We start from the raw sequence: 57,671 nt of genomic DNA, 5'->3' as shown, positions 1-57,671 counted from the left end.
TATGCATTTTTGAAATAGTATTGTTTAGTTACTATTTGTATTGTGTTCTGCCGCGTTATGACAAATAATATCCCTTCAGGGACAGTTTTACCGCTTGAGACGCTTTATCCTGCCCATTGACAGACAGAAAACGACGCCATTCGCTCGAATAATGGTTAATTAACTGAACGTCATAGTGAAAAGCTTGTAAAATCAGTGCAGGATAACCGCGAGGGCCGCAGTAACTTTTAAGAGGAAATGGAATGCTTGAACTGTTTGACGTCAGTTACGAAGAACTGCAAACCACCCGTTCAGAAGAACTTTATAAACTTCGCAAGAAAACATTTAGCGATCGTCTGGGATGGGAAGTCATTTGCAGTCAGGGAATGGAGTCCGATGAATTTGATGGGCCCGGTACGCGTTATATTCTGGGAATCTGCGAAGGACAATTAGTGTGCAGCGTACGTTTTACCAGCCTCGATCGTCCCAACATGATCACGCACACTTTTCAGCACTGCTTCAGTGATGTCACCCTGCCCGCCTATGGTACCGAATCCAGCCGTTTTTTTGTCGACAAAGCCCGCGCACGTGCGCTGTTAGGTGAGCACTACCCTATCAGCCAGGTCCTGTTTTTAGCGATGGTGAACTGGGCGCAAAATAATGCCTACGGCAATATCTATACGATTGTCAGCCGCGCGATGTTGAAAATTCTCACTCGCTCTGGCTGGCAAATCAAAGTCATTAAAGAGGCTTTCCTGACCGAAAAGGAACGTATCTATTTGCTGACGCTGCCAGCAGGTCAGGATGACAAGCAGCAACTCGGTGGTGATGTGGTGTCACGTACGGGCTGTCCGCCCGTCGCAGTCACTACCTGGCCGCTGACGCTGCCGGTCTGATAAGATCCAGTTCTACACCCAGTCTGATAGCCTGTCGGGCGTTACTGACGCCCAGTTTCACGACCACATTCTTGATGTGAAACTTCACGGTACTCACAGAAATGCCCGTAATAGCGGCTATCTCAGCATAGGTTTTGCCCATACTCGCCCAGTACAACACCTCATTTTCACGCGAGGAAAATATCGTTTTGTCCGCGCTCTGATTTAACGCCGGGGCTCGCTCGCCTTCGGTACCGGCCAGGCGGTACATCTGCTCGTTAAAATCAATCAGCAGCATCTGCATCGTGCCCTGTTCGGCAGCAAGGCGTTGCTCCAGCGCAGCCTGATCGTTGCCTTTAATGATCACGGACAACAGAGCAAGGTTGTTCATGTGGTCGTGCAGGACATAGGTAAAGCCGTTAACGATGTTGTATTGCTTGGATAAAGAGAAAATTTTGGTGAACCGCAGGTCGGACATCAGCGTAATATTCTCATCCCAGGCAAACGGTGAGGTGCGTTTAAAGGCCGTGAGAATAACCGGATCGGTCAGCTGAAAGTTGTTAGCGCGGTATAACCTAATCCATTCGTCAGGATAACTGGAAATAATCAGAACATTTGAAGGATTTTTTTTGCTCACAACAGTGTAAGCGTAATCCGGACTACCCAGCGGAGATAACTTTCTCTGTATGTAAGTCTGAAGCGTATCCGTTATTGTTTGATTTTCAAGGAAAAAAGAAAACATTCAGGCTCCATGCTGCTTCTTTTACTTAACGTGGACTTAACCTGCACTATAGTACAGGTAAGATGATACTTAAGAGTAACTTACAATGAATCATTCAGAGGTTACAATGGCTTCAGTTGTTTAGCGGTAAAAAAAAACCTGACCTGTACGGCCAGGTCGCTAAAACAGCCAACACCAGGGAAAACGTCCGGCCAGACGTCACAAAATATAAAGTGATGCTGGCCGGGACACTCATAGTAACATCTTTGAAACATTTGTACAAACATTCACGGTTACTCAATCTGCAGCAATTCTCCCCCTTAATGACTGTTAATACAATCTCTTATTTTCTCCCGTAATAACTGCTAGTTTCTCAGCCACTTAGGCGCTATTCCCCTTTCGTGCACGCCCTCTCTGTTTCCTGTCAGGCTGGTCTGCGCCCCTGAATGCGGCCCCGCTGGCCCTATATTCCACTGTTTCCGCTGCGCTTATCGGTAAATTCAGGGGATTAAAAACGTCTTTTTGCCGTTTTTTAACTGCCTGAGCACAAATAATAAGCATTTGAATGTGACAAAAATCACATCTGTGCCAGGCTTAAGTTCTCTGACACGACTGTTTAAGGAGCTTACGCATGACAACGTCAAATAAGGCTATTCTCGATCCCGATCGTTTCCCGAAGCCGCCGTTCAGACAGCAGCCGCAGCAGGCACCCGGCCTGGCGAGCGAAATGGACCCGCCACCCGACCACGGTGAAACCAGCTATCGTGGTCACGGTCGTCTGACTGGCCGTAAAGCCCTGATCACAGGGGGAGATTCCGGTATCGGTCGCGCTGTGGCCATCGCCTATGCACGTGAAGGTGCCGATGTGGCAATTAACTATTTGCCAGAAGAAGAGTCCGATGCGGCTGAAGTGATTAAACTGATTGAAGCCGAAGGCCGTAAAGCCGTCGCCATTCCCGGCGATCTGCGCTCTGAAGCCTTTTGCCAGAAACTGGTGAATGAAGCCGCCGACAAACTGGGCGGACTGGATATTCTGGTCAATAATGCCGGACGCCAGCAGTTTAATGAATCCATTCGTACGCTGAGCACCGAAGATTTCGATGCCACCTTCAAAACGAATGTTTACGCGCCCTTCTGGTTAACAAAAGCGGCGCTGGCTCACCTGCCGCGCGGTGCAGCGATTATTAATACCTCGTCTGTGCAGGCGTTTAAACCCAGCGATATCCTGCTGGATTATGCGCAGACCAAAGCCTGTAATGTGGCCTTTACCAAAGCGCTGGCAAAACAGCTGGGGCCGGAAGGCATCCGCGTGAATGCCGTTGCGCCAGGTCCGTACTGGACACCGCTGCAGCCCAGTGGCGGCCAGCCGCAGGAAAAAGTGGAACAGTTTGGTGCTGATGCGCCACTGGGCCGTCCCGGTCAACCGGTTGAAATCGCACCGCTCTATGTCACTCTGGCTTCCGATGAGTGCAGTTTTGCCTCCGGTCAGGTGTGGTGTTCAGACGGCGGTACAGGCACTGTGTAACGCATCGATCTCCGTCGATATGATGGCCGCCCTGTGCGGCCATTTTTAGTTCAGTCCGATGCCAGCATAGCCATGATGGCAACCGCCGCTTTGATACGCTCCGGATTGGGATAGTTTTTATTGGCCAGCAGGATTACCCCGCTGTTTTGTTGCGGGACGAACGCGATATAGGCACCAAAGCCCTTTGTGGAGCCGGTTTTATGCACCCAACTGGCGCGATCCATGGGTTGAGCCGGGTTCAGAATGGTCGCGGGCTGTGTGGACAGCGCGGCCTGAGTGTCACTGGCGGTAACGATCGTCTGGCTGTCAATGGGCCAGGGGTAAATTTCCCACCCCAGCCCCTGATACCGTTCACCTGCGCGCAGGTAACGAGACTGCGCGGTCAGAATGCCATTTCGCAATGCCGTATTCCCGGACGACAATCCATTGGGATTCGCATTGGCCTGCATAAAAGCCATCATGTCGCGCGCGGTGGACTTCACGCCGCTGGTCTCTGCTGAGAGCATACCCGGCGAGACGCGTACCGGTTTACCGTCCTGATAACCCCAGGCGTAATCAAACATCATCGACGGGGGCACCGTATAAAAGGTGCGTGTCAGCCGCAACGGCGTGATAACGTCCTTTTGCATCGCCTCCTCAAATTCCCCCTTCACCATCAAATAGCCCAGCAGACCAATACTGACATGAGAATAGTGACGCTGTGTACCCGGCGCGGCGTCCGGTTGCCACTGCTGCGCGTAAGCCAGTAGTTCATCCTGACTGGTTACCTCATCGGGCAGATGTAACGGCAGTCCGCCTGCGCTGTAGGTGGCAAGATGGACCATCCGTCGGCTTTGCCACTGCGGGCCGTTTAACGCGGGCCAGTAGCGGGAGACCGGATCGTTCAGACGCAGCGCACCGTTACGAATCAGCACGCCCGCCAGCACGCCCGTGAATGTCTTACTGACGGACCCCAGTTCGAACAGCGTATTTTCTGTCACCCGGCGTTCGCTCGCGGTATCGGCCACACCAAAGTTAATGTACTGAGGGCGACCTTTATACAGCACGCCGACCGACATGCCGGGAATGCCCTGCTGCGCCATCAGCGGATCAATCACGCTTTTTACCCGTTCGGCGATGGTCTGAGACGACAAGTCAGCCGCCTGGGCGCTGGCGGTAAACGCAATCAGTAATGCAGTGAGAAAAGATTTCATCAGTACTCATTCAGGTGACAGGTTATTGACACTGTGCCGCACAGGATTGCACACAGAGCTGTGCCTGAGTACTGCAGTCACTTGAGTTTCGCGTATTACAATGAGATTGCTCAACATAACAGCGAGTCTGACAGCTGGAGAGATCACATTTCGCCGCGACGGGCGTGAGTTGCGGCAACGGTGTGCGAGGGGGAAACGTGTGAGCGGGCTGCGCCAGGGCGCTGCTGCCCATGAAGCAGGTCAGCAGCAGAGCATACAAGTTTTTCATAACCGATCTCCAGAGATATGCGTCAGACAAGTATGATGACTCTGACGCATAACGTCTGGTAAATCTTGCTAAATTGAGAGCGCGGGCGGATGTTCCACGGCCTGGACCACGCCACGGCGATAAATATCGTTCAGTCTGGCGCAATACTGACGCGGATCGTGCTGCTGCTTGATGCGCAGAATCGCGCCCTCGCCTTTTTCCGTTAACTGCTGTGGCTGCGCAAGAATGTCCAGCAGGGTTGTCTTAATGCCGTCTATTAATGCCCGACGTAGCCGGTGTTTCTCGGCTTCGCTGTTGACCTGATATTCGCGGTCATCGTTGAGTTCGCCATCAATCAGCCAACCGGCGGTGGGCGGATTAATTTCAGGCAACGCACGAACGTTACTGGTCAATACCGGACAGCCGCTGGCCTGCATTTCCAGTACGGAAAACCCGTAGGTTTCCTGCCAGGTCGGCAGCAACCCCACATCGCTTTGCTGGAACAACTGCATCAGTTCACGATTATCCTTGCGGGAATGGTGCGTGAAGCAGGCATGGCGCTTGATGCGATCTTCAATGTCCCGATAAAAGGCGTCGTTATCCTGGAAAGCGCGATGGGCAACATTATGACGTTTCGTCAGCTCACCAATCAACTGAACGTCGAGTTGGCCAGCATCAATCTGTCCCGTTTCAATCAGCTCGCTGATGGCCAGCACGACTTCTGCGCCGCCTTTACGGTAAAACTCGTTGCCAACAAACACCAGGCGGAGTTTATCGCTTTGCCGTGGGCGCTTCTGTTGCGTAAACAGGGTTTGCGGTGGATGCATCACCAACGTTTTTGCGCGAATTTTCGCGGCGACATCGGGTTTAAACAGCTTCATCTGAATATGTAAGGTGGCATCGGAAATGGCGATCAGGCCAAAACAGTTATCCTTGAGCAAATACGGAATCAGTTGTTTGAGTTCAGGATTATCCTGCTTGGCGACGCCCGCTACAGGTAGAACACGCGGCAACTCAGTTTCGAAGGTCGCGACCCAGTTCATGGGCGTAATGGCGACTTCATTAAACAGATGCAGGATATCGGGCTTCTCCCCTATTGCGAAGGGCACGGGGACAAACACAAAGCGTTTATTCTTCTTGAGTAAACGTGTACGCAGCGGATTGAGGAAATAAAACAGATTGCGTTTTTTCAGGTTGATGTAGTGATTGTCCGGATTCACCAGGATATTGCGCTGCTCCGGATAGTGCGTATTGCTGATGCCAATTTTCATGAAAGATTCCGAAGTCGTTGTCGTAGGGCGTGATCTATATCACGCTCTGAATTGCATGTTTCATAGGCAACATCTTAAAAGCGCGTGGTTTATGTGGTTTACAGAATATTCCTGCACTGGCGCGGTGCGGCCTTTTGCACGGTTTGCGTGCAGGCTGGAAAGATTATTCCTCAATATCAGCGAGTTGCGCCTTGTTCATGCGGGTTGCCGCCTTTTCATCGCCTGGAACAAAAATTGCAAGATATGACGCAATGCAAAGGAGAGAACATATGAAAGCGATCGTTATCGGTGGCGGAATGGGCGGCATGACGGCGGCCCTCGCGCTGGAGCAACAGGGTTTTCAGACGGAAGTCTATGAGGCGGTAAAAACCATTCGGCCCGTCGGCGCTGCGATTTCGGTCTGGCCAAATGGCGTGAAATGCCTGAATTCGCTGGGCCTGAAAGACAAAGTCCGCGCGCTGGGCGGTAATATGGCCTTTATGGCCTATAAGGATGCATTGTCGGGTGAAACCCTGACACGGTTCAGTTTATCGCCGCTGGTGCAGCAGGTAGGTGAATTCCCCTATCCGATTGCCCGCGCCGAGTTGCAGGCCATGCTACTGGATGCCTACGGCCGCGACAGAGTGCATTTTGGTAAACGTATCGTGCAGGTGGAACAGCACGCCACGGGCGTTGTCGCCACCTTCGAAGACAACAGCCAGGCTGAAGGCGATTTTCTGGTCGCGGCAGACGGCACGCACTCTGTTGTGCGGGACTATGTGCTGGGGGAAAAGCTGCCACGCCGTTACGCGGGCTATGTGAACTGGAACGGTCTGGTGAACATTGATGAGTCCATCGCGCCTGCGGACCAGTGGACAACCTTTGTAGGGGATGGCAAGCGCGTATCGTTAATGCCGGTAAGCGGAAACCGCTTTTACTTTTTCTTTGATGTCCCGCTGCCTGCGGGGCTGGAACAGGACCGCACTACCGCACGTGACGATTTGCGCCGCTATTTCAGCGGCTGGGCAGCCCCGGTGCAAAAACTGATTGCGGCCATTGATGTGGACACCACCAACCGGGTTGAAATTCACGATATCGAGCCGTTTCAGCGCTTCGTGAAAGGCCGGGTGGTGCTGCTTGGCGATGCCGCGCACAGCACCACGCCGGATATTGGTCAGGGCGGCTGTGCCGCGATGGAAGATGCCATTGTACTGGCTTCAGCCCTGGCTGCGCATTCGCTTGGCATCGAAGATGCGCTGCTGCGTTATCAGGCGCGCCGCGTTGACCGTGTCAAAGACCTGGTTCTGAAAGCGCGCAAGCGTTGTGATATCACGCATGCAAAAGATCCGGTGATGACGTCGGAGTGGTATCAGTCATTAAAAAATGAAACCGGCGAGCGCGTACTGGCGGGCTTGTGCGAGACCATTGAAGGCGGTCCGCTGGGGTAAAAAAACAAAGGGCGGATTCTCCGCCCTTTGTTGCTCAGTCGGCCAGGCCGCGATTTTTTAACATCGGCTCAAGCTTCGGTTCGCCCCCGCGCCAGGCTTCATATAACGCTTTGAGATCACTGCTGTTGCCGCGAGACAGGATCTTCTGGCGGAAAATATCGCCATTTTTGCGCGTCAGTCCGCCGTTTTCGACGAACCACTGGTAGCCGTCATCCGCCAGCATCTGCGTCCAGATATAAGCGTAATAACCCGCGGCATAGCCACCGCCCCAGATGTGCTGGAAATAGCTGGAGCGATAGCGCGGCGGGACGGCCGCCATATCAAGATCATCACTGCGCAGCGCCTGTTGCTCGAATCCGTCAACGGACTGTACCGGCTGACCGCCATCCAGGCTGTGCCAGTGTAGGTCCAGCAACGCGGCGGCCAGCAGCTCGCTCATCTCGTAGCCTTTATTAAACTTGCCCGCCCTGATGATTTTTTCATGCAGCTCGGCGGGCATCGGCTCACCCGTCTGGTAATGGCGGGCATAATGACGAAAAACCTGTGGCTCGCTGGCCCAGTGCTCGTTGATTTGTGAAGGGAATTCAACAAAATCACGTGGCGTAGCTGTGCCGGACAGGCTGGGATAACGCTGGCTGGCAAACAGGCCGTGCAACGTATGCCCGAACTCATGAAACAGGGTTATCACCTCATCCCAGCTCAGAAGCGCGGGTTCCCCCTCCGCGGGTTGGGTGTAGTTGCAGACGTTGTAAATCACGGGTTTGCTGTCGAGGAGCGTGGACTGATTAACAAAGTTGCTCATCCAGGCGCCACCGCCTTTACTGTCGCGTTTGAAGAAGTCCGTGTAAAACAGCGCAAGCCCACTCCCGTCAGCATCGAAAATTTCGTACACCTGTACATCCGAATGGTAAACCGGCAGATCGTGACGTTGCGCGAACGTAATACCATAAAGCTGCGTGGCCGCCCAGAAAACGCCCTGTTCCAGTACCGTGTTGAGCTCAAAATAGGGCTTGATCTGATTCTCATCTAAATCGTACTGCGCTCGCCTGACCTGCTCGGCGTAGAAATTCCAGTCCCAGGCGCTGAGGGTAAAATCCCCCTGCTGCTTGTCGATCGTTTGCTGAATCGCCGCGGCTTCGCGTTCGGCCCTTGCCCGGGCGGCAGGCACAATATTACGCATAAACGCCAGAGCGGCCTCGGGCGTTTTGGCCATCTGATCCTGCAGTTGCCAGGTCGCAAAACTGGCGAATCCTAACAACCTCGCCTGTTCGGCACGCACCTGTGACAGCCGAAGCACTAACTGTCGGGTATCGTTATCATCGTTTTTCTCACTCCGCGTCAGAGCCGCATGAAACAGGGCCTGGCGCGTTGCGCGCACCGTCAGCGATTGCAGCGCGGGCTGTTGCGTCGTGTTTTGCAGCACCAACAGCCACGCGTTTTCCAGACCGCGCGCCTTCGCGGCGGCCCTGGCGACGGCCAGATCGGACGCGCTCAGACCGGCTAACTGTTGCACATCCTCGACGACCAGACCGCCGGCCTTCGTGGCCGCCAGCAGCTTATTCGTGAACTGGGTACTGAGCCGCGCCGCCTCCTGATTCAGGGTTTTCAGTTGCTGTTTCTGCGCTTCGGGCAGATTGGCACCGGCAAGCTGAAAGCGCTGCCAGAGAATTTCTACCAGACGTCTGGATTCGGCATCCAGCTGGTTTCGTTGCACATAGACCTGATCGATGCGTGAAAACAGCGGACGATTCAGCATGATCTCATCATTAAGCGCGGTCAGTTGCGGCGTAATCTCTTCATCGATCTGTTGTAAATAGGGGCTGGTATTCGCCGAGGTCATGGCATTAAACACCAGGCTTACCCGGGTCAGCAGCTGGCCACTTTTCTCCAGCGCTTCACAGGTATTCTGGAACGTCGGGGCATCAGCGGATGTCGCAATGGCCAGGACTTCCTGACGTTTCTCTTCGATACCGGCCTGCAGCGCGGGCAAAAAGTCCGTTTCCTGAATCTGGTCAAACGGTGGCGTGTGATAAGGCAGACTGCTGACGCTAAAGAAAGGGTTTTGACGGGCGTTCATAGGCGCTCCTGATAGTCTACACAGTGTTTCATAGTGGCAGGTCGCCTCGGGCAGAACAACCTATCCGCGTTGTTGCTGGTACACCGCAATAATCTCACCCGCAATCGCCACGGCGATTTCGGCGGGCAGTTTCCCTTTTACATCGGGTAAGCCCACCGGGCAGCGCAGGCGCGCCAGCCGAACGTCGTCGATGCCTTTGCCGGCCAGACGATAGCGAAAGCGCTGGCTTTTTGTCTGCGAGCCAATGACGCCCGCGTAATGGAAATCTCCCCGCTTGAGAATGGCTTCACAGAGCGCCAGATCCAACGGATGATGGTGCGTCATCACGATATAATAGCTGCCAGCGGGCGCCTCAGCCACTGCGTCCAGCGGATCGTCAGGCTGCTGGATGCGCACCCCGGGCGGCACGGATAAAAAAACATTTTCCCGGCTGTCAATCCAGTTAATGTGACAGGGTAACGTTGCCAGCACATTCACCAGCGCCTGGCCCACATGGCCCGCGCCAAACACCAGGATTTCGGGCTGTGCCTGTAACAGGGGTTCGAATAACATGGTGGTCATGCCGCCGCAGCACTGGCCCAGCCGTGCTCCCAGACTGAAATCCTCTGTGTACGGGCTGGCCTGCCCGCTTTCCAGCAGTGCGCGGGCCTGCGCGATACACTGAAATTCCAGATGTCCGCCGCCAATTGTTAAAAAGGTTTCCTTCGCCGTCACCACCATTTTAGCGCCGCCGTCCCGGGGCACCGAGCCACGATCGCGCAGCACAGTGACCAGTACGCAAGGCTGGCGCGTTTCACGGAGATGGTGCAGGATGCTTATCCAGTCATGGAAAATCATCCGCGCCTCCCGGCCATACGCTGTGCGCCCCAGAATACCCGCTCCGGCGTAGCAGGCGCGTCCAGCCCCGGATGTTGGCGATAGTCCGCGAGACTGGCGACCGCATCCTGTAATGCGCACCAGGCGGCGATCCCCAGCATGAAAGGCGGCTCGCCCACTGCCTTGGAATGGAATACCGTATCCTGCGGATTCTTACGGTTTTCGACCAGTGTGACGCGCATATCGGCGGGCACATCGCTGATTGCCGGAATTTTGTAGCTGGCCGGACCGTTCGTCATCAACTGGCCTTTGTCATTCCAGACCAGTTCCTCACAGGTCAGCCAGCCCAGCCCCTGCACGAAGCCGCCCTCGACCTGACCGATGTCAATGGCTGGATTCAGTGAGGCCCCAACATCATGCAGAATATCCGCCCGTAATAACCGGTATTCGCCCGTCAGCGTATCCACAATCACTTCGCAACAGGCGGCCCCGTAAGCGAAATAGTAAAACGGCTCGCCCCGACCAGCCTGACGATCGTAGTGGATGCCAGGCACGCGATAATATCCCGTCGCGGAGAGCGGCACCTGATTAAGCCAGGCAAGCTGGGCGACCTGAGCGAACGTGTAATAGTGATCGCCTGCGCGCACCACGCCGTTGTTGAAACTTACCGCCTCGGGGAGACAGTTATGCAGCGAACACAGCATAGTGCGCATGCGTTCACGCAGGATTTCCGCCGCATTTTGCGCCGCTTTGCCGTTCAGATCCGTACCACTGGAAGCCGCGGTCGGCGATGTATTGGGCACTTTGCCGGTGTCTGTGGCGGTGATCTGGATCTTATCGATATTGATTTGCAGCACCTGCGCGACAATCTGCGCCACTTTGGTATTGAGCCCCTGGCCCATTTCCGTTCCGCCGTGGTTGAGTTGTACTGTGCCATCGGTGTAGATCAGAATCAGCGCACCGGCCTGGTTGAGAAAACTTGAGGTGAAAGAAATCCCAAACTTCACCGGCGTCAGCGCAAGACCGCGTTTTAGCAGCGGACTGCTGGCGTTAAAGGCCGCGATGGCTTCCCGCCGCGCGTGGTAATCACTGCTGATTTCCAGCTGTTCCGTGATCTCATCCAGCAGATTATCTTTCACCTGCTGGTGGTAATGCGTGATATTGCGCTCGTGTTTACCGTAGTAGTTCCGTTTACGCAGCGTCAGCGGATCGATTCCGCGCTCGCGGGCGATATGGTCCATAATCTGCTCTATCGCCACCATGCCCTGCGGGCCGCCAAACCCGCGAAATGCAGTATTGGACGCGGTATTGGTGCGGCAGCGATAACCGGTAATCCGCGCATCGCCGAGGTAGTACGCGTTATCGGCATGAAACATTGCCCGATCCACTATCGATCCGCTGAGATCCAGTGAGTAACCACAGTTACCTGCCAGATCGATTTTCACGCCACACAAGCGGCCGTCATCCTCAACCCCCACGTCGTAGCGCACAAAAAACGGATGCCGTTTGCCGGTAATACGCATGTCATCACGCCGCGCGAGGCGCATTTTCACGGCGCGCCCGGTCAGCCTGGCGGCGACAGCACACAGGCAGGCAACACCGGCGGCCTGGGTTTCCTTGCCGCCAAATCCGCCGCCCATACGCCGCATATCAATCGTGACCTTGTTCATGGTGATGCCCATGACTTCGGCCACCAGCTTTTGAATTTCAGTGGGGTTCTGCGTCGAACAAAAGACCTGCAATGCGTCGTCTTCGCCGGGAATCACCAGGGCGGTTTGCGTTTCCAGATAGAAATGCTCTTGTCCGCCAATGTGGAACGCCCCCTGAACCCGATGCGGCGCGCGCGCCAGTGCCGCCTCAACGTCACCGCGCTGATGAATATGGGGTTCCTGCACGAAGCTGCCCTGCTTCAGCGCGTCTTCGACATCCAGCAGCGCCGGAAGACTGGCGTACTCAATCATCGCCGCGTTAGCGCCCTGACGCGCCGCTTCAGGCGTTTCGGCCAGTACGGCAATCACAATCTGGCCCACATAGTGGACGATATCCTGTGCCAGAAGCGGATCGCCTGGCTGTAGGGGCCCGATATCATTGACGCCGGGCACATCCTGCCAGGTCAGTACGCGTACTACGCCCGGAACCGCGTAACAGGGTTGCAGATCGACGCGTGTAATACGCGCATGCGCGTGGTCGCTCAGACGCGGACAAAGGTGCAGTAAGCCCGGCTGTTCTGCTTTATCGTCAATATATTGCGCTTCACCGGAGACGTGTTTTTCCGCACTTTCGTGTTTTTGACTGCGTCCTACGCCCGTGGTTATATCGCTGGCGAACAGGACGGGTAACGCAGATTCAGGCAATGCCGGACGATTATGAGACATAGCGGCTTACCTCTGTGATGGCGAGTCCGTTTGAACGGTAAACATAACGACGCAACAGGTTACAGGCGACCTGCAGACGGTAATCTGCGCTGGCCCGGAAATCGCTCAGCGGCTGAAACGTCGCTTCCAGTGCCTGACAGGCTCTCGCCAGCGTTTCCGGCGATAAAGCGGCACCACACAGCGCCTGTTCACAGGCGACCGCACGAAGCGGCGTTGCCGCCATACCGCCGAATGCAATATGCGCACGCGTGACGATGCCGTTATCGGTATGAATATTAAAGGCGGCAAACACCGCTGAAATGTCGTCATCCAGTCGTTTTGAGACTTTCCAGGCCACAAAATCCGGTGACACCGTCACTTTAGGAATCAGAATGGTGTGAATAAACTCCCCCGGCTTTAGCACCGTCTGTCGGTAGCCCGTGAAAAAGCCATCTAGCGGCACGGTACGTTGCGTGTCGCCGTGCTGCAGCAGTAGCGATGCATTAAGCGCCAACAGCGTAGGCGAAGCATCACCAATCGGCGAAGCGTTTGCAAGGTTGCCGCCCAGCGTGCCGAGTTGACGAATTTGTAGCGAGGCAAAGCGCGTCAGCATCCCGGCAAAACCCGGAATCCGCGTCGCCATAAAATCGGCGATGTGCTCCAGCGACGCAGCGGCACCCAGTTGATAGTGTTTATCGTCCTCGCCGCAGGCTTTCAGTGCGTCAACCTGCCCCAGGGCAATCATTTTGGGGAGATGCTGGTCGCGCTGGGTAATCAGCAGGCTGAGATCGGTGCCGCCCGCCAGCAATGCGGCATCAGGATGGGCGATACAGCATTCGGCAAGCTGCTGCACGGTTTTCGGGATAAAACAGGTGCGACCGTTCTTTTCCAGCGTCTGGATAGCCTCGTGTGTCAGGTTCATCAGCTGTTCAGTCACCTGCTGTGCCTGACGATCAAAGCTGTCGGGCTGAACATCGCTCAGGCTTTGCTCGGCAGCCGCCATGATGGAACGGTAACCGGTACAGCGGCACAGGTTACCCGCCAGCGCATGTTCGGCCTGCTGACGATTCCACTCAGGCTGGTTTTTTTGCAGACTAAACAGCGACATGACAAAACCCGGCGTACAGAATCCACACTGCGAGCCATGGCAGTCCACCATCGCCTGCTGTACCGGATGCAGGCTTTTTCCCTGGCGTAAATCCTCAACCGTAATGAGTTGCTTACCCTGTAGCCCACTGACCAGCATCAGGCAGCTGTTCACGGTCTGGTAGGTGAGCTTCCCGTCTACGACACTGCCCAGCGTGACGCTACACGCGCCGCAGTCGCCGGAGGCACAGCCCTCTTTGGTGCCGCAGCGACGCTGATGCGTACGCAAATACGACAGGACCGTCAGATTGGGATCGAGCTGCTCTTCTGTCACGGGACGGTCATTAAGCAGGAACTGAATCATGCGGCGTTCTCCTTTGCAGCGGATTGCCAGACGGGGCGACCGTTAACCCAGGTTTGTACGATATTTCTGTCATCGCCGAGCGTCATCAGCACAAACAGTTTTTCCCAGATATCTTTACTGTTTGCCATGCGTAACCTCTGCAAGGCGGACACGGCGGGATCGAGCACCACAAAGTCCGCTTCTTTGCCCGGGGCGAAGTTACCGATGTGTTTATCGAGATCCAGCGCATGGGCGCCGCCCAGTGTGGCGTGATAAAACGCTTCTGCGGCGCTCAGTTTGTACTGCTGCAGTTGCCCCACTTTGTAGGCTTCTCCCAGCGTTTGCAGCATATTGAAGGTGGTGCCGGCGCCTACATCGGTGCCGATGCCCACGTTAACGCCCTGCTGCCAGCTCCGCTGGATATTGAACAGGCCGCTGCCCAGAAACAGATTTGAGGTGGGGCAAAATGCTATGGCGGAGTTCGTATCATGCAGGCACTGCCACTCCTGTGTTTCCAGATGCAGACAGTGCGCGAATACGCTGCGGCGCCCGGTCAGCTGATACTGATGATACACATCCAGATAACCGTTATGGTCAGGAAAAAGCTGCTTCACCCAGGCCACTTCGTGGGGGTTTTCGCTAAGGTGCGTATGAACCCAGACATCCGGGTGACGCTGGCGAAGCGCCTGAACTTTCTCCAGCAGCGCCGGAGAAGAGGTCGGAGCGAAACGCGGCGTCAGCGCATAATTAAGGCGGCCGCGCTCGTGCCAGCGCGCAATCAGCGCCTCCGTCTGGGCATAGCTCTCTTCTGGCGTTTCTGTCAGGTAGTCCGGGGCATTGCGATCCATCATCACTTTGCCTGCGATAATACGCATATTAAGCGCCTCGGCTGCGCTGAACAGCGCGTCTACCGACTGCGGGTGCACCGTGCCGAAAATCAACGCGCTGGTCGTGCCGTTCGCCAGTAACTGCTGCAGGAAAAATGCCGACATCTGCGCAGCATGATCCGGGCAGTGATACTGCGCTTCCACGGGAAAAGTGTACTGATTCAGCCACTCCAGCAGTTGCTCGCCAAAGGCACCGATCATTTCCGTTTGCGGATAATGAATATGGCAATCGACAAAGCCCGGGATGATCAGCTTACCGCGCAGGTCAATCATGCCGCCTGCATTCAGGCTGTCTGTGCTCTCCTGCCAGGGACGCAGATCGACAACACGCCCTTCACGCAGCGTCAGCACGCCATCGTCCAGATAGCGTGCCTGCGCCAGTATCGATTCGGGATCGTGTGCCACTGCGGCAAAATCGAAGAAGCTGGCGCGAATCGCCGCGTCCGTATATGTCAGCATAATGTTTCCTCTGCCGGGCGGGGTAAATGTCGCCCTGTGCCTTAACCCTGGTCTCTGTCTGAACATTTTGCAAGAGTCATGCCAGCCTTGCTTATAAAATAAAAACTTATATATCAGCAACTTAATCAAAAATATTCGTTGCGCAACGAAAAAACGTCTTAATACAAGACGCAAACGGTTGCCATTCTTTCGCAATCGGTTGCCTGCATGATGATGGCCAAAATGCGCCCTGCCGGCCTGGCGCGTTTGCACAATAACGGGGCGGGCTGCACGAAAACGGCGCAGACCGTGGGCGACCGTGCACGTAAAATTCAGCGGACATCGCCAAAAATGCCGTGTTAAGGTGAAAGGAACACCATGAAACGGAATAAGGGAAACACGATGATTATTTTTGTTACGGGGGCAACGGCAGGGTTTGGTCAAAGCATTACCCGCCGGTTCATCGAAACAGGACACAAAGTGATCGCAAGCGGCCGTCGCGCAGAACGTCTGAAAGCGCTGAAAGACGCGTTGGGCGACAACCTGTATACGGTGCAACTGGATGTGCGCAACCGGGCCGCCATTGAAGAGGCAATTGCACACCTCCCTGCAGAATGGCGCGACATTGATGTGCTGGTCAATAACGCGGGTCTGGCATTAGGCATTGAACCGGCGCACCGGGCAGATGTGAATGACTGGGAAAATATGATCGACACCAACACGAAGGGGCTGGTGTATATGACGCGCGCCGTCTTGCCTGCGATGGTTGAGCGTAACGTCGGTCATATCATTAATATCGGGTCGATTGCCGGAAGCTGGCCCTATGCGGGCGGTAACGTGTATGGGGCCACCAAGGCCTTTGTCCGTCAGTTCAGCCTGAACCTGCGCACCGATTTGCACGGCACCGCCCTGCGCGTAACGGATATTGAGCCAGGCCTGGTTGGCGGCACCGAATTCTCTAACGTGCGCTTTAAAGGCGACGATGACAAGGCTGATAAGGTTTATGAGGGCGCGACGGCACTGACGCCGGAAGATGTGACTGAAGCGGTTTACTGGGTGGCAACCCTGCCTAAACACGTCAACATCAACACCCTGGAAATGATGCCCGTCAGCCAGACGCTGGCAGGCCTTAAAGTGCATAAACCCTGATTAAGAGGCCAGCCCTCGGGCTGGCTTTTTACGCTTTGCCCCAGCCCAGCACGATAATCAACATGCCGCTGAACGCAATCAGCGCACCACTCCAGTCCCAGATACTCAGCTTCACCCCGTCTACGATGCGCAACCAGACCAGCGCCGTGAGAACATAAACGCCGCCGTAAGCCGCGTATACGCGCCCACTTGCCGCCGGATGGAGCGTCAGCAGCCAGACAAACAGCGCGAGACTCAGTGCGGCAGGCACTAGCAGCCAGGCCGACGCGCCCTTTTTCAGCCACAGCCAGGGCAAAAAACAGCCTGTGATCTCTGCCAGGGCGGTAATAAAAAACAGTAATGCAGTCTTGATCAGCACGTTAATCTCTCAGGCAGGTAAACGACATGCACACTGCTGGTGAGCATCTGAGCGGCAATGGTATACTATTGCGCACAGGCTGCAAAAGTTTACCCACAGGTAAGCCCGTGTTAACTGAAGGATATTACGATGAAAAAATTGCTTCCGGTTCTGATGGTGGCCCTGCTTTCTGTTACGGCATTTGGCGTGAGTGCAAACACCGATCGCCTGATAATTGAAAATGGCAGTAGCGCGCTGAATAATGAAGCGGCCCGTCAGAGTAAAGAGCAGTGGAATGACACGCACATGCTGCGCAATAAAGTGAACCGCCGGGTGGAAAAAGAGTTTGATAAAGCGGACCGCGCGTTTGATACCCGCGACAAGTGTGAGCAGAGCGCTAACCTGAACGCCTACTGGGAACCCAACACGTTGCGCTGTCTGGATCGCCGCACCGGTCGTCCGGTACTGCCGTAATTTTCAGCTATAGTAATGACTGACGCATGACAAAAGGAAAAGGTTATGAAGATGAAGCATGCATTACTGACAGTGACGTTTTTGGCATTCCCGCTGCTGGCGCAGGCCTCCTGTGAATCCGTAAAAGCGGATATCAGCCAGAAAATTATCCAGAACGGTGTGCCCGAATCAGGCTTTAGTCTGGATGTGGTGCCCAACGATCAGACCGACCAGGCGGGCGGACAGGTTGTCGGTCATTGCGATAACGACACACAGAAAATCGTTTATAAAAAGCTGGGTCGCGATGACGGGGCGGCGGTCCCTGACAGCGCGGGTAGCTCGCAGGACACCTCAACGCAGTAACGCTCAGGGCGACATTGTCGCCCTTCTCTTTTTCGTTTTCTCTCCTGTTCCCGTCCGAATCGCACCCTGACGACTAAACGACCCGGTATCAGTCGGCCTGTTGCGGCTGCTGACGCGGCATTTTTCCGGCGACCCACATCGCCGATAACGCGATAACCAACGCCACGATAAACACCCAGTGCAGTGAGGCAGCAATCGCCTGTAACAGGTGCTGCAGCTCATCCGGGGCCAACTGGTCGCGGGTTGTCTGCGACATAATTTGCTGCACCGGATCCTCTGCATGTGGCAACCGCCACTGCAGGTTGAGGTTTAGCACGGCGCCCATCACCGCCGTTCCCAGCGCGGAGCCAATCATACGGCTGAACATTATCGACGCCGTGCAAATACCGCGAATGCCATATTCGGCATGATTCTGCACAGACACCAGAAACGTCGTGCTGGTCATCCCCATGCCGGTGCCGATGAGGAATGAGGTGAAGCCTGCCTGCAGTAGCGAACTTTCTCTGTGTAACAGCAGCAGTAAGGCGCTGCCTGCAATTAACAATAATGCGCCCAGCTGGGCGGTAAAACGATAAGAAGTGAACAGCATCAGGCGGCCACTGACCGTACTGGCCAGCGGCCAGCCGATGGACATCATCGCCAGCGCGGTGCCGGCCTGAAGTGGCGAACCGCCCGTGACGCCCTGTATCCATGTCGGTAAAAACGCGCTGACGCCCATCATGGTCGCCCCAATCACCAGGTTGCCTATATTGCCGGCAATAATCAGCTTACTCTGCCAGAGACGCATCGGAAACAGGGGCGCCTGTGCCTGCTGTTCATGGCGGGTTAACTGCCAGCCGGCCAGCCCGCCCACGAGTAAAAACAACAGGAGCCAGTAGCCCAGTTGTTCTGCCTGTAACAGGGCAATCAGTACGGCGCTGATGCACAGCGTCAGCCAGCCACTGCCAATCAGATTCAGTGACGGGGCCGGCTGTTTCTGTGAATGTGTAGGCAGCAGGATGGCCAGCAACAGCATACTGATGATGCCAATCGGGACATTGACCCAGAAAATCACCGACCAGTTGAAGTGCTGGACCAGCCACGCGCCCGAGAGCGGCCCGACAATCGCCGCCACGCCCCAGACGCTGGACAGCCAGCCCTGCACGCTGGCCCGCTCACGGGGGGAATAGATATCGGCCACAATCGTGGACGTCAGCGGCATGATGGCCCCCGCGCCCAGGCCCTGAAAGGCGCGGAACACGATGAGCCAAAACATGCTGTGCGCAAAGCCGCATAACACCGACCCTGCCAAAAAAAGCGTGATGCCCAGAAACAGCATCCTCTTTCTGCCCCACAGATCCGCCAGGCGCCCATAAAGCGGTACGCTTATGGCCTGCGTCAGCAGGTAAACCGAAAATACCCAGCCAAACTGCGCAAAGCCCCCCAGCTCGGCGACAATTGTTGGCATCGCGGTGGCCACAATAGTGACTTCGATGGCGGCCATAAACATGGCGAGCATGCAGGCGAAAAGAATCCAGTTGCGGCGCAGCGGCGCGGAAGTGCTGTTGATCATGATGCTCCCTTTTTGCGTTCCCTAAGGCTAGCGCAAATCTGCGCGTCCAGGAATCAATTCAGTGCTTTTGTGACGTTGTCACCTAAATTGGGGCGAATCAGGTAGTTTCGCTGTTAAACCAGTTGTAGTAAGGGCTGCGGCGATTTTGCCCCCATGCTATCTCCATGATTTTACCGATAAAAGCTGGCGCGCTTCGCTTGACGTTGCTATAGGTTTAAAACTGCGTTGACTGTGATTAACGAAATTACGCAGAAATTCGCAAACGTTTTACACGTTTAACAATCGGCATGGTTTTGGACGCGGCGGCCCTTTTTGTGGCGTCTGTCATGTCGGTTCAGGGTTTGATAACAACAGATTGGTCTACAGGGAGAATCCGTATGCATAACGCTTCGCTGGCCAAACGTGCCGGTCTGGCGCTGCTTGCTGTGATAGCAGTGTTGGGCGCACTGGTTTGGGGGCTGGGCTGGGATACACTGGTCGCCCGCCGCGTTGATCTCATCTATCTTGGCCAACAGCACCTGTTTTTAGTGTTCTGGTCAATGCTGTTTGCCCTGCTGGTCGGTATTCCCAGTGGGATCCTGCTAAGCCGTCCCTTTGCCCGTCGCTGGGCAGAATATGTCATGCAAATCTTTAACGTGGGCAATACGTTGCCGCCGCTGGCCGTACTGGCGCTGGCCATGGTGGTGATCGGCATTGGCGATAAGCCGGCGCTGTTTGCCCTGTTCCTGGCCTCGCTGCTCCCCATTGTCCGCAACACCTATGCCGGACTGAGCGCCGTTCCGCCCTCACTGATTGAAGCCGCTAACGGTATCGGCATGACAAAATGGCAACGCCTGCGTCAGGTTGAGCTGCCGAATGCGCTGCCGGTCATTCTGGCAGGCGTGCGCATTGCGACAGCCATTAACGTTGGCACCGCCCCGCTGGCCTTCCTGATTGGTGCCAGCAGCTTTGGCGAGCTGATTTTTCCGGGGATTTACCTCAATGACTTCCCGGTCCTGATTCTGGGCGCGGTGGCAACGGCGTTAGTGGCCCTGATACTGGATATGTTGCTGGCGACGTTAGGCCGTTATCTGAGTCCGCACGCTGCGGCATAAAACAGGAGTTGATGATGCTTACGCGTTGGATTAAGCACTGTACGCTGGCCCTGACGGCGACGCTGGCGCTCAGCCAGAGCGTTCAGGCTGCCGCCCCGCTGGTGCTGGCGACGAAAAGTTTTACGGAACAACACATCCTTTCTGCCATGACCGTGATGTGGCTGCAAAAGAAAGGGTTTCAGGTTATCCCAAAACGCAACATTGCCACGACAATCAGTCGAAATGCCATGATTAACAAGCAAATCGACATGACGTGGGAATATACCGGTACCTCACTGATTATTTTCAACCATATCAACAAGCCCATGTCCTCACAGGAAGCTTACCAGACCGTTAAAAATCTGGATGGCAGGCTGGGGCTGATCTGGCTTAATCCAGCCCCGATGAACAACACCTATGCTTTTGCCATGCAGCGGGCGCGGGCGGATAAAGAAGGTATTTCTACCCTGTCGCAACTGGTGGCCAAAATTGATCAGGTGCGCAAAACCGACCCGAAACATAACTGGCGACTGGGGCTGGATCTGGAGTTCTATGGCCGTTCGGATGGGATGAAGCCGCTGCAGAAGACCTACAACCTCACGCTGGACAGACCGCAAATTCGTCAGATGGACCCGGGTCTGGTGTACAACGCGATCCGCGACGGTTTTGTTGATGCGGGCTTGATTTACACCACGGATGGGCGCGTAAAAGGATTCGATCTCAAGGTGCTGCAAGATGATAAGCACTTCTTCCCCAGCTACAACGTGACGCCGGTCGTACGCAAAGATGTGCTGGAGAGCCATCCCGGTCTTGAGGCGGCGCTGAATCAGCTTTCACCGCTGATTACGGATGAGGCCATCACCGAGATGAACAAGCGCGTGGATATCGATCATCAGTCACCGGAACAGGTGGCGCGCGATTTCCTTCAATCCAAAAACATGCTGTAAGGAGGCATCGTGGATACCCTTCATTACATCATTGATAACTGGAATAACCTGCTAACGCTGACCTGGCAGCATACCTGGCTGGTGCTGGTCGCTGTGGGCTGCGCCATTCTGGCCGGCGTGCCGCTGGGCATTTTAATTGTCCGCATTAAATGGCTGGCCACGCCGGTACTGGGCATCGCCACCATCGTGTTGACCATTCCGACCATTGCCCTGTTTGGTCTGATGATCCCGCTGTTTTCGCTGATCGGTCAGGGAATCGGTGCGGTGCCTGCCATCACGGCGGTGTTCCTGTATTCCCTGCTGCCGATTGTACGTAATACCCATACCGCGCTGGAAAACCTGCCGGATGGCTTGCGTGAGGCCGGTCGGGGCATTGGGATGACGTTCTGGCAGCGTCTGCGCTGGGTTGAGATCCCCATGGCCCTGCCCGTCATTTTTGGCGGTATCCGCACCGCCGTCGTGATGAATGTCGGTGTTATGGCCATCGCGGCGGTGATCGGTGCGGGCGGACTTGGACTGCTCCTGCTTGATGGCATCAGCGGAAGTGACGTGCGCATGCTGATTGCCGGCGCACTGATGATTTGCCTGCTGGCGATTGTTCTTGACTGGCTGCTGCACCGTTTGCAGCTGGCGCTGACTCCTAAGGGAATTCGATAATGATAAAACTTGAAAATCTGACGAAAACCTTCAGCCAGAAAAATGGCACGCTGATGAAAGCGGTGGACAATGTAAGTCTTGAGGTGCCGGCGGGCGAAATGTGCGTACTGCTGGGCCCTTCCGGCTGTGGGAAAACGACCACACTGAAAATGATTAACCGCCTGATTCCGGCCACCAGCGGACGTATTCTCATCAACGGTGAGGACACCAGCACCCAGGACACGACCACGCTGCGCCGCAATATTGGCTACGTTATTCAGCAAATTGGTTTGTTTCCTAACATGACGATTGAGGAAAACATTACCGTCGTGCCGCGCATGCTGGGCTGGGACAAAAAACAGTGCCGCGAGCGGGCCACCGAATTAATGAGCATGGTGGCACTGGATCCCACGAAATTTCTGCATCGCTATCCGCGCGAAATGTCGGGCGGGCAACAGCAGCGTATTGGCGTTATTCGCGCGCTGGCGGCGGATCCGCCGGTTTTACTGATGGATGAACCTTTTGGTGCGGTGGACCCGATTAACCGTGAAGTCATCCAGAATGAGTTCCTGGATATGCAGCGTCAGTTAAAGAAAACGGTCATGCTGGTCAGCCACGATATTGACGAGGCGCTGAAACTTGGCGATCGCATCGCCGTATTTGGCCAGGGCAAAATCGTGCAGTGCGCCAGCCCGGACGAATTACTGGCGACGCCAGCGAATGATTTTGTCGGGTCGTTTGTCGGTCAGGACCGCACTCTGAAACGTCTGCTACTGGTGCAGGCGGGTGATGTGACCGATCAGCAACCGACCATCACGGTGAAACGTTCGACGCCACTGATGGATGCGTTCAGCACTATGGACGATAACGATATGCGTTCCATTACCGTCGTGGACGACGATGGTAAACCGCTCGGGTTTGTTAAACGTCGCGAGGCGCGTAGCGCCAGCGGTCGCTGTGAGGATATCCTGCACACCTTCCGGGTAACCGGCAAAGCCGAGGAGAACCTGCGCGTGGTGCTGTCAAAGCTGTATGAACACAACACGGTGTGGATGCCGATTGTGGATGAAGAAGGCCGTTACAGCGGGGAAATTTCGCAGGATTATATCGCGGACTATCTCAGTTCCGGCCGTACGCGTCGCCGTCTGAATCCCTGAAAAATCAGGGCCGCACCCCGGTTGCGGCCCTTTTCCATCGAGCGGGTTTCGTGTTTCGCATCCTGTGTCACTGTCTTTCTTATTAGCGTGTGTTTTCAGATGAAGGGCGTCAGGCTATTTTCGCCTTTGCAACCGGCAGCTTGTCGGCATTGAGCAGGGAGATATCCAGGTAGCGGGACACATCACGCTGCTCAACACGCGGCAAATAGGGCAACTCACCCAACAGCGGCGCAGGAAGCTTGTCACGCAGGACTGAAATGATCTCCGCATAGTGCGCCAGCCCCGGATTGATCCGGTTTGCCACCCAGCCTGCCAGCGGTAAGCCATCACCCAGAATAGCCTCAGCCGTCAGCAACGCATGGCTGATGCAGCCCGTTTTAATCCCCACGACCAGGATCACCGGCAACTGTTGTTCCACCACCCAGGCCGATAACGGCTGGGCATCATTCATCAGGCTGCGCCAGCCTCCTGTGCCCTCAACCACGACGCGATCGGCCAGTTGATGCAGGTTCTTTAACCCCTGACTGATTCGCGCATAGTTAACCTCACAAGGCGGATAACCCCCGATTTCTTCTTTTTCGAAAATAACGGGATTCACAGCCTGATAAGGCAACGTCATGGACGAGGCGCTTTGTAAAAACAACGCATCTTTATTTCTCAGGCCCTCTTCCGTTTTGACACCACAACGGGCAACAGGCTTGTAGCCTGCGGCACTGAAACCGGCCTGAATAAAACTCTGTAACAGGGCGCGCGACACAACGGTTTTTCCCACTTCGGTATCTGTTCCCGCAATAAATAGCGTTTTCACTCGACGTCTCCTTCACCAGCGGTTTCGACTCATCGGCGATGAGTCTTTCGTGCGAACAGACATTCTAAGGAAGGAAAAGCACAGGCAGATTGCGTTAGCGCAAGGTTAGTGTTGCTTAACCTTGTAGTAACTTCACTAACAGGTAACCGCTATAGAGCGAATCTTTAATGAGCGCCGCCGCACCGAGTGTGCCAGGCTCAGTAAACTCAGTAGGTGCAAGCTGAATGCCTGCGCTGTAAGCCGGTAACGACTGCTGATGAATGGTGTTTTGTACCGCCGGGAACAGGATGTCCGCCGCCTGATTTAGCGGTGAACCGATAAGAATATGTTGAGGATTGAAGATGTTTACCATCATGCCAAGCAGCCTGCCCACATGATGCCCTACCGTGGCGATGGCATCGCGGGCCAGCCTGTCACCCGCCCGGGCCGCCTCACAGACCGCCTCCAGCGTTAAGGTTTGATGATGTAACAGGCTGTCGGGCTGTCCCGGCAGACGCTGAGCAACAAGGGCCAGCAGACTGCCGGTACTGGCCACCGTTTCCAGGCAGCCATGATTCCCGCAGTAACATTGCTGACCATAGGGATCGACCTGCGTATGGCCCACTTCGACCAGCGCACGTCCGCTTTTGTGCAGTAACTGTCCGTCCGTGATCACGCCCGCCCCCACGGTTTCATCAATGACAATCTGAATGACATCCTGCGCACCGCGCGATGCGCCAAACAGGGATTCTGCCAATGTCCAGGCCGAGATATCATGCTGGATAAACACCGGCAGGCCGGTTCGGGCCGCCAGGGTGCTGCCCAGTGGCATATCATGGCAGGTATAACCGGGTAACCGGTGCACCACGCCTGATGCGACGTTGATCAGCCCCGGCAACGTGATAGCAATGGCGGTCAGCCTTTCCAGCCGCTTTTGATGGCGGATAAAAAACGCATCAACATGGTCGGTCAGTGTGGTCAGTAACGATTGGGTGGGATCATCCGGGAGGGGCAAATGGTCTTCAACCAGCGCCCTGCTGCTCAAATCGCGAAGCGTCAGGGTTAATGTGCCACGGTGCAGGCGAAGGGCCAGGTAGTGCCAGGCCTCCGTGTCCAGAATTAACCCGATAGCGGGACGACCACGCGCGCCCGGATCCTGGAATTCGGTTTCCTGAACCAGATGGGCATCCAGCATTTCCCGGACAATTTTGGTAATACTGGCTGGGGCTAACTGGGCGCGCCTGGACAATTCAATGCGCGAGACGGGGCCATGCTGATCAATTAATCGGTAAACGACGCCAGCATTGATTTGTTTAATTTGGTCAATATGGCCAGGTTGGCTGTCCGAACTCACACCCTGCTCCGGTTATTTTCGCGCTTCTAAATAAATATCCGCTATGGTGCGGCAGATTCACCTTTTGCGGCAAATATTTGCTTAGATATGTGATTTATCACACATAATTTTTCCGCCTTTAGCGAGAGTGTTCGTTTTCCCGCCGCAACAGCGCCATCATATGGGCCATCTGCGCGCTCATTTCCCGTTGCGCAGACCAGACCAGCCACATTTCCGAAAGTGCATCCGGTTCCTCAAGCGGCAGCCAGACGACATTCGTCAGGCGGGCATGGCTGAACGATGCCGGTAAAATAGACACGCCTAAACCGGTCGCGACCAGACCGAGAATTGTCATCGCCTCGCCCACTTCCTGAGTGATATAGGGTTTGATCTGATAGCGTTGCAGTAAATCGAGTATTTCGCTGTAAAGCGCCGTTCCCACCTGCGGATCGAAAAAGACAAAAGGCTCACTGGCCAGCGCCTGTAAAGAAATCTTCCCGGCGGACGCCAGCGGATGGGCTTTGTGCACCACCGCGCATAGCGGCTCCTGTAACAGGAGCTGATGATGCAGATCCGCAGGCAGCGGCGTGTTGCGCATCACACCCAAATCGAGTTTCCCTTCATGGAGCGGCGTCAGCTGCTGCCGGGTATTGATTTCCTGCATCTGAACATGAACATCAGGCCAGCGCTGGCGAAACAGGTAGAGCGCATCCGAGACGACACCAATAAAAGCGGCAGAGGAGGTAAAGCCGATGCGCAGTTCCCCTTCTTCTCCCCGATGTAGTCGTGCCGCACGCTGGGTCGCCTGCTCAACCTGCAACAGAATGGCGCGCGCATCCTGCAAAAATTGTTGCCCGGCCGGCGTGAGCTGCACGCTGCGGTTGGTGCGGTTAAACAGCTGCGCCCCGGTTTCTGCCTCAAGGTGCATGATTTGCTGACTGAGCGGCGGCTGAGAAATATGCAGCCGTTGCGCCGCGCGGCCAAAATGCAGCTCTTCTGCAACGGCAATAAAATAACGCAGGTGACGCAGCTCGATATTCATAGGTTAAAAATATTATTTGAGATTATTAATATATTAGACAACCTAATCCGCTTTTCCTAGCCTTACGTTATTCGTTGTTTTTACTCATAAGGATTACTGTGAATCGCTCTTCATCGGCTGTCGCCCTGGACAGAAATGTGGCGCAGCAGCCTGCATCACCTTCTCAGGCGTGGATCGTGCGCGGCACTCCGCCCTTTATGCGCGTGACACTGGCGCTGTTTTCGGCCGGGCTGGCCACCTTTGCGCTGCTGTATTGTGTGCAGCCGCTGCTGCCGGTCCTCTCTGCACAGTTTGGCGTGTCACCGGCCGCCAGCAGTATTTCCCTGTCGGTCTCCACCGCGACACTGGCGCTGGGCTTACTGATTACCGGCCCCTTGTCCGATGCTGTCGGTCGCAAATCTGTCATGGTCACCGCGCTGATGCTGGCTTCCGTCTGCACGCTGATTTCGGCCACCATGACAAGCTGGCACGGCATTCTGCTGATGCGGGCGCTTATTGGCCTGTCGCTCAGCGGCGTAGCGGCCGTCGGGATGACTTATCTCAGTGAAGAAATCCATCCCAGCGTAGTCGCCTTTTCGATGGGGCTGTATATCAGCGGAAATTCGATTGGCGGGATGAGCGGTCGCCTGATCAGCGGCGTATTAACCGACTTTTTCTCCTGGCGCGTCGCCATTGCCGCCATTGGCTGTTTTGCCCTGGCGGCCGCCCTGATGTTCTGGAAAATTTTGCCCGCCTCGCGGCATTTTCACCCGACATCCCTGCGCCCCCGCCATCTGGCCATTAACTTTCGCCTGCACTGGCGCGACGCGGGCCTGCCCTTGCTGTTCGCGGAAGGCTTACTGCTGATGGGGGCGTTCGTCACCCTGTTTAACTATATCGGCTATCGCCTGCTGGGTGCGCCGTGGCATTTAAGCCAGGCCGTGGTGGGACTGCTGTCCGTGGTTTACCTGACCGGTTCGTGGAGTTCGCCCAAAGCCGGCGCGTTAACCAGTCGATATGGCCGGGGGCCGGTGATGCTGGGCGCAACGCTTATCATGCTGACGGGCCTGCTCCTGACCGCCTTTCATGCGCTGGTTCTGATCTTTATTGGGATGATGCTGTTCAGTGCTGGCTTTTTCGCCGCACACTCCGTGGCCAGCGGCTGGATTGGGCCACGCGCGCGTCGCGCAAAAGGCCAGGCGTCTTCACTGTATCTGTTCAGTTATTATGTGGGGTCCAGCGTGGCGGGTACGGCAGGAGGCTTTTTCTGGCATCAGTTTGGCTGGCCGGGCATTACCGTGTTTATCTCTACCCTGCTGCTGCTGGCTCTGGCGGTCGCGTGGCGGCTGCATCAACGCAAACTCTAGCAAAACTTAACAAATTTTCCGGGCACAATGCGGCCCGGAAAATCCGCTGTACAAGAATTGTCCGTATTATCAGTATCATTGCTAACTACCGATGTTTCCCCGCTATAATCGGTTTAATCCCAAAGATTAATGCCATCTTTGAATTCACTGTTAGGGGAGACCTCATGGCGCATTACTATTACGTCAATAAACAATCCGGTTACAACGATAACCACGTGGTACACGCCAAAGGCTGTCGCTACCTTCCGGGTCTGGAAGACCGACTGTTTCTGGGCACGTTTTACTCTGCAACAGCGGCTATACAGCAGGCCCGAAAATATTATGCCAGCGCATTAGGCTGCGACGACTGTTGCCCGGTTATGTCTGCTCAAACCCCACCCCTGCATGACAGCGTTGGACTGAAGCACGGTATCGATTTCTGATCACAGCGCATGCCTTTGCGATCCCATTCAGCCGCGTTTTTCCCGAGGATGGCGGAATATCGCCGCCATCTGCCCTGTCAGCCCGCCATTCAGTTGCTGCCGACCTGCCCCTGTAGCCGTCCCGCTTTAAGTCGCCAATTCGTTAAGCATTTTGCCTTTTTTCCGTTATCTTAGAGGCCTTACTCTTCATACAGGGATTTAACATGCGTGATAAATATGCGGCGTCTCAAATTGCCCTTCACTGGCTGACCGTGCTGCTGCTGATTATTGTCTATGCCACGATGGAGCTGCGCGGTTATGTGGAACGGGGCTCCTGGCAGCGCTTTGTGATGACCGTGACACACTTTAGCGCGGGCGCAACCATTCTGGTGGTGATGCTCTCACGGTTACTGCTGAAAATTCGCCATCGCAGCCCCGCGATTACGCCCCCCGTACCGCGCTGGCAAACGGGCCTGGCACACCTGACGCACACGTTGATTTATGCCTTATTTATCAGCCTGCCGGTGCTGGGTATCGCCTCACGTTACCTGAAGGGCCGTGAGTGGTTATTATTCGGCATTCCCATGCCGGTCGCTGCGGAACCTGATTTCGATCTCTCTGATACGCTCGTCGACTGGCACGAAACCCTGGCGCCACTGGGCTACTGGCTCATCGGCTTACATGTCGCTGCAGCCCTGTTCCATCACTATGCGCTGAAGGACAATACGCTGCTGCGTATGATGCCGGGACGCGGGACGCGCCAGCCCTGATTCCCTGACGCTGCACATCGGGCTAAAAAAATCACCATAATCTGCGCCAGGTGGTTCCACCCGGCGCTTGATTCCTACACAATAGCCACTAAATTGTGACGCAGGTCACTTTCGTGGGATGATCGTTGTCATCCTCTTTTGACGCACAGACAGATTTAACTTCTCATGCCTTTAACAACTGTTTCCCGTAAAACGGCCTGGCTACGCGTGGTGCTGCTGGCCATCGCCGCTTTTGTTTTCAATACCACTGAGTTCGTACCGGTGGGTTTACTGTCGGATATTGCTGCCGGGTTTTCGATGAAAACCGCTGAAGTGGGCATTATGCTGACGATTTATGCCTGGGTGGTGGCGCTGCTGTCCCTGCCGTTAATGCTGCTGACGCGCAATGTTGAACGGCGGTTACTGCTCACGGTACTGTTTAGCCTCTTTGTAGCCAGCCATGTTCTTTCGACATTCGCCTGGAGCTTCAGTTCGTTAATCGTTTCCCGCATTGGCATTGCGCTGTCACATGCGGTGTTCTGGTCCATTACCGCCTCACTGGCCATTCGTGTGGCGCCTGCCGGTAAAAAAACGCAGGCGCTCAGTATGCTGGCAACCGGTACGGCACTGGCCATGGTGCTGGGGGTGCCCATTGGTCGCGTTGTGGGGCAGGCGCTGGGATGGCGCACCACCTTTGGCGTGATCGGGCTGTCAGCGTTGATCCTGATGATTATGCTGGCGCGCGTCTTGCCGCGTCTGCCCAGTGAACACACCGGTTCATTAAGCAGCGTACCGCTGTTGTTCCGCCGCCCGGCCCTGGCAGGCATGTACCTGCTGGTTACACTCATTGTGACCGCGCACTATACGGCTTACAGCTATATTGAACCTTTTATGCAACTGGTGGCGAATGCCAGCGAAAGTTTTACCACCCTGCTGCTGTTACTGTTTGGTTCTGCCGGCATTATTGGCAGTCTGCTGTTCAGTTCGCTGGGTAAACGCTTTCCCTCAGCGTTGCTGATCAGCGCCATCGCCCTGGTCACCTTATGCATGGGGCTGTTAATTTTTGCCGCCGTGCGTCCTGGCGCGATTATCACCCTCTGCGTCGTCTGGGGAATGGCGATGATGATGATTGGCCTGGCGATGCAAATCCGTGTCCTGTCACTGGCACCCGATGCCACCGACGTGGCGATGTCGCTGATGTCCGGCATTTACAACATCGGCATCGGTGCGGGCGCGTTACTGGGCAGTCAGGTGAGCGTATATATGAGCCTGTCTGACGTCGGTAACGTGGGAGCGATGATCGGCCTGGTCGCGCTGCTGTGGTGCGTGTATATTTTCCGGCGCTACCCACAGTTACGCTCTAATGGTTAACTGAAGCAGGCTTCTGCGCCTCGCAGAAGCCTGCCGATGCGTCTTCGTCTGCTATCATGCACTGCGGCACTGAACGGCCAGACGACCTGTTCCGGCGCCCGAAGAGGCAGCGCGTCAGAAAGGTGCTAAACACACCGGATAACCGCTTATATTGTCAGAGGATGCCCTTCTACCTGACTCATCCATTACATCTGTTAACCTCGAAAAAGGATCAACGTTCATGACGAGAAAGTGGTTAACGCTGTACCTGTCGCGTAGCGTCAGCCGGGTGATGTTGCAGGATCTCCAGGCCATCTTACCTGCTGAGGCGGTGAAAATTTTCACGAATGATTTAGACGACGTTCGCTACGCTACAGTAGAATGCGTGCAGGCAGAAACGACCTGCGCCTTGATTGCCTCGGCGATCATCGTCTGGCGTCAACTGGGGCATATTCATCTGCTGCTGTATACGCAGGGTGAAGTGCAGCGTCAGATCACGGACGCCACGCAGTTTGAATTATTTACTTTGCTGAAGAACAACCGTGCCGCCTTGCGGCTGGCCTGACGTGGCGTAAGCTCACAGGATAATTATGAGAATTGGTCTGCTGTTCCCCATCGCTATCATCGTGGCAGGTATTGGCTTTCTCGCCTGGTTCATCGGCAGCGGCCTGGCGATGCCTGGCTCCTGAGATCAGCGTAGCTGGCTGTCTTTACTTCCACGCCGGTTGTAGAGACTGCTCTCTTTTTTCTGCTTATCGATCTTTTCCTGACAGGAAACGCAATAACGCACACCCTTGAGTGCCTGACGGCGGGCTTCGGGAATCGGCTCGCCGCACAGTTCGCATTCTGTGGCACTTTCCCCCTGTCCCAGTGACTGACGCACACGTTCGATACCGTCATTAACGGTGCTGTCGATTTGCTCCTGTACTGCCCCTTCTGCTGCCCAGCCGTTTGCCATTTTTGTGCTCCACTTTATTACCTGTACAGGTTAACTGTACAACATATCAGGGATTTTGCAGGCAAACCGACTCACCTCCCTGTGAAGCCGGTGACGGACATTACGGCTTAATATCGACCTGATAAAAGATATGTTTGCCGAAGGGATCCACTTCGTAACCGGTCACCGATTTGCGGATCGGTTCGAAAATGGTGGAATGGGCAATCATTACGGCCGGCATCTGGTCGTGCATGATTTGCTGCGCCTGCAGATACATGACCGTGCGTTTGGCTTGATCGGGTTCGGCACGGGCGGCGGTAATCAGCTTTTCAAAGGGCTGATAGCACCATTTTGATGAGTTCGATCCCCCTTTCGCCGACGTGCAGCTGTAAAGCGGACCAAAGAAGTTATCCGGATCCCCGGTTGCCGTCGTCCAGCCCATCAGGGCCGCCTGATGTTCACCGCTGCGCACACGTTTCAGGTATTCGCCCCATTCGTAACTGACAATATTGGCTTTGATGCCCACTTTTGCCCAGTCTGCCTGGATCATCTCCGCCATTCTGCGTGCGTTGGGATTATAGGGACGCTGTACCGGCATCGCCCAGAGCGCAATTTCCGTTCCTGGTTTCACGCCTGCCTGTTGCAATAACGCTTTCGCTTTTTCCGGATCGTAATCGTAATCCTTCAGGTCTTTGTCGGCACTCCAGACGCCGGGGGGCAGAATGTTTTTCGCCACCACGCCAGTGCCTTTAAAAATCGCCTCGATAATAGCAGGCTTGTTGATCGCCATGGCCAGCGCCTGGCGAACCTGCACATTATCGGTCGGGGCTTTGGTGGTGTTAAAGGCCAGGAAACCGGTATTCAGTCCCGCGGCCTGTTTCAGCGTGATGTCCGGATTTTGTTTCATTTTTTCGAGATCGGCAGGATTCGGGAACGGCATGACCTGGCACTCATTTTTTTCCAGTTTGGCGTAGCGCACTGCCGCGTCTGGCGTGATGCTGAAAATCAGCCGATCCAGTCTGGCCTTGCCCTGCCAGTAGTCCGGAAACGCCTTATACAGAATGCGTGAGTCTTTTTGATACTGAACCAACTGGAAAGGCCCTGTTCCGATGGGATCGCTATCCACTTTTTCCGGTGTGCCAGCTTTCAGCATCTTGTCTGCATATTCTGCCGAGTGAATGGAGGCGAAATACCAGGCCAGATCGGCCAGAAATGGCGCTTCCGGGTGCGCCAGCGTAAAGCGCACGGTGTGATCGTCAACGCGGTCAATGTGGGTGATTAACGTGGCCAGTTCAAGACTGTCGAAGTTGGAATAGTGCCCGCCCGAGACGTTGTGATAGGGATGGTTGCTGTCCATCTGGCGCATAAAAGAGAAGATGACGTCATCCGCATTAAAATCACGACTGGGCGTAAACAGCTTATTGCTCTGAAATTTAACGTTATGCCGCAGATGGAACGTATAGACTTTGCCGTCGGGACTGATCTCCCAGCGTTCTGCAAGGCCTGGAATTAATTCTGTGGTGCCGGTTTTAAAATCAACCAGGCGGTTAAACACCGGCACGGCACTGGCATCCACGCTGGTTCCCGAGGTGTAAAGTTGCGGATTAAAGTTCTCCGGTGAGCCTTCTGAGCAGTAGACCAGCGTCGTCGCGTTAACACTTCCTGCCAATGCGATACCGGCCGTCAGCAATCCCAGGGTTGTAAACCTGTTTCTCATTATTATCCTCGCTTTATGTTGACTTCTATATATCAGACTCTCTAAATAAACGGTGCAAACAGTGGATTGATAGCATGAATCTTCACCATAGCGAACCCCGCATGTAGTCAACTAATAAGGATTAGTGATGACCGACAAACTTCAGACGCAGTTGATCACGCGTTTTTTCCGTTATCTGGCGGTGAGCAGTCAGAGTGATGCAAAGTCCAGCACCTTACCGAGCACCCCGAGTCAACATGCGATGGCGGCGCTGCTGGCGGATGAATTGCGCGAACTGGGGCTTGAACAGGTCGTCGTTGATGAACAGGCGACGGTGACGGCAGTTAAACCGGGCAACTGCCCTGACGCGCCACGCATTGGATTTATTACGCACATTGATACGGTTGACGTCGGTCTGTCACCTGATATTCACCCGCAGATCCTGACCTGGCAGGGCGAAGATCTGTGCCTTAATCCCGAACAGAACATCTGGCTGCGCCGGGATGCGCATCCTGAAATTGCCCCTTATATCGGCCAGGACATTATTTTCAGCGACGGGACCAGCGTGCTGGGCGCCGATAACAAAGCGGCGGTCAGCGTCGTTATGACGTTAATGGAAAACCTGCAGGATCAGCACGGTGATGTAGTCGTCGCGTTTGTCCCTGATGAAGAGATTGGCCTGCGCGGTGCCAAAGCGCTGGATCTTAACACCCGCTTTAATGTGGACTTTGCCTGGACCATCGACTGTTGTGAACTGGGTGAAGTGGTCTATGAAAACTTCAATGGCGCGGCGGCAGAGCTGCGTTTCACCGGGGTTCCCGCCCATCCGATGTCCGGTAAAGGTGTGCTGGTCAACCCGCTGCTGATGGCGCATGACTTTATCAGTCACTTCGACAGGCAGGCGACGCCCGAACACACCGAAGGCCGTGAAGGCTATATCTGGTTCAATGAAATGCAGGCCAATGCCAGTGTTGCGACGCTGAAAGCATCGATTCGCGATTTCGATCTGGCGAGCTTTGCCGCGCGCAAAGAACAATTGCAGCATGTTGCCAGCCTGATTGCTGAACGCTATCCCACCGGACAGGTCGAGATAACGATTCACGATATCTACAGCAATATCAGCAATGCCATGGGCGACGACCGCCGGGCGCTGGATCTGATTTTTGCTGCCATGCGCGATCTGGACATTACACCCAAAGTGATTCCCATGCGCGGCGGTACCGATGGCGCGGCCTTATCTGCCCGCGGTATTTTCACCCCTAACTTTTTCACAGGCGCGCACAATTTCCATTCACGTTTCGAATTCCTGCCGGTGAAGTCGTTCGTTAAGTCGTATCAGGTCGCGGAGAAACTGTGTTATCTGGCGGCGCAATCGGGGAGTACGGCAAAGACAGGCAGTTGAAACATCACCGCCTTCATGATGAAGGCGGTGATCATATTGATTAGAAGGTGACCCAGTCGCCGTTGTCCGCCGTGGCGGCTTTTGGACGCAGTACAGGAGACGGTGCTGTTGCAGGGCCTGCAGACGCCGCTGGCGGCCTTCTGTCCTGTGTCAGCGCTACCGGCGCATCGCTCGATAACCGGAACTGTGCAACAGAAGCCTGAAGCGCTTCCGTCTGCAGCGCCAGCGCGCTGGCGGCGGCAGAAACCTCTTCAACCAGAGCCGCGTTTTGCTGCGTCACACTGTCCATTTCCGTCACAGCCGTACCAACCTGAGAAATGCCCTTGCTCTGCTCTTCCGAGGCGGCGGCGATCTGCTTCATAATTGCATCCACATCCTGGACGGATTTTAAAATGCCGCTCATCGTGCCGCCGGTGGTACCCACCAGTTCCGCGCCCTTTTCCACGCGCTGCACAGAATCGGCAATCAGCCCGGCGATTTCTTTCGCCGCACCGGCGCTGCGCTGTGCCAGATTGCGCACTTCACTGGCGACGACGGCAAAGCCTCGCCCTTGTTCACCGGCACGCGCGGCTTCTACGGCCGCATTCAGTGCCAGAATGTTGGTCTGAAACGCAATACCGTTAATGACGTTGGTGATCTCAGCGATTTTCTTCGAGCTGTCGGAAATGCCGTTCATGGTGGTCACAACTTCATCCACCAGGTTGCCGCCCTGCTTCGCCGTCAGCGTTGCCGCTTCGGTCAGTGCACTGGCCTGACGGGCATTTTCCGCGTTAAATTTCACGGTCGCGGTCAGCTGTTCCATACTGGCGGCGGTTTGCTCCAGCGCGGCAGCCTGCTCTTCCGTACGGGAGGACAGATCGTTATTACCAATAGAGATTTCGGCGGCACCGCGCGAGATATTCTCTGTGCCGCTGCGAATGGCACTGACCGCATCACGCAGGCTGTCCTGCATCGCACTGAGCAGCGGAACCAGTTTACCGACGCAGTTACGGCCCATATCCTGAACGGGTTTACTGAGATCCCCTTTGGCGATTACGGCAAAATGCTCGCGAATCTTCTCCAGCGGTTTGACCAGCATTGTGACCAGATAACGATCGGTAAACAGCAGAATCAGCAGACCAATCACCACGGTGGCTGAAATCATCGTTTTAGTCACGGCGGTCAGGCGATCCACTTCGACACGGGTTTGTCCCAGTTTCTTGTTGGCCACGTTGTTAAACGCTTCGGTGCTGGCACCGAAGGCGCGGCTGAGCGCAGGTGTGACGTCATTCGCCTGTTGACGATAGGCATCCAGCGAATCCTGACGGGCACGCTGCAACTGCACGGTGACGCCCTGATCCAGCAGTTGCTGCCATTTATCAATGACCTCATTCGTCACGGCCGCGTCCATGGGTCCGGGTGACAGCTGTTTAAACAGCGCCAGTTGATGACGCATGTTATCTAACGCCTGCTGTACCGGAGCAAAGGCGGTGTCATCCTGGGCGACACCGGCGGCCTTTTTCTCCATCACACGCGACAAACGCGTAATCATACGAAAATACTGGTCGTTACCCTGACTTAACGCGGTCATCTGCTCAACGATATGGCGATCCACATCATTGCCATCACTGAGGGAGTTAAGCGAATGAATGCTGAACAGCCCAATGCCGCTCCACAACAGACTAAACAGTCCCAGAATGGTCAACATAACCGTGCGAATAGTGAAATTTTTAAGCATACCCATACAGAAATCCCTTGAACGTTAATCCGTAAAACCGGACACAGGAGATTTATCGGCAGCTCGCGGGAAAATGTAACGGTCTTGTTATTTTTTTTCATCCACCCGCACAGATAATGTGCGGGTGGAAATGTGCAGGCCGGCGTACGTCTGGCATGCACCGCGCTGGTTCACCCTTTACAGTCGCACCAGGCGGGACATCATCAAACGGAACAAAGCGAGGCGGCGGCGCATAAAACCCGGTAACAGTTTGAGAGCCGCTTGACCCTGCCATCCCAGTGACATTGTCACGTCATGCTTTTTGCGCCAGGCGGGCCAGCGTTGTTTGCCTTCAATCATCGTCGTGTGCGGGGTTACATCACGTGCGAAGCGAAACCAGTAATCGCAAACCTGTTGAGAAAAAGCATGGTCTGCGGCGGTAAAGGTGCGGTCGTCGTCGGCAGGCGGCATCATCGCCAGCGTATTCATCACGTAAGGGATTTCATTACCATGCCAGGTGCCGTGCGGGTAGAGATCGCGCGATCGTTCTGAAACGTAGTCGAACCAGTAGCGCCAGCCCGGCATGCCCGCTTTCTCCTGCGCACGCATGATCAGCCAGGGAACAATGCTAAACGTCATATCCCGCGCGACAGCCCGCCCCAGCAGCGCATCATCCCCGGTACGGTAAATCCAGCGCAGTAACCGATAATGAAAATGGTTATTACGCCGTAGCTGTTCCACCACGGCGGCAGCCTCCACGCCAAACCAGACCAGTACGCTCGCTTCATCGCTGTTACTGCCCGCCATCAGCGGCAGGCGGTGCTGTTTTCCCGCCATCAATGTTTTCAGGACCGGCTCGGGCAGCACCGTATCACCGGCAATGGCCACCGGACCGAGGCCCAGCGAGCTGTCCAGCGGCCAGAAGGCGTCCGCAGGCAGCTCACGCAGCTGCGCCATGCTGGCATCCGCCGGTAAACCCAGCGCGGTCGCCACCATAACGCCTTTTTCACGTGCCGCGTCGCGGGTGACGTCTGGCAGGCTATAGGCACTTTGCACGATCCCTTTGTGGAACAACCCCCGGGACAGCGGTGAGCAGCAAAGCGAAAGCACACTGCGGGCGCCCGACGATTCGCCAAACAGCGTCACGTTGCTGGCATTCCCGCCAAACGCGGCGATATGCTGCTGTACCCATCGTAATGCCGCGATCTGATCAAGCAGCGCGAAATTGTTGATATGGCCCGTGTCAGCCTGCTCTTTTTCCAGTGCGGGATGAGCAAAAAAACCCAGATGTCCCAAACGGTAATTAAGGGTCACCACCACCGCACCCCGCGAGGCTAAGGGTTTTCCACTATAGGGTGCCAGCCCACCTGAACCGATCGTAAAGCCACCGCCGTGAAGCCAGACCATAACCGGGAGTGGAACCTCTGGCTGCAGCTCTGGCGTCCAGACGTTGAGGTACAGGCAGTCTTCACTAAATACACCAGGATCGCCTCCGCCAATCGCCAGGCAGTAGTCACGATTCTGCCAACTCGCTGCAGAAAAGTGCTGTGCATTGCGTACACCGTGCCAGGGCGTAACCGGTTGTGGCGCGCGCCAGCGATACGCGCCGACTGGCGGTGCCGCATACGGAATGCCCTTGAATACAAAGATCCCGTCATCAAGGGTGCCCTGCAGTTCTCCGTCAGTCAGCGCGATTTTCAGGCCGTCATTTTTCATGCAGTGTTCCTTGTTAGCGTGCCTTTTCATTATTTCAGGCAATCTGATGTTGTCCAGTTCTGACGCGTTGTTAAGCAAAACGGTAAATGCGCTGAAAAATTGCCCGAAGGCGTCGCCGTGATTGACCCCTGTCATGAAAATGTTTTTAGTGGAGAGCGTAACGAAAACGCCTTTGAGGAACTGACAATGTTTAGCGGTATCAATCAGGTTTTTGTGCGCATGACCGATCATCCCGATCTTGGAAAACTGTTGCTACGTCTGACTCTGGGGGGATTATTGCTGTTTCATGGTGAGTTTAAGCTCGTGCATGGCGTGGGCTGGATTGCCCATTTGCTGCGACAACACGGTCTGCCGGGCTTTATCGCCTGGGGTGCCTGGATGGGGGAAATGATTGCGCCGCTGATGCTGATCGCAGGCTTCATGACCCGGCCAGCGGCGTTTATCATTGCCGTGAATATGGTTGTCGCCACGCTGCTGGTCAAAACCGGCGCAGTATGGCATCGCACCGATGTCGGTGCCTGGGCACTGGAAACGGAAGCACTTTACCTGTTCGGCGCTCTGGTGGTGATGTTTCTGGGGGCGGGAAGATTTACGCTGGTCCGTGATACGCGCCTGCAGTAAAGGAAAAACGGGGCGGTTCCGCCCCGTTCATATTATAAGGTAATGCCGCAGCGCTGTAAGGACGCCCGCTGCCGCTCTGCATACAGCACCATTTCATCCTGCACGGGGCAGCCCAGTGCGGTTTCAAAGCTGCTCCGGCTTGCCTGTCCCGCCGAACGTGTCGGCGTTTTGTCCCCGAGATTAGACTGAAAAATCCCTGCCGCACTGACAGGCAGAAAATCTTCATAAATAATAGGGTCCGCCAGAATCCGCCCCTGCTCAATCAGACTTGCCAGTGATTCCCCACGCTGCGGCGGTTCCGCTCGCCCTTTTTCGCTGAGCCGATAAGTAAACCAGGCTAAGCCGGCTTCACGTAATGCGTTTTCATCATCCGGGAAAGCCGCAAAGGTCGCCGTGAGCTGCTGCTGGTGCTGCTGATTATCCGCACCGCTCCCGGCTTCGCTGAGCAGACGATCGTAAAGCGCGCGGCCCTGCGGCGTTAAGGCCGCGCCGCGCTGTTCGATCTCACCGAAGCGCGCCGTGTGCGTGCCCTGAAAACCGTCGGTGAAAATGACGGGTTCTTCCAGTGCCTTGAAGCTGGTCTGGCGTAACAAAACAGGCACCTTGCGCCGGGGCGGACCTTCGATCACCGTTTTGGGATCAATGCCATACGTCGGCATCAGCGCCTGAACACAATCAATATCCAGCGTGCGTGGCGTAAGATGATTGATATGGCAGGCCGGAAAACATACCACATCCGCGATCAACCGATGTTGCTGGTTCAGCGCCTGATAGGTGCGGCTCTCCACAAGGCTGTGTGAATGCCAGCGGAAGGTTTCCAGCGCTTCGTTGATAAACGCCTGCGCCTGGGGCGCCGTCAGTCCGCCCTGCTGTTGATGCAGCGCGATGAGGTTTCGGCATTCCGGCGTGAAAATATCGCGCGAGGCTAATATCCGTGCGGCTTCATCCCGAAGCGCCGGGTCGGCAATCAGCTCCAGCCGTAACAGCGAGGTAAAAATACGAAAAGGATTGCGCTGCAGCGCTTCATCATCAATGGGGCGAAACGCGGTGGAGTGCACCGGTACGCCCGCCTGCGACAGATCATAATAGCCCACCGGAAACATGCCCATGACGGCAAACATCTGGCGCAGCATGGCAAGCTCGTCCGCGCTACCGACGCGAATGGCCCCGTGGCGCTCCAGACTGAGGCGGCTGAGTTCATCGGCCTCGGTCAGCCGTTGCTCTAGCACGCTATCAGCCGCAAGCGTTGCCTCATTAACCGCTTTCACCAACTGCATCAGCGTCCCGTAGAGCGGCACTTCCTGCTGATACATGTCCGACATGGCCTGGGAGAAGCCCGTGCGAATCGTATCCGCACTGATAAAGTTATCCATATTTACCACCTGACAGCATGAGCGTTGCAGCTACTGTAATCCAACGCGCTGCGGTCAGCGGAAAATATCATGAATTTGTGATCGGCTTAAAACCGTAGCGATTTTTCACCACCAGCATCACGGTGGTCAGCAGTGCCGGTATGGCGAGCAGCAAGAAAATAACGCTGAACGACCAGCCGAGTGACAACATTTCAGCCCCGACAAAGGCACTGAGGATGGCGCCGATTCGGCCCACCCCGTGCATCCAGCTGGAACCGGTTGCGCGGGCATGGGTAGGATAGTAGCTGGCGGAAAGCGCATTCATGCCGGTATTCGCTCCGTTAAAACAAAAACCGCTGCAGAAGGCAATGGCGCTCATGATAACGACCTGCGGCGGTGAAAAACCCAGCGCGACAATAGCGATACCGCCGCAGAAGTAGATCACAGCCAGCGACAGACTGGCATTGAAGCGATCCATCAGCCAGCCGGCAAACAGCGATCCCAGCGTGCCGCCTGCCTGGTACATCGCGGTGATTATCGCCGCTTCCGTCACGGACATTCCCTGTGTATTGACCAGGGATGGCAGCCAGCTGCCGATCAGATACACCAGGAACAGCCCCATAAAATAGCCGCCCCAGAGCATCAGGCTGCCGATGCGGTAGCGAGGAGAAATGACCGTTGCGATGGCGCTGTGTTCAGCAGGTGATTTTTCCGCTTCGGTCGCATGGAAATGCGTATCCGGGCTCGTACTGCCGGGAAGAATACGTTCAAGAATGGCGCGAATGTGCTGCGCGGGCGCACCGCGACTAATCAGGAAACGTACCGATTCAGGAAGCTGACGGATCAGGACCGGCAGGACCAGCAAAGGAAGAATGCCGCCCAGCAACAGAACGGAATGCCAGTCGTAACGCGGTAACAACCATGACGCGGCAAAGCCGCCGCTGGCGGCCCCAAAGGTAAAGCCACAAAACACCACGGTGATAATGAATGAACGGCGCCGCTCCGGCGCATATTCAGCCACCAGCGTACTGACGTTGGGCATGGCCGCTCCCAGCCCCAGCCCGGTCAAAAAACGGAACAGGATCATCTGTTCGATACTATGGGAAAATGCGGTCACCAGCGTCCACAGACCAAAAAACAGGACGCTGAAAATGATCATTAACCGGCGGCCAAAGCGATCGGCCAGCGGCCCGGCGACCATCGCCCCCAGCGCCAGACCAATCAGCGCTGCACTGATCACGACACCCAACTGATGAGTACTGACGTGCCAGGCGGTTTTCAGCGTCGGCGCGATAAAACCCATCAGGGCAATATCCATACCATCGAGCGCAACCACGATAAAACAGAGTACAATTAACCGAATTTGGCCACCACTCAGAGTACCCTGATTAATTAACTGGCGAACATCTACCGCCTCGACACTGCTCACGGGTAAACTCCTCAACGGCTGACTTAATCAACTATCAGATTTGGTAAAAAAAACGGCACTTATGATAGCTGATCGTTAACGATAAAACGCATGAAATTTCCGGCCGAAGCAGAAGCAATGCGGTAAGTTGATGTTTTTTCAGCAACCGTGAAAAACGTTGTGTCAGGCAAAAAAACAACGCCATCATTAATAATCAACCACTTAAAACGCTCCGCTGCAAAAAGTACACATTGTTAATAAAAATTTGCAGCAAAGTTAACAAAATCCAGCTTAAATAGTTGCCTGTCACCTGGCAATGTCATTAAGTTGGGTAAATGGAAAAAAATATCCTTTTCAATCAGCGCATTCGCTTGCGCCATTTACATGCCTTTGTTGCCGTCGCGCAGCAGGGAACCCTGGGGCGTGCAGCCGAGACCTTAAGTCTCAGTCAACCTGCGCTTTCTAAAACCCTCAACGAACTTGAAGAACTCACCGGCGTCCGCCTGTTCGAACGCGGTCGGCTGGGCGCACAACTGACCACCATGGGAGAACAGTTTCTTATCCATGCGGTAAAAGTGTTAGAAGCGCTGAATCATGCCGGCCAGAGTTTTAATGAACAGATTAACGAGCGTCCGGTAGTCATTCGCCTTGGTGCCTTAACCACGGCGGCGATGGGCATGTTGCCACAGATTCTTGACCGTTTTCATCAACTGCGTCCCAACACGACCATTCAGGTTGCCACCTTACATAATAATGTGTTGCTGGCGGGGCTGAGAGCGGGCGAGTTTGATCTGGGCATCGGCCGAATGGCGGATAAAGAGATGATGACCGGCCTGACCTATGAACTGCTGTTTCTGGAGTCATTAAAGCTGGTCGTCAGACCGGAGCATCCGCTTTTAAGTGACAACGTCACGCTTTCACGTGCCATGCAGTGGCCTGTTGTGATTTCCCCGGAAGGCACCGCGCCGCGCCGCCTGGCACAGCAGATGCTGGATGAGCAAGGGTGCTGTCTGCCGCCCCATTGCGTCGAAACGTCTTCAACGTCGCTGGCCCGTCAGCTGGCGCTGCGCTATGACTACATCTGGTTTGTGCCTTCCGGGGCCGTCAAAGAAGATCTCAGCCACAATGCCCTGATATCGTTGCCCATCACCTCTCCCGGCCCGGGTGAACCCGTAGGGATAATCACGCGCACCGGTAACACCTTAAGCCTGAGCGCCGAAGTGTTGATGAGTACCATTCGTAAGTTTCACAGCTAGCGACTGCGTTTAGCATGGCGTTCCCAGTTTTCCTGACGCGCTTTTTCCGTTTTGCGTAGACCGACATACAGCGCACCGGAGCCGCCATGCTGCTTCTGTGCGACACAAAAGGTCTGGACGTCGTCAAATTCACGCAACCAGCGGTCAAGATAGCTGCGCACAATGTTGGCATGAGATTCATTGTCCCGGCCTTTGCCGTGAATAATCAGCAGGTTTCTGTAGCCGGCTTTACGGACATCCTGCATGAAGGTAAACAAATTTTGACGGCAGGTTTCAACAGGCTGGCGTAGCAGATTCAGGCTGGCATCCAGCGCATATTGCCCCTTGCGTAATTTATCCAGCACGCCCTGCTGGATGCCTTCAGCTTTAAACTCAAGTTGCTGCTCAAGAGGAATGATGTCCAGGTAACCGCGGGTTAAAAAGTTTTCGTCTTCAGGTTCTGGTGACCGAGGCGGCACTTTTTTGCTGGCAGCGCTGTGATTCCAGCGCGTATTTTCTGCATCTTTGAGTGGCGTAACGTCATTCATCGCGTCACGAAACAGATTGTCATCGTCAAGGTTCATGGCTCGCCCCTGGTAAATGATATGACGCAAAATTGACTTGAAACCAAATAGTAGCAAAATCGGTAAAGCCTGCGCTAATCCCGTTTTTATCGTCCCTTCTGGCCTTTCAGATTAAGATAAATTCTGTATGAGATCAAAAATCCGTAAAGATTTGTTTACGATCTTAATAAGATGACATCAAAAAACCCTGTCATAACAGCCTTTAGCAGTATTGCGGAAACCACACTTTTTGTATGCCTAAAAACTGCTCGGATGAGTTCCCTTACACCGAGAAAATGGTAAAATTGACCCCAGTCAATTATCGTCGAGCAAACTACTATGTTCCCTGAAAAACGTATTCAGTCAGGCGGTTGTGCGATTCACTGCCAGGATTGCAGCATCAGTCAGCTATGCATCCCTTTCACCCTTAATGAACATGAGCTGGATCAGCTTGATAATATTATTGAGCGAAAAAAACCCATTCAAAAAGGCCATACGCTGTTCAAAGCGGGTGATGAGCTGAAGTCGCTCTACGCAATCCGTTCCGGCACCATTAAAAGCTATACCATCACCGAGCAGGGAGATGAACAAATCACCGGTTTTCACCTGGCCGGCGATCTGGTGGGATTTGACGCCATTATGAACGCCAGTCATCCCAGCTTCGCCCAGGCGCTGGAAACGGCGATGGTCTGCGAAATTCCTTTCGATACGCTGGATGACCTGTCCGGCAAAATGCCTGCCCTGCGTCAGCAGATGATGCGCCTGATGAGCGGTGAAATTAAAGGCGACCAGGACATGATTTTGCTGCTGTCCAAGAAAAACGCGGAAGAGCGCCTGGCCGCCTTCGTCTGGAACTTATCCCGCCGCTATGGCCAGCGCGGCTTCTCACAGCGTGAGTTCCGTTTGACGATGACGCGCGGCGATATCGGGAATTATCTAGGGTTAACCGTTGAAACCATTAGCCGACTGCTGGGGCGTTTCCAGAAATCGGGTATGCTGGCCGTAAAAGGCAAATATATCACCATTGAGAACCACGCGATGCTGGAAGCGCTGGCCGGTCAGAGCCACCAGGCGGCGTAATCCTCAGGCCGGGTTAACAAATCTTATTTTGTTGATCCGGCTACATCTTTTCACTTTCTTAGTGCACTTAACATAGGCTATCTTTAAACCAGTCGCGTCGGTCTAAGGAGAGTAGCCTATGTCCCAGTATCAAAACATTCTGGTCGCCATTGATCCTCAGCAGGATGACCAGCCCGCGCTGCGACGTGCGGTCTATCTCAACCAGCTTATCGGCGGCAAAATCAAAGCATTTCTGCCCATCTACGACTTTTCATACGAAATGACCACCCTGCTGTCACCAGATGAACGCACCGCGATGCGTCAGGGTGTGATCAGCCAGCGCTCGGAATGGATTCGTGAACAGGCGCAGGCTTATCTGGATGCTGGTGTGGATATAGACATTAAAGTCATCTGGCACAACCGGCCCTATGAAGCAATCATCCAAGAAGTGCTGGCGCATCAACATGATTTAGTGCTGAAAATGGCGCACCAGCACGACCGGCTGGAAGCGGTTATTTTTACACCGACAGACTGGCACCTGTTACGTAAGTGCCCTTGCCCGGTGTGGATGGTTAAGGATCAACCCTGGCCCGAAGGCGGCAAAGCGCTGGTGGCGGTCAATCTGGCCAGCGAAGAACCGCACCACGATGCGCTTAATCAGAAACTCATTCGCGAAACCGTTAAACTGGCCGAAAGCGTCAATCATACCGAAGTGCATCTGGTGGGCGCCTATCCGATTACGCCAATCAACATTGCTATCGAACTGCCCGATTTTGATCCCAGCGTCTACAACGATGCCATTCGCGGCCAGCATCTGGTAGCCATGAAGGCCCTGCGACAAAAATTCTCCATCAGTGAAGAGTTTACCCACGTTGAAAAAGGCCTGCCGGAAGAAGTGATCCCGGAATTGTCCGCCCACCTTGGCGCGGGCATTGTGGTGTTAGGGACGATTGGACGGACCGGACTGTCGGCAGCTTTCCTGGGGAATACGGCTGAGCAGGTGATCGATCACCTGCGCTGTGACCTGCTGGCGATTAAGCCGGATGATTTTGTCTCGCCCATTACGCTTGACGACGAAGACGAGCACGATTAACGCGGCCTTCAGTAAAAAGGGCGACGGTTATCGTCGCCCTTTTCTTTTACAGCGCTTTCAGAATACTTTCTACGCTGGCTTTGGCATCCCCAAATAGCATGTGAGTATTTTCTTTAAAGAACAGCGGATTTTGCACACCGGCATAGCCCGTATTCATTGAGCGTTTGAACACAATAACGTTTTGCGCTTTCCACACTTCCAGCACCGGCATACCGGCAATCGGGCTGCCCGGATCATCCTGCGCCGCAGGATTAACCGTGTCGTTGGCCCCGATAACCAGTACTGTATCGGTATCGCTAAAATCGTCGTTGATTTCGTCCATTTCCAGCACCACGTCATAAGGCACTTTCGCCTCTGCCAGCAGAACGTTCATATGGCCAGGCAAACGGCCGGCGACCGGATGAATACCAAAACGCACGTTGATGCCGCGGGCGCGGAGTTTTTCCGTGATTTCCGCTACCGGATACTGTGCCTGTGCAACGGCCATGCCGTAGCCGGGCGTAATGATCACGGAACGGGAAGATCGGAGCATCTCTGCCGTTTCTTCTGCGCTGATTTCACGATGTTCGCCGGTCTCATCACTTGCCGTTGAAGCTGTGCCATCGCTGCCAAATCCACCGGCAATGACGCTGATAAACGAGCGGTTCATGGCCTTACACATTATGTAAGAGAGAATTGCCCCCGAGGAACCAACCAGCGCACCGGTCACGATAAGCAGATCGTTACTGAGCATAAACCCTGCCGCTGCGGCCGCCCAACCGGAATAAGAGTTGAGCATCGAAACAACGACCGGCATGTCTGCACCACCGATGGAGGCCACCAGGTGCCAGCCAAACGCCAACGCAATGATAAGCATGATCACCAGCGCAAACACCTGCGCACCGCGACTTTGCGTGTTAACAAACCACAGTAGCAGTAAAAACGAGACGACCAGCGCCAGCAGATTCAGCTTATGCCGCTGAGGCAGCATTAAGGGCCGCGACGAGAGTTTGCCACACAATTTGCCAAAGGCGACCAGCGAGCCCGTAAAGGTGACTGCACCGATAAAGATGCCGATAAAGACTTCGCTGAGATGGATGTTTTCAATAACCGCCGGCAAGCCAGGAGCATGATCGATATAGCTGTTAATGCCTACCAGTACGGCGGCCAGGCCGACGAAGCTGTGCAGTATCGCCACCAGCTCGGGCATTTCGGTCATTTCTACCCGTTTCGCCAGCCGAATACCGATGGCACCGCCAATAACCATCGCCAGCAAAATCCAGACAACATGACTGCTGTCGGGACCAAATACAGACGCGATCAGCGCAATCGCCATGCCGCTGATACCAAATATATTGCCCTGTCTTGAGGTCTCATGTTTTGAAAGACCCGCCAGACTCATAATGAACAGAATTGCAGCAACGATATAGGCTGCCGTCACTAATCCGCCAGACATAGCTTACCCCTTACGAAACATTTTCAGCATACGCTGCGTGACGGTGAAGCCACCGAAGATATTGATGCTGGCGATCAATACGGCAATAAAAGAAAGAAAACTCACCCAGCCGCCGTGCCCCATTTGCAATATTGCCCCTACCACAATAATGCCCGAAATCGCATTGGTGACTGACATGAGCGGCGTATGCAGCGCATGACTCACATTCCAGACCATGTAGTAGCCCACCACACAGGCCAGCGCAAAGACGGTGAAATGTGACAGGAATTCACTGGGGGCAACATTCGCGAGACAGGCGAAGAGTACGACAGCGCCTGCCAGCAGCCCATATTTACGCCGGGGGGAAACGGGTGCCGCCGGGCTTTTCGTTTGCGCCGGTGCAGCGGCAGCCGCGGTTTTCGGCGCGGCGGAGACCTGAACTGGCGGCGCAGGCCAGGTGATCTCGCCGTCTCGAATCACCGTGACGCTGCGGATGACGACGTCATCAAAGTCAATGACGATCTCGCCATTCTTCTCTTTACAAAGCAATTTCATCAGGTTGACGAGATTGCTGCCGTAGAGCTGAGATGATTGCGTCGGTAACCGGCTGGGCAGATCCGTATACCCGATAATTTTTACGCCGTTGTCCGTTACAGTGACCCGATCGGCGACGGTAAGCGCACAGTTGCCGCCGGTTTGTGCCGCCAGGTCAACAATGACGCTACCAGGCTTCATGCTGGCCACCATTTCCCTGGTGATCAACGTCGGCGCAGGTTTACCCGGAATCAGCGCCGTGGTGACAATAATATCCACCTCCTGGGCCTGCTGAGCGAACAGCGCCATTTCTGCTTTAATAAAAGCATCCGACATGACTCTGGCGTAACCATCACCACTCCCCGCCTCTTCTTTGAAATCCAGTTCAAGGAACTCTGCGCCCATACTTTGCACTTGTTCCTTCACTTCCGGACGCGTGTCAAAGGCGCGAACAACCGCGCCCAGGCTGCCTGCGGCACCGATTGCCGCCAGACCCGCCACGCCCGCACCAATCACCATCACTTTGGCAGGCGGGACTTTCCCGGCAGCGGTGATCTGACCGGTGAAAAAGCGACCAAATTCGTGTGCCGCCTCCACGATGGCCCGATAACCTGCAATATTGGCCATTGAGCTCAGCGCATCCAGCGACTGCGCACGGGAAATACGGGGCACGGCGTCCATCGCCATAACGGTGACCTTACGCGCAGCCAGTTTATCCAGCAGTTCAGGGTGCTGAGCAGGCCAGATAAAACTGACCAGCGTGCTGCCCTCGCGCATCAGTGCAATGTCGTCTTCACCGGGTGCATTCACTTTCAGCACAATATCGGCTTGCCAGACCTGCTGGCGATCGGTCAGCGTGGCGCCGGCGTTGACATAGCTGTCATCATCAAAACTGGCAGGCTTACCCGCACCCTGTTCAATCGTGACGCTAAAACCCAGCCTGATGAGTTGTTCAACGGTTTTCGGCGTGGCAGCCACGCGCGACTCATTGGCTGACCGCTCTTTGGGTATTCCAATTAACATAGTGTTCCCTTTCATCGATTAAAGGATGATGACCCTTGTGGTACAGACTGCTCTGACGTCATCCGCGCTCAGGCGGTGTGAATAAATGCAAGGGCATAATCGTGTCTAAACCTACTGAAAATGTTACAGGTTATCTACTGCACAGACGCACCAATGTCACATTCGCGGTAATATCCAGTTTTGGCCTCGTTATGCCGCATAACGTCACTGTCTGATCGCATCACTGGCAGATAAATAACTAACTAAGCGCCCTTCGATACGAATATTCCTTTCGAAAAAACCTAAATTTAACAACGCATTAACGGTTTTGATAAAGTTACGAACGTTTATTTCATCTGCCTGTCTTAAGCGTAAGGTAAAATACTGATTCGTGACGCCGGGATAAAAAAAACCGGATCACCACGAGAGAGAAATCGCAAAAATTGGCTGCGACAGCGTGTTTATAACATGTAATAATCAGCAGCTATTCTGTTATACATCAAGAGTCCAGCACGTTTTCGTACTCATTTTGCGTAAGGCGAAGGATCATTTTTATGAAGCTGAAGAACACTATTCTGGCATCTACATTGTTATCTCTGCTGGCGGGAAATGCGTTTGCCGCTAAAGAGCTGACGCCAGAACAAGCGGCCGCGTTGAAGCCATTCGAACGTATTAATATCACCGGTCGTTTTAATGCAATTGGCGATGCGGCGGATGCCGTCTCCAAACGTGCTGATGAACTGAATGCAGATTCGTATTACATTCAAGGTATTAACGACAGCAACGGTAACAGTGGTAACTGGCGCGTAACCGCGGATCTGTATAAGGCGAATGCGCCTAAAGCGAGTCAGGAAACCGACTACCGGATGTTTAATGGCCTGAAAGAGCTGCCGAAAGCGGAAGCCTATCGCCTTGAACCCTTTGATACCGTGACGGTGACCGGCTTTTTCCCCAGCCAGCCCGATGTGAACGAGGCAATTTCTAAAGCCGCGAAAGAAAAAGGCGCTGCGTCCTTCTTTATTGTGCGTCAGGTTGATGCCAATACCGGTGGCAACCAGTTCATTACCGCTTACATCTATAAGGCGGATGCAAAACAGCGCGCCGTGCAGAGCCCGGATAGCATTCCGGCTGATTCTCAGGCAGGTAAAGCCGCGCTGGCCGCAGGCGGTGCTGAGGCGAAAAAAGTCGAGATTCCGGGCGTTGCCTCCTCTGAAACCCCAAGCAATGCCGTGGGCCGCTTCTTTGAAACGCAGAGTTCAACCGGTAAACGCTATTCTGTGACGCTGCCAGACGGTCGGGAAATCCAGGAGCTGAACGCAGTCACCGCGGCACAGATGCAGCCGTTTGATACGGTCACCTTCAGCGGCCATTTCGGCACACCAACCGAAGTCTCGCAGGAAGCCGCCAAACGTGCGGCTGGCAAAGGTGCGAAGTTCTACCACATCACACGCCAGTGGCAGAACCAGAGCGGGGGTAACCTAACCGTGACCGCCGATCTGTTCAAATAAGCAATTAAGGGCGGCGCAAGCCGCCCAACTGTTTGCATAATCCCTGCGCAATTTTGCATAGTCACGCATTGCCATCCTTCACCGCACTCCGTAAAATCCTCCGCCTGTTTTTCAGCGTATTACACGCGATTTACGCAACACAACACCGATATAATAGGGTGTTTATGCTGGTCACCCAGCCACTTATGCTCGCAGGAAGAATGTTTTGGAGAAAAAATTAGGCCTCAGTGCCCTGACCGCGCTGGTACTCAGCTCCATGCTGGGTGCGGGTGTTTTCAGCTTGCCACAAAATATGGCGGCGGTCGCAGGTCCGGCCGCGTTGCTGACTGGCTGGCTGATCACCGGCGCAGGGATTATTTTCCTGTCGCTGGCGATGCTGCTGCTGACGCGACTCAAACCCGATCTGGATGGCGGTATCTTTACCTACGCCCGCGCTGGATTCGGTGAGTTGACGGGATTTTGTTCCGCCTGGGGTTACTGGCTGTGTGCGGTTATCGCCAACGTGTCCTATCTGGTTATTGTTTTCTCTGCCCTGAGTTTCTTCACCGATACGCCAGACAGGGTTATTTTTGGTAACGGGAATACCTGGCAGGCGATGCTGGGCGCATCCGTAGTGCTGTGGCTGGTTCACTGGCTGGTATTGCGGGGCGTTCAGACCGCCGCCAGCATTAACCTGCTGGCGACACTGGGCAAACTGGTGCCGCTGCTGCTGTTTGTGGTGCTGGCCGTCATGGCCTTCAATTATGACCGCTTCCATTTTGATTTTTCCGGGCTGAGCCTCGGCGTTCCGTTATGGCAACAGGTCAAACAGACCATGTTAATCACGCTGTGGGTGTTTATCGGCGTGGAAGGTGCTGTAGTGGTCTCGTCGCGAGCTCGCCATAAAAAGGATGTCGGACGGGCAACGCTGCTGGCCGTGCTGGCCGCCCTGCTGGTTTATCTGCTGGTCACCCTGCTGTCGTTAGGGATCGTGCCGCGCGCGGCGCTGGCCGAAATGCGTAACCCTTCAATGGCGGGCCTGATGACGCAACTGACGGGAAGCTGGGGTAACGCAATCATTGTCGTGGGCTTGATTATTTCTGTCTGCGGTGCCTATCTGAGCTGGACCATTATGGCGGCAGAAGTGCCGTTTATTGCCGCGCAGCAAGGTGCTTTCCCCCGCAGTATTGCCCGCCAGAACGTCCGTAATGCGCCAGCCGCCTCACTGTGGCTGACAAACGGTAGTGTGCAGGTTTGCCTGATCCTGATCGCCCTGACCGGTGCGGATTACAACATGCTGTTGACTATTGCCTCAGAAATGATTCTGGTGCCCTATTTACTGGTGGGATTGTATTTGATCAAGGTGGTCAAAGGGCAACATAAACCCTGGGCGCTCGTGACAGGCATCGGTGCCAGCGTGTACGGCATCTGGTTGCTGTATGCCTCCGGTCCACTGCATCTGTTTATGTCTGTCGTGCTCTATGCGCCGGGCATTTTGCTGTTTATGTTCGCACGTCGGGGCGGACATGCAGTGGCACTGCGGCCCGTTGAGCGGGTTGCCATGGTCTGTATTATGGTGGCAACCCTGCCTGCGATGTGGGCCCTACTGACTTAGTGAGACTGACCGAGAACCACGCACAGCAGGTCACCCTGCTGTGTCAGCGTCACGGGCTTACGGTACTCTTCATGAATCGCCTCCAGCTGTTTCTCTGACAGCGGATACGGAAGCTGGATATCCACGTGGGCAATGTGCTGCTGCTCGGCTAACGTAATCAGGCGGGCGATGTTGATTTCGTCGCTGACCTGGGTTGATATGATTTGCAAGGCTAATTCTTTCAGGTGATCTTCACTTGCCTGTAAACTGTGCGCAGATTTGCGTGTCACCATGCCGAATATGGGCAGTACGCCATAGATGGCATCCACAAAGCTCCAACGTTTTTTGCAGGATGCCGACAGGAAATCACTGTAGTTAAAGCGGATGCGATCACGGTATACCGCTGATGCCAGCTCTTTATCAAACACTTTGGCTCCTCAAGGTGATCACAATGAATCCGGAACTCATATTAAACGCAGGGTTAATGATTGCATATTTTGCGGATTATATACCAGTTACTCAAGGATATTTCGTGTGATTGGATAGAGCTCTGCGCCAGGAAAAGTTATGCTTTATCCCTCCTTTTTACGTTAGTGTGAATTATGCATAAAATCGTTTACGTAGAAGATGAACCGGAGGTCGGTTCGCTCATTGCCGCCTACCTGGGACGCCATGATATTGAAGTGATTGTTGAGACGCGCGGCGATCGGGCTGAAGCCACCATTGCCGAACAGCAACCCGACCTGGTCATGCTCGACATCATGCTGCCCGGCAAAGATGGCATGTCAATCTGCCGTGACTTACGGGCAAACTGGCAGGGGCCGATCGTGCTGCTGACCTCCCTTGACAGTGATATGAACCATATCCTCGCGCTGGAGATGGGCGCGCAGGACTATATTCTGAAAACGGCCCCCCCAGCCGTTCTGCTGGCGCGATTGCGTCTGCACCTGCGTCAGTCACAACAGGTGCAAAGTGAAGAAGCCCCTGCGCCGACGAAAAATACACGCATGTTGCGGTTTGGCTCACTGACCATCGATGCCCTGAATCGCCAGGTCGTGCTGTTTGAAGAAAATATCGCCCTATCCACGGCGGATTTTGATCTGCTTTGGGTGCTGGCCAGCCATGCCGGGCAAATTCTTAACCGTGATGCCTTGCTGAAAACCTTACGCGGCGTCAGTTACGATGGCATGGATCGCAGTATTGATGTCGCCATCTCGCGTTTGCGTAAAAAACTGCACGACAGCGCAACAGAGCCATTCCGCATCAAAACCATCCGCAACAAAGGCTATTTGTTTGCGCCGCAGGCCTGGGACACGCGTTCGGTATGAAAAAACTTTTTATTCAGTTCTACCTGCTGCTGTTTGTCTGTTTTCTGGTGATGTCGCTGATGGTCGGGCTGGTCTATAAATTTACCGCCGAACGCGCAGGCCGCCAGTCCATGAACGACTTGATGGCCAGCTCGCTCTACCTGATCCGCAGTGAACTGCGTGAAATACCGCCGCGCGACTGGAATAAGACGATCAAAAGTCTGGATCTCGGTTTGTCATTTGAGCTGCATATTGAGCCCATGAGCCGGTTCGAACTGGATGAAAATGAGTTACGCCGTCTGCGTGCGGGCGAAATCGTTGCGCTGGACGACAAATACACCTTCCTGCAACACATTCCGCGTAGTCATTATGTCCTGACCGTCGGACCTATACCTTACCTTTTTTATCTGCATCAAATGCGCCTGCTGGATATGGCACTGGTCGTATTTATTGGCATGTCGCTTGGGCTGCCGGTATTTATCTGGCTGCGTCCGCACTGGAAAGAGATGCTGCGACTGGAACATGCCGCTCAGCGTTTTGGTCAGGGGCAACTGGACGTGCGTACTCATTTCGACAGCACCTCCAGCCTGTTTCGCGTTGGCGTCGCATTTAACCAAATGGCTGAGAATATCAATACGCTCGTCGCCAGCAAGAAACAGCTTATTGATGGTATCGCTCACGAGTTGCGTACACCGCTTGTGCGGCTGCGCTATCGTCTGGAGATGAGCGATAATCTGAGCGAAGCCGAATCTGCGGCGCTGAATCGTGATGTGAGTCAGCTGGAAAGCCTGATTGAAGAGCTGCTGACCTATGCCCGTCTGGATCGTCCACGCGTCGACCTTAATTTGCAGTCGCTGGATCTGGCCAGCTGGTTGCGTGAACGCATGGAAGACTTCCAGGCCATCAACCCGGATACGCAGATTGAGCTGGACTTACCCCAGCGGGAAAATTACGGCGTTTCAGACACCCGGCTTATGGAGCGCGTGCTGGACAACCTTGTCAATAATGCGCTGCGCTATGCAAACCAGCGCCTGCGGGTCAGCTTATGGTTTGACGGCGCAGTCGGTAATTTGCAGGTCGACGATGACGGTCCGGGGATCCCCCATGAAGAACGTGAACGTGTATTTGAACCCTTTGTCCGGCTCGATCCGAGTCGCGACCGCGCAACGGGCGGCTGTGGACTTGGCCTGGCCATCGTTCACTCCATCGCCCATGCGCTCAGCGGCCGGGTTTCCGTTGAAACCAGCCCGCTTGGCGGTGCCAGCCTGCGTTTTAGCTGGCCGCTCGATCTCCCCTTTCGGGAACTTCCACGACGTTAACGCATTCAGGAGCTTTGTGTGACTTCAGCCTATCAACACCTTTGTAAGACCTTCCAGCGCCTGTCGCGTTTCAGTCATCTCAGCGCCATCGCCGGATGGGACATGCAAACCATGATGCCCGCCGGTGGCAGCGCCGCACGGGGCGAAGCGCTGGCGGAAATGAGTGTGCTGCAACATCAGATTCTGACGGATAAACGCATTGGTGACTGGCTGGATCAGGCAGAACAGCAATCGCTGAATGATGTTGAACGCGCCAATCTGGGCGAAATGCGCCGCGCTTATGTTCAGGCAACATTACTGCCCGCTGAACTGGTCGAAGCCAAATCCATTGCGGGATCGCGCTGTGAGCATGCCTGGCGCACACAGCGTCCGGCAAACGACTGGCAGGGTTTTGCGACCAATTTGAAAGAGGTCGTACGCTTAAGCCGTCAGGAAGCTGAACTGCGTGCGCAAGCGAACGGCTGCTCCCGCTATGACGCGCTGCTTGACGTTTTTGAACCGGGCATGACCAGCGCCACGCTGGATCATACCTTCGGGCAGTTAAAAACCTGGCTTCCACACTTGTTGCAGCAGGTCGTCGAAAAACAGGCTCAGCAGCCGGTGATCACGCCCCAGGGACCGTTCCCGATAGCCTCACAGCGCGAACTGGGTTTACGCGTGATGGCCGAGCTGGGGTTTGATTTTAACCATGGCCGCCTGGACATTAGCGCGCACCCTTTCTGCGGCGGCGTGCCCGAAGATGTGCGTATTACCACCCGCTACAATCAGGATGAGTTTCTGAGCGCCATGATGGGCGTCATTCATGAGACTGGCCACGCGCGCTACGAACAGAATTTGCCTGAGCAATGGCGCGGTCAGCCGGTTGCGCTGGCGCGATCCACGGCGATCCATGAGTCACAAAGTCTGTTTATGGAAATGCAACTGGGACGCAGCGCGCCTTTCCTGCAGCGTATCCTGCCGCAAATCATCAGTCAGCTCGGTGACCAGCCCGCCCTTCAGGCAGATAACTTTGTCCGGCTGACGCAGCAGGTTAAACCGGGCCTGATTCGGGTGGATGCGGACGAACTGAGCTATCCGGCGCACGTCATTCTGCGCTACGAGATCGAACGCGCGCTGATTGAAGGCGAGATTGAGGTTGAAGACATTCCGGCGCTGTGGGATGAAAAGATGCAACAATCCCTGGGTCTGGATACGCGCGGCAACTACCGCAATGGCTGCATGCAGGATATTCACTGGACCGATGGCGCCTTCGGCTATTTCCCGACATACACACTCGGGGCGATGTACGCTGCGCAGCTGTTCCAGGCGTTACAAAACGCAATTCCGCAATCCGCCGAGCTGATACAGCATGGCGACCTGCAGCCGGTATTTGACTGGCTGCAGCAGAATATCTGGCAACATGGCAGCCGTTTCACCACCGAACAGTTGATTGTCAATGCTACTGGCGAAGCGCTCAACCCAGACTATTTCCGCAAACATCTTGAGCAACGTTACCTGAACAGTTAAGGTAGCAGGCGGCCTGAGGGCCGCCTTTTCCTCCCGTACATCCCCTTTGTACAATCGGTTACACAGCGATACCAATCACCCACGGACGCGCCAGTTTTATTTTCATATAGTCTTCTCACCGGCCCCGCAGTGGGCTACACATGAAAAAATAGTCCGAGGATTTTGCAATGAAAAAATTATTTGCACTGGTAATCGCCGCTGCTATGGGTCTGTCTTCAGTTGCTTTCGCTGCTGAGACAACTGCCGCTCCTGCAACTGCTGCTCCAGCGGCTGCGACCACCACCGCTGCACCTGCTAAAGCTGAGCACAAAGCTGCTGTCCATAAGAAGCATCATAAAGCTGCACAGAAAGCGCAGGCTGCTAAGAAACACCACAAAAAAGCTGCCCAGAAAGCGCAGGCCGCTAAGAAGAAAGTAGCGAAGAAAGACACTGCACAGAAAGCGCAGGCTGCTAAGAAACACACCAAAAAGCCAGCTCAGAAAGCCCAGGCTGCTAAAAAACACCACAAAAAAGCTGCCCAGAAAGCTCAGGCCGCTAAAAAGCACCACAAAAAAGCAGCCCAGAAAGCTCAGGCCGCTAAAAAACACACCAAAAAGCCAGCTCAGAAAGCCCAGGCAGCTAAAAAGCACCACAAAAAAGCCGCTAAAAAATAAGGTCGCCCTTTAGGGTCCGAGTAAGCGTTAATAATTAAAAACACCCGGTTCTGCCGGGTGTTTCTTTACTGGAGTGGCTAATATGGTCCGTCGCTATCGCTTCGAAATTATTCTGATTGTGATGATCTTATGTGGCGTTATCGCGGCCAGTTTTTTTATTTAGTCGCTGTAGCGTACTGATTCACTGAAAAAACTCCCTTTTTCACGCCTCACTGACTATAGTTATGTCACTTTAGTAATAACAAAAACGTTTTCTTTTTCTCGCTATTGAGAGTTCTATGCGCCTGGCTACCCTGTTAATCGTTGGACTTTTCAGTTTCACCGCGTTTGTTCATGCTGATGATAATGATGATTCACCGACACCCGCCGAAATTAAAATGTTGTTTTTTGGCAAAGATCATCGCCAGGCCATTACCGATGTCAGCGCGGCCCCCTGGGATGCGATAGGACAACTGGAAACCGAGAGCGGTAATCTGTGCACCGCCACGTTAATTTCTCCCCATCTTGCCCTGACGGCGGGCCACTGTTTACTGACACCTCCAGGTAAATTTGATAAACCCGTAGCGCTACGTTTTATGTCTACCAAAAAAGGCTGGCGCTACGAAATTCATGACATTGATGCGCGCGTTGAACCGTCGCTGGTGCATAAGCTGAAAGCGGATGGCGAAGGCTGGATCGTCCCCAGCAATGCAGCGCCGTTCGATTACGGTTTGATTATTTTGCGCAATCCCCCTTCTGCCATTACGCCGATTCCGCTGTTTGAAGGTTCGCGTAGTGACTTAACCGAAGCGCTGAAAGCGGCGGGCCGCAAGGTGACCCAGGCAGGTTATCCCGCCGATCATCTCGACAGCCTGTATTCACACAGCGACTGCCTGATTACCGGCTGGGCGCAACGGGCGGTTTTATCGCATCAGTGCGATACCTTGCCTGGCGACAGCGGTTCTCCGCTTCTGCTGAAAGGCGATAAGGGCTGGCAACTGATAGCGGTGCAGAGTTCTGCCCCGGCGGCGAAAGACCGTTATCTGGCTGACAACCGCGCGATTGCCGTGACGTCATTTAAAGACCGGCTGGAAGCGCTGGCGCAGTAGCTCTCACCGTTACACAAAAAAGCCCGCATTCTTAAATGCGGGCTTTTTTATTCTTACAAGACCCTGTTTGCCGCCGTCAGGCGGTGATCTGCTCCATCGCCTGCATGATGCGCTTATCTGAAATGGGATAAGGCGTGCCAAGCTGCTGCGCGAACAGACTGATGCGGAGTTCTTCCAGCATCCAGCGAATATGCAGCACATCCTCATCATCCTGACGCTGCGGCGGCAGTTTGTTGCGCCAGGCCTGCCAGGCCTGTTCAACGGCCTGAACCCGGAGCATACGGGCGCGGTCGCTGTGGGGATCAACCGGCAATTTTTCCAGCCGACGCTCAATACCGTGCAGGTAACGTAAGGTATCTGCCAGATGCCGCCAGCCATTTTGGGTCACAAATCCCCGGTACACCAGCCCATTCATCTGCGCCTTAATATCGGCCAGCGCCAGTGCCAGTGTCATATCAACCCGACCTTTAAGGCGCTTATTGATATTGAAGACCGCCGTCAGAATCTGCTCAACCTGCTTTGCTATCTCCACCACGGTATCATTCAGCTCGGCGCGGACCTTCTCGCGCAGCGCATCGAAGGCCGCCTGTTCCCAGGCCGGTCCACCCGCCTCGGCAATCAGCTTATCGATACCGCAGGCAATACAGTCATCGATCAGCTCCATCACTTTGCCATAGGGATTAAAATAGAGGCCCAGCTTGGCTTTATTCGGCAATTTTTCGTGCAGATATTTCACCGGCGACGGAATATTCAGCAACAGCAACCGACGCTGACCGCGCCACATCATTTTCTGCTGCTCATGCTCACTGTCGAATAACCGGATGGCCACACTGTCTTTCTCATCGACCAGCGCGGGCCAGGCTTTTACCTGGTAGTTGCCGCGTTTTTGCTCGTAGCTGCGAGGCAAATCGCCAAAGCTCCAGAGGTGTAAACCGCGCTGTTCCAGACCATCATCCGCCACGTTGGACAGCGTTTCCTGCACCTTGCCTTTAAGCAGCACTTTCAGCGCCGCGAGATCTTTACCTTCCTGCAGCTTACGGTTGTGTTCGTCTACCACCCGGAAGGTCATTTTCAG

Annotated in this window: 52 protein-coding genes (1 of these 52 running past the window's edge); 28 read left to right on the top strand and 24 right to left on the bottom strand. The window is 54.7% G+C overall.

Translation table 11 applies throughout. From position 1 onward, the window contains the following. Nucleotides 1-242: 242 nt before the first annotated feature. On the top strand, nucleotides 243-875 hold the full coding sequence (locus C7433_RS01580) for an acyl-homoserine-lactone synthase (protein ID WP_006119202.1): 633 nt from the start codon (nucleotides 243-245) through the stop codon (nucleotides 873-875). Here C7433_RS01580 and C7433_RS01575 read toward each other — a convergent pair. Further along, nucleotides 847-1,596: a LuxR family transcriptional regulator gene (locus C7433_RS01575; protein ID WP_039340302.1), complete on the bottom strand. Its 750-nt coding sequence runs from the start codon at nucleotides 1,594-1,596 to the stop codon at nucleotides 847-849. The two genes, C7433_RS01580 and C7433_RS01575, sit on opposite strands and share 29 nt — an antisense overlap. A 610-nt stretch (nucleotides 1,597-2,206) precedes the next feature. Here C7433_RS01575 and C7433_RS01570 point away from each other — a divergent pair. Next, nucleotides 2,207-3,100: an SDR family oxidoreductase gene (locus tag C7433_RS01570; protein WP_033741719.1), complete on the top strand. Its 894-nt coding sequence runs from the start codon at nucleotides 2,207-2,209 to the stop codon at nucleotides 3,098-3,100. Between the two features lie 50 nt (nucleotides 3,101-3,150). Here the strand turns inward: C7433_RS01570 and ampC are convergent, their stop codons facing one another. Both ampC and C7433_RS01555 read right to left on the bottom strand, forming a co-directional pair. Beyond that, the gene (gene ampC, locus C7433_RS01565) at nucleotides 3,151-4,293 is read right to left on the bottom strand and encodes a class C beta-lactamase (RefSeq protein ID WP_110267479.1); all 1,143 of its coding nucleotides are present in this window, start codon (nucleotides 4,291-4,293) and stop codon (nucleotides 3,151-3,153) included. 336 nt (nucleotides 4,294-4,629) lie between these two features. Beyond that, nucleotides 4,630-5,811 carry a glycosyltransferase family 4 protein gene (locus tag C7433_RS01555; protein ID WP_058708124.1) on the bottom strand — a complete coding sequence of 394 codons (1,182 nt, stop codon included), beginning with the start codon at nucleotides 5,809-5,811 and terminating at the stop codon, nucleotides 4,630-4,632. A gap of 269 nt (nucleotides 5,812-6,080) precedes the next feature. On the opposite strand from C7433_RS01555, the gene hpxO reads away from it, so the two are divergent. Further along, nucleotides 6,081-7,238, top strand: coding sequence for an FAD-dependent urate hydroxylase HpxO (gene hpxO / locus C7433_RS01550; RefSeq protein ID WP_058708123.1), 1,158 nt, complete (start codon nucleotides 6,081-6,083; stop codon nucleotides 7,236-7,238). A 34-nt stretch (nucleotides 7,239-7,272) separates the two neighbouring features. On the opposite strand, the gene dcp is transcribed toward hpxO, so the two are convergent. Genes dcp through guaD form a run of 5 tightly spaced genes read right to left on the bottom strand, consistent with a single transcriptional unit; the run spans nucleotide 7,273 to nucleotide 15,260 of the window. Continuing rightward, a complete protein-coding gene (dcp, locus tag C7433_RS01545; RefSeq protein WP_039340294.1) occupies nucleotides 7,273-9,315 on the bottom strand; it encodes a peptidyl-dipeptidase Dcp in 2,043 nt (680 codons plus the stop codon). A gap of 60 nt (nucleotides 9,316-9,375) precedes the next feature. Beyond that, nucleotides 9,376-10,152, bottom strand: a complete 777-nt coding sequence (xdhC, locus tag C7433_RS01540; RefSeq protein WP_110267478.1) for a xanthine dehydrogenase accessory protein XdhC — start codon at nucleotides 10,150-10,152, stop codon at nucleotides 9,376-9,378. Then, nucleotides 10,149-12,506, bottom strand: a complete 2,358-nt coding sequence (xdhB, locus tag C7433_RS01535; RefSeq protein WP_110267477.1) for a xanthine dehydrogenase molybdopterin binding subunit — start codon at nucleotides 12,504-12,506, stop codon at nucleotides 10,149-10,151. The genes xdhC and xdhB overlap by 4 nt, the downstream gene beginning before the upstream one ends. Then, nucleotides 12,496-13,935: a xanthine dehydrogenase small subunit gene (gene xdhA, locus C7433_RS01530; RefSeq protein WP_033741730.1), complete on the bottom strand. Its 1,440-nt coding sequence runs from the start codon at nucleotides 13,933-13,935 to the stop codon at nucleotides 12,496-12,498. The genes xdhB and xdhA overlap by 11 nt, the downstream gene beginning before the upstream one ends. Continuing rightward, nucleotides 13,932-15,260: a guanine deaminase gene (gene guaD, locus C7433_RS01525; protein WP_110267476.1), complete on the bottom strand. Its 1,329-nt coding sequence runs from the start codon at nucleotides 15,258-15,260 to the stop codon at nucleotides 13,932-13,934. Before guaD ends, xdhA begins: the two co-directional genes overlap by 4 nt. Before the next feature lie 381 nt (nucleotides 15,261-15,641). Here guaD and ydfG point away from each other — a divergent pair, with 381 nt between their 5' ends. Continuing rightward, complete coding sequence (gene ydfG / locus C7433_RS01520) at nucleotides 15,642-16,388, top strand: bifunctional NADP-dependent 3-hydroxy acid dehydrogenase/3-hydroxypropionate dehydrogenase YdfG (protein WP_033742210.1); 747 nt, start codon at nucleotides 15,642-15,644, stop codon at nucleotides 16,386-16,388. 28 nt (nucleotides 16,389-16,416) lie between these two features. On the opposite strand, the gene C7433_RS01515 is transcribed toward ydfG, so the two are convergent. Beyond that, entirely contained in the window at nucleotides 16,417-16,743 is a 327-nt protein-coding gene (locus C7433_RS01515) for a YnfA family protein (protein ID WP_058702016.1), read from the bottom strand. A 132-nt stretch (nucleotides 16,744-16,875) separates the two neighbouring features. On the opposite strand from C7433_RS01515, the gene C7433_RS01510 reads away from it, so the two are divergent. Together C7433_RS01510 and C7433_RS01505 are read left to right on the top strand one after the other, a co-directional pair. Next, on the top strand, nucleotides 16,876-17,199 hold the full coding sequence (locus C7433_RS01510; protein ID WP_006119218.1) for a DUF1283 family protein: 324 nt from the start codon (nucleotides 16,876-16,878) through the stop codon (nucleotides 17,197-17,199). A gap of 45 nt (nucleotides 17,200-17,244) precedes the next feature. Further along, a complete protein-coding gene (locus C7433_RS01505; RefSeq protein ID WP_110267475.1) occupies nucleotides 17,245-17,541 on the top strand; it encodes a DUF1161 domain-containing protein in 297 nt (98 codons plus the stop codon). 88 nt (nucleotides 17,542-17,629) lie between these two features. On the opposite strand, the gene C7433_RS01500 is transcribed toward C7433_RS01505, so the two are convergent. Next, nucleotides 17,630-19,093, bottom strand: a complete 1,464-nt coding sequence (locus tag C7433_RS01500; RefSeq protein ID WP_110267474.1) for an MDR family MFS transporter — start codon at nucleotides 19,091-19,093, stop codon at nucleotides 17,630-17,632. Nucleotides 19,094-19,470: 377 nt separating this feature from the next. Here C7433_RS01500 and C7433_RS01495 point away from each other — a divergent pair, with 377 nt between their 5' ends. Genes C7433_RS01495 through osmV form a run of 4 tightly spaced genes read left to right on the top strand, consistent with a single transcriptional unit; the run spans nucleotide 19,471 to nucleotide 22,906 of the window. Continuing rightward, on the top strand, nucleotides 19,471-20,187 hold the full coding sequence (locus C7433_RS01495; protein WP_006119222.1) for an ABC transporter permease: 717 nt from the start codon (nucleotides 19,471-19,473) through the stop codon (nucleotides 20,185-20,187). 14 nt (nucleotides 20,188-20,201) lie between these two features. Next, on the top strand, nucleotides 20,202-21,113 hold the full coding sequence (locus C7433_RS01490) for a glycine betaine ABC transporter substrate-binding protein (protein WP_058701868.1): 912 nt from the start codon (nucleotides 20,202-20,204) through the stop codon (nucleotides 21,111-21,113). 9 nt (nucleotides 21,114-21,122) lie between these two features. Beyond that, on the top strand, nucleotides 21,123-21,770 hold the full coding sequence (gene osmW, locus C7433_RS01485; protein WP_006119224.1) for an osmoprotectant ABC transporter permease OsmW: 648 nt from the start codon (nucleotides 21,123-21,125) through the stop codon (nucleotides 21,768-21,770). Then, nucleotides 21,770-22,906, top strand: coding sequence for an osmoprotectant ABC transporter ATP-binding protein OsmV (gene osmV, locus C7433_RS01480; RefSeq protein ID WP_039340279.1), 1,137 nt, complete (start codon nucleotides 21,770-21,772; stop codon nucleotides 22,904-22,906). Before osmW ends, osmV begins: the two co-directional genes overlap by 1 nt. Before the next feature lie 109 nt (nucleotides 22,907-23,015). Here osmV and bioD read toward each other — a convergent pair whose 3' ends face one another. The 3 genes from bioD to C7433_RS01465 form a co-directional block, all read right to left on the bottom strand. Then, the gene (gene bioD, locus C7433_RS01475) at nucleotides 23,016-23,714 is read right to left on the bottom strand and encodes a dethiobiotin synthase (protein ID WP_033741737.1); all 699 of its coding nucleotides are present in this window, start codon (nucleotides 23,712-23,714) and stop codon (nucleotides 23,016-23,018) included. 115 nt (nucleotides 23,715-23,829) lie between these two features. Next, nucleotides 23,830-25,047, bottom strand: a complete 1,218-nt coding sequence (locus C7433_RS01470) for an ROK family transcriptional regulator (RefSeq protein ID WP_110267473.1) — start codon at nucleotides 25,045-25,047, stop codon at nucleotides 23,830-23,832. 118 nt (nucleotides 25,048-25,165) lie between these two features. Beyond that, nucleotides 25,166-26,068, bottom strand: a complete 903-nt coding sequence (locus C7433_RS01465; protein ID WP_110267472.1) for a LysR family transcriptional regulator — start codon at nucleotides 26,066-26,068, stop codon at nucleotides 25,166-25,168. A gap of 98 nt (nucleotides 26,069-26,166) precedes the next feature. Here C7433_RS01465 and C7433_RS01460 point away from each other — a divergent pair, with 98 nt between their 5' ends. The 6 genes from C7433_RS01460 to C7433_RS23500 all read left to right on the top strand — a co-directional run bounded on the left by C7433_RS01460 (nucleotide 26,167) and on the right by C7433_RS23500 (nucleotide 30,603). Next, nucleotides 26,167-27,414 (top strand): MFS transporter, encoded by a 1,248-nt coding sequence (locus C7433_RS01460; RefSeq protein ID WP_006119230.1) that lies wholly within the window; start codon nucleotides 26,167-26,169, stop codon nucleotides 27,412-27,414. Nucleotides 27,415-27,578: 164 nt separating this feature from the next. Then, nucleotides 27,579-27,836: a hypothetical protein gene (locus C7433_RS01455; RefSeq protein WP_033741742.1), complete on the top strand. Its 258-nt coding sequence runs from the start codon at nucleotides 27,579-27,581 to the stop codon at nucleotides 27,834-27,836. Nucleotides 27,837-28,039: 203 nt separating this feature from the next. Continuing rightward, nucleotides 28,040-28,585 (top strand): cytochrome b561, encoded by a 546-nt coding sequence (gene cybB, locus C7433_RS01450; protein ID WP_006119234.1) that lies wholly within the window; start codon nucleotides 28,040-28,042, stop codon nucleotides 28,583-28,585. Nucleotides 28,586-28,750: 165 nt separating this feature from the next. Then, complete coding sequence (locus C7433_RS01445) at nucleotides 28,751-29,935, top strand: sugar transporter (protein ID WP_039340269.1); 1,185 nt, start codon at nucleotides 28,751-28,753, stop codon at nucleotides 29,933-29,935. A gap of 220 nt (nucleotides 29,936-30,155) precedes the next feature. Next, nucleotides 30,156-30,479 (top strand): hypothetical protein, encoded by a 324-nt coding sequence (locus tag C7433_RS01440; protein ID WP_006119236.1) that lies wholly within the window; start codon nucleotides 30,156-30,158, stop codon nucleotides 30,477-30,479. Between the two features lie 25 nt (nucleotides 30,480-30,504). Then, nucleotides 30,505-30,603, top strand: a complete 99-nt coding sequence (locus C7433_RS23500) for a YoaK family small membrane protein (protein WP_015700245.1) — start codon at nucleotides 30,505-30,507, stop codon at nucleotides 30,601-30,603. Between the two features lie 2 nt (nucleotides 30,604-30,605). Here the strand turns inward: C7433_RS23500 and C7433_RS01435 are convergent, their stop codons facing one another. Beyond that, on the bottom strand, nucleotides 30,606-30,872 hold the full coding sequence (locus C7433_RS01435) for a DksA/TraR family C4-type zinc finger protein (protein WP_006119238.1): 267 nt from the start codon (nucleotides 30,870-30,872) through the stop codon (nucleotides 30,606-30,608). 100 nt (nucleotides 30,873-30,972) lie between these two features. Next, nucleotides 30,973-32,568, bottom strand: coding sequence for an ABC transporter substrate-binding protein (locus tag C7433_RS01430; RefSeq protein ID WP_039340267.1), 1,596 nt, complete (start codon nucleotides 32,566-32,568; stop codon nucleotides 30,973-30,975). Nucleotides 32,569-32,695: 127 nt separating this feature from the next. Between C7433_RS01430 and pepT the strand changes: the two genes are divergently transcribed. Beyond that, nucleotides 32,696-33,949, top strand: a complete 1,254-nt coding sequence (gene pepT / locus C7433_RS01425) for a peptidase T (RefSeq protein WP_110267471.1) — start codon at nucleotides 32,696-32,698, stop codon at nucleotides 33,947-33,949. 40 nt (nucleotides 33,950-33,989) lie between these two features. On the opposite strand, the gene C7433_RS01420 is transcribed toward pepT, so the two are convergent. Continuing rightward, nucleotides 33,990-35,672 (bottom strand): methyl-accepting chemotaxis protein, encoded by a 1,683-nt coding sequence (locus tag C7433_RS01420; protein ID WP_033741748.1) that lies wholly within the window; start codon nucleotides 35,670-35,672, stop codon nucleotides 33,990-33,992. A gap of 171 nt (nucleotides 35,673-35,843) precedes the next feature. Next, complete coding sequence (locus tag C7433_RS01415) at nucleotides 35,844-37,361, bottom strand: carboxylesterase/lipase family protein (RefSeq protein WP_110267805.1); 1,518 nt, start codon at nucleotides 37,359-37,361, stop codon at nucleotides 35,844-35,846. A gap of 186 nt (nucleotides 37,362-37,547) precedes the next feature. Here C7433_RS01415 and C7433_RS01410 point away from each other — a divergent pair, with 186 nt between their 5' ends. Then, the gene (locus tag C7433_RS01410; RefSeq protein ID WP_110267470.1) at nucleotides 37,548-37,982 is read left to right on the top strand and encodes a DoxX family protein; all 435 of its coding nucleotides are present in this window, start codon (nucleotides 37,548-37,550) and stop codon (nucleotides 37,980-37,982) included. A 32-nt stretch (nucleotides 37,983-38,014) separates the two neighbouring features. Here C7433_RS01410 and C7433_RS01405 read toward each other — a convergent pair whose 3' ends face one another. Both C7433_RS01405 and C7433_RS01400 read right to left on the bottom strand, forming a co-directional pair. Beyond that, nucleotides 38,015-39,355 (bottom strand): VOC family protein, encoded by a 1,341-nt coding sequence (locus tag C7433_RS01405; RefSeq protein WP_110267469.1) that lies wholly within the window; start codon nucleotides 39,353-39,355, stop codon nucleotides 38,015-38,017. Nucleotides 39,356-39,422: 67 nt separating this feature from the next. Continuing rightward, nucleotides 39,423-40,763 carry an aromatic acid/H+ symport family MFS transporter gene (locus C7433_RS01400; RefSeq protein ID WP_033741755.1) on the bottom strand — a complete coding sequence of 447 codons (1,341 nt, stop codon included), beginning with the start codon at nucleotides 40,761-40,763 and terminating at the stop codon, nucleotides 39,423-39,425. Between the two features lie 314 nt (nucleotides 40,764-41,077). Between C7433_RS01400 and C7433_RS01395 the strand changes: the two genes are divergently transcribed. After that, the gene (locus tag C7433_RS01395; RefSeq protein ID WP_033741756.1) at nucleotides 41,078-41,998 is read left to right on the top strand and encodes a LysR substrate-binding domain-containing protein; all 921 of its coding nucleotides are present in this window, start codon (nucleotides 41,078-41,080) and stop codon (nucleotides 41,996-41,998) included. Here the strand turns inward: C7433_RS01395 and smrA are convergent. Beyond that, complete coding sequence (gene smrA / locus C7433_RS01390) at nucleotides 41,995-42,561, bottom strand: DNA endonuclease SmrA (RefSeq protein WP_110267468.1); 567 nt, start codon at nucleotides 42,559-42,561, stop codon at nucleotides 41,995-41,997. The genes C7433_RS01395 and smrA overlap by 4 nt on opposite strands. Nucleotides 42,562-42,879: 318 nt before the next feature. Here smrA and C7433_RS01385 point away from each other — a divergent pair, with 318 nt between their 5' ends. Next, nucleotides 42,880-43,620 (top strand): FNR family transcription factor, encoded by a 741-nt coding sequence (locus C7433_RS01385; protein WP_006119246.1) that lies wholly within the window; start codon nucleotides 42,880-42,882, stop codon nucleotides 43,618-43,620. A 118-nt stretch (nucleotides 43,621-43,738) separates the two neighbouring features. After that, nucleotides 43,739-44,692: a universal stress protein UspE gene (gene uspE / locus C7433_RS01380; protein ID WP_006119247.1), complete on the top strand. Its 954-nt coding sequence runs from the start codon at nucleotides 43,739-43,741 to the stop codon at nucleotides 44,690-44,692. Nucleotides 44,693-44,738: 46 nt separating this feature from the next. Here the strand turns inward: uspE and pntB are convergent, their stop codons facing one another. Further along, on the bottom strand, nucleotides 44,739-46,127 hold the full coding sequence (gene pntB, locus C7433_RS01375; protein WP_054687714.1) for a Re/Si-specific NAD(P)(+) transhydrogenase subunit beta: 1,389 nt from the start codon (nucleotides 46,125-46,127) through the stop codon (nucleotides 44,739-44,741). A 3-nt stretch (nucleotides 46,128-46,130) separates the two neighbouring features. After that, complete coding sequence (gene pntA, locus C7433_RS01370) at nucleotides 46,131-47,663, bottom strand: Re/Si-specific NAD(P)(+) transhydrogenase subunit alpha (protein WP_110267467.1); 1,533 nt, start codon at nucleotides 47,661-47,663, stop codon at nucleotides 46,131-46,133. 533 nt (nucleotides 47,664-48,196) lie between these two features. Between pntA and ydgH the strand changes: the two genes are divergently transcribed. After that, nucleotides 48,197-49,150, top strand: a complete 954-nt coding sequence (gene ydgH / locus C7433_RS01365; protein WP_006119253.1) for a DUF1471 family protein YdgH — start codon at nucleotides 48,197-48,199, stop codon at nucleotides 49,148-49,150. 205 nt (nucleotides 49,151-49,355) lie between these two features. Next, nucleotides 49,356-50,744: a basic amino acid/polyamine antiporter gene (locus tag C7433_RS01360; RefSeq protein ID WP_033741762.1), complete on the top strand. Its 1,389-nt coding sequence runs from the start codon at nucleotides 49,356-49,358 to the stop codon at nucleotides 50,742-50,744. Here C7433_RS01360 and C7433_RS01355 read toward each other — a convergent pair. Continuing rightward, a complete protein-coding gene (locus C7433_RS01355; RefSeq protein ID WP_033741763.1) occupies nucleotides 50,741-51,151 on the bottom strand; it encodes a hypothetical protein in 411 nt (136 codons plus the stop codon). The genes C7433_RS01360 and C7433_RS01355 overlap by 4 nt on opposite strands. A gap of 174 nt (nucleotides 51,152-51,325) precedes the next feature. Here C7433_RS01355 and rstA point away from each other — a divergent pair, with 174 nt between their 5' ends. From rstA to C7433_RS01330, 5 genes are all read left to right on the top strand, one after another. Next, the gene (rstA, locus tag C7433_RS01350) at nucleotides 51,326-52,051 is read left to right on the top strand and encodes a two-component system response regulator RstA (protein ID WP_006119256.1); all 726 of its coding nucleotides are present in this window, start codon (nucleotides 51,326-51,328) and stop codon (nucleotides 52,049-52,051) included. Further along, the gene (gene rstB, locus C7433_RS01345; RefSeq protein WP_006119257.1) at nucleotides 52,048-53,349 is read left to right on the top strand and encodes a two-component system sensor histidine kinase RstB; all 1,302 of its coding nucleotides are present in this window, start codon (nucleotides 52,048-52,050) and stop codon (nucleotides 53,347-53,349) included. The genes rstA and rstB overlap by 4 nt, the downstream gene beginning before the upstream one ends. A gap of 18 nt (nucleotides 53,350-53,367) precedes the next feature. Further along, complete coding sequence (locus tag C7433_RS01340) at nucleotides 53,368-54,855, top strand: carboxypeptidase M32 (protein ID WP_033741765.1); 1,488 nt, start codon at nucleotides 53,368-53,370, stop codon at nucleotides 54,853-54,855. 167 nt (nucleotides 54,856-55,022) lie between these two features. Then, entirely contained in the window at nucleotides 55,023-55,508 is a 486-nt protein-coding gene (gene asr, locus C7433_RS01335) for an acid resistance repetitive basic protein Asr (protein ID WP_006119259.1), read from the top strand. A 278-nt stretch (nucleotides 55,509-55,786) separates the two neighbouring features. After that, entirely contained in the window at nucleotides 55,787-56,596 is an 810-nt protein-coding gene (locus tag C7433_RS01330; protein WP_006119261.1) for a serine protease, read from the top strand. Nucleotides 56,597-56,672: 76 nt separating this feature from the next. Here C7433_RS01330 and hrpA read toward each other — a convergent pair whose 3' ends face one another. Then, nucleotides 56,673-57,671, bottom strand: partial view of an ATP-dependent RNA helicase HrpA gene (hrpA, locus tag C7433_RS01325; protein WP_110267466.1) — the final stretch only. 2,901 nt of this gene lie beyond the right edge of the window; 999 of the gene's 3,900 nt are visible here — the last part of the coding sequence; its start codon lies beyond the right edge, outside the window; its stop codon occupies nucleotides 56,673-56,675.

The organism is Pantoea sp. PNA 03-3 (assembly GCF_003201175.1).
Lineage (GTDB): Bacteria > Pseudomonadota > Gammaproteobacteria > Enterobacterales > Enterobacteriaceae > Pantoea > Pantoea stewartii.
Note: the sequence above shows the minus strand (reverse complement) of the source record. Positions and strands in the feature narration are given on the sequence as shown.

Coding starts and splice junctions, on each gene's coding strand:
- C7433_RS01330 (WP_006119261.1), top strand. CDS start 55,787: ATGCGCCTGGCTACCCTGTTAATCGTTGGACTTTTCAGTTTCACCGCG.
- xdhC (WP_110267478.1), bottom strand. CDS start 10,152: ATGATTTTCCATGACTGGATAAGCATCCTGCACCATCTCCGTGAAACG.
- osmV (WP_039340279.1), top strand. CDS start 21,770: ATGATAAAACTTGAAAATCTGACGAAAACCTTCAGCCAGAAAAATGGC.
- hpxO (WP_058708123.1), top strand. CDS start 6,081: ATGAAAGCGATCGTTATCGGTGGCGGAATGGGCGGCATGACGGCGGCC.
- C7433_RS01430 (WP_039340267.1), bottom strand. CDS start 32,568: ATGAGAAACAGGTTTACAACCCTGGGATTGCTGACGGCCGGTATCGCA.
- C7433_RS01395 (WP_033741756.1), top strand. CDS start 41,078: ATGGAAAAAAATATCCTTTTCAATCAGCGCATTCGCTTGCGCCATTTA.
- rstA (WP_006119256.1), top strand. CDS start 51,326: ATGCATAAAATCGTTTACGTAGAAGATGAACCGGAGGTCGGTTCGCTC.
- C7433_RS01415 (WP_110267805.1), bottom strand. CDS start 37,361: ATGAAAAATGACGGCCTGAAAATCGCGCTGACTGACGGAGAACTGCAG.
- C7433_RS01505 (WP_110267475.1), top strand. CDS start 17,245: ATGAAGATGAAGCATGCATTACTGACAGTGACGTTTTTGGCATTCCCG.
- C7433_RS01490 (WP_058701868.1), top strand. CDS start 20,202: ATGCTTACGCGTTGGATTAAGCACTGTACGCTGGCCCTGACGGCGACG.
- guaD (WP_110267476.1), bottom strand. CDS start 15,260: ATGCTGACATATACGGACGCGGCGATTCGCGCCAGCTTCTTCGATTTT.
- asr (WP_006119259.1), top strand. CDS start 55,023: ATGAAAAAATTATTTGCACTGGTAATCGCCGCTGCTATGGGTCTGTCT.
- ydgH (WP_006119253.1), top strand. CDS start 48,197: ATGAAGCTGAAGAACACTATTCTGGCATCTACATTGTTATCTCTGCTG.
- xdhA (WP_033741730.1), bottom strand. CDS start 13,935: ATGATTCAGTTCCTGCTTAATGACCGTCCCGTGACAGAAGAGCAGCTC.
- C7433_RS01410 (WP_110267470.1), top strand. CDS start 37,548: ATGTTTAGCGGTATCAATCAGGTTTTTGTGCGCATGACCGATCATCCC.
- dcp (WP_039340294.1), bottom strand. CDS start 9,315: ATGAACGCCCGTCAAAACCCTTTCTTTAGCGTCAGCAGTCTGCCTTAT.
- pntA (WP_110267467.1), bottom strand. CDS start 47,663: ATGTTAATTGGAATACCCAAAGAGCGGTCAGCCAATGAGTCGCGCGTG.
- ydfG (WP_033742210.1), top strand. CDS start 15,642: ATGATTATTTTTGTTACGGGGGCAACGGCAGGGTTTGGTCAAAGCATT.
- uspE (WP_006119247.1), top strand. CDS start 43,739: ATGTCCCAGTATCAAAACATTCTGGTCGCCATTGATCCTCAGCAGGAT.
- C7433_RS01440 (WP_006119236.1), top strand. CDS start 30,156: ATGACGAGAAAGTGGTTAACGCTGTACCTGTCGCGTAGCGTCAGCCGG.
- C7433_RS23500 (WP_015700245.1), top strand. CDS start 30,505: ATGAGAATTGGTCTGCTGTTCCCCATCGCTATCATCGTGGCAGGTATT.
- ampC (WP_110267479.1), bottom strand. CDS start 4,293: ATGAAATCTTTTCTCACTGCATTACTGATTGCGTTTACCGCCAGCGCC.
- C7433_RS01580 (WP_006119202.1), top strand. CDS start 243: ATGCTTGAACTGTTTGACGTCAGTTACGAAGAACTGCAAACCACCCGT.
- xdhB (WP_110267477.1), bottom strand. CDS start 12,506: ATGTCTCATAATCGTCCGGCATTGCCTGAATCTGCGTTACCCGTCCTG.
- C7433_RS01455 (WP_033741742.1), top strand. CDS start 27,579: ATGGCGCATTACTATTACGTCAATAAACAATCCGGTTACAACGATAAC.
- C7433_RS01465 (WP_110267472.1), bottom strand. CDS start 26,068: ATGAATATCGAGCTGCGTCACCTGCGTTATTTTATTGCCGTTGCAGAA.
- C7433_RS01555 (WP_058708124.1), bottom strand. CDS start 5,811: ATGAAAATTGGCATCAGCAATACGCACTATCCGGAGCAGCGCAATATC.
- C7433_RS01435 (WP_006119238.1), bottom strand. CDS start 30,872: ATGGCAAACGGCTGGGCAGCAGAAGGGGCAGTACAGGAGCAAATCGAC.
- C7433_RS01445 (WP_039340269.1), top strand. CDS start 28,751: ATGCCTTTAACAACTGTTTCCCGTAAAACGGCCTGGCTACGCGTGGTG.
- cybB (WP_006119234.1), top strand. CDS start 28,040: ATGCGTGATAAATATGCGGCGTCTCAAATTGCCCTTCACTGGCTGACC.
- C7433_RS01570 (WP_033741719.1), top strand. CDS start 2,207: ATGACAACGTCAAATAAGGCTATTCTCGATCCCGATCGTTTCCCGAAG.
- C7433_RS01510 (WP_006119218.1), top strand. CDS start 16,876: ATGAAAAAATTGCTTCCGGTTCTGATGGTGGCCCTGCTTTCTGTTACG.
- C7433_RS01500 (WP_110267474.1), bottom strand. CDS start 19,093: ATGATCAACAGCACTTCCGCGCCGCTGCGCCGCAACTGGATTCTTTTC.
- C7433_RS01575 (WP_039340302.1), bottom strand. CDS start 1,596: ATGTTTTCTTTTTTCCTTGAAAATCAAACAATAACGGATACGCTTCAG.
- rstB (WP_006119257.1), top strand. CDS start 52,048: ATGAAAAAACTTTTTATTCAGTTCTACCTGCTGCTGTTTGTCTGTTTT.
- C7433_RS01385 (WP_006119246.1), top strand. CDS start 42,880: ATGTTCCCTGAAAAACGTATTCAGTCAGGCGGTTGTGCGATTCACTGC.
- pntB (WP_054687714.1), bottom strand. CDS start 46,127: ATGTCTGGCGGATTAGTGACGGCAGCCTATATCGTTGCTGCAATTCTG.
- pepT (WP_110267471.1), top strand. CDS start 32,696: ATGACCGACAAACTTCAGACGCAGTTGATCACGCGTTTTTTCCGTTAT.
- smrA (WP_110267468.1), bottom strand. CDS start 42,561: ATGAACCTTGACGATGACAATCTGTTTCGTGACGCGATGAATGACGTT.
- C7433_RS01420 (WP_033741748.1), bottom strand. CDS start 35,672: ATGGGTATGCTTAAAAATTTCACTATTCGCACGGTTATGTTGACCATT.
- C7433_RS01405 (WP_110267469.1), bottom strand. CDS start 39,355: ATGGATAACTTTATCAGTGCGGATACGATTCGCACGGGCTTCTCCCAG.
- C7433_RS01495 (WP_006119222.1), top strand. CDS start 19,471: ATGCATAACGCTTCGCTGGCCAAACGTGCCGGTCTGGCGCTGCTTGCT.